Below are 54,715 nucleotides of genomic sequence, written 5' to 3'. Positions count from 1 at the left end.
ACGACGCCGGGATCAGCGTCGTCGCGCCGGTGAACACCCGACTGCAGGTGCGCCAGGCACTCGACGCCGATGTCGACGTCCTGTGCGTCCAAGGCTCCGACGCCGGCGGCCACACCGGACGCATCGGCACCATGGCACTGATGCAGAACATCCTTGCCTATGTGGCGATCCACGCCCCGGCCGTGCCCGTCGCCGTCGCCGGCGGCATCGGATCAGGACGCGGGGTCGCCGCAGCCCTCGGTGCCGGGGCGGACGCGGCCTGGATCGGTACCGCACTGCTGGGCTCACCCGAAGCGCTCGGATCCGCCGAGCTGAAGGACGCGGCGGTCACGGCGTCCTCCCGGCACACCGTGCTCACCGGTATCTACGACCGGGCCGAACAGGTCGGCTGGGACATCGACACCTGGCCCACGCGAACGGTCCGCAATGACTTCGTCGACCGTTACGCCGACGACCAGACCGTCACCGACGCCGAACTCATCGCCGCCCGGGCCCCCGGCGGCGACCACGCCGATGATGTGAAACTGCACGCCGGGCAGGGTATCGGTCTGCTACAGCGCAAGGAACCCGCCGGCCACGTGGTGCGGCGGATGGCGCAGGAGGCCTCGACGCTGCTGCGTCGCTTCTGCTGAGCTTTCTCACCCTATCCCGGCAGGTCGCCGACCATGTCGCTGACGGTGGCGCGGGCAGCGTCCTCGCTGATCCTGCCCGACATCAGCAACGAACCCAGACCGTGGCCCAGGGCCATGGCGGTGTCGACGATGCGTCCGGCGGTCTCCTCGCCGAGCTCCGGAAGAGCGGTCAGGCACGCGGCGGTGAACTCCGCGGCCGTGGCATCCAGGTGGCGCTGATAGGCCGAGGCCGCCGGTTCCACCCCGGTCACCGCCATCAACTCCATTGACACCCCGACGCGGTGCAGGGCCCGGGTCTCCTCGTCGACGGGCAGGGAAGAGTCGAAGTAGCCCTCGATCACCGCACGCAGGGACGTGGCATCAGCCAGGGGGCGACGCCAGCGGGCGACGCTGCGCTCCGTGGCTCGGTCGAGGGCCGCGGTGAGCAACGTGTCCTTGTTCGTGCCGTAGTACTGCACGAGCCGCAGGGAGACGCCAGCCTCCGCCGCGACCTTCCGCATGGTCACCGCATGAACGCCGCCGGCCCCGAGGAGGCGGTCGACGGCGTCGAGAATATCGTCCCGGCGGGAGGAGCCGGTGGTCGTTCGCATGAAGACCAACGATAGTCGGTGCCATCAGCGCCCCGGTGCGTAGGGTGGAAGGTGCCATGAATGAGCGCAACGAACACACCCGTTGTCTGGACGTCGACCTCACCGCCACCCCCTGGCTCTACCCGGGACACTGGCCGAGGACCTCCGGCACACTGACAAACGAGGGCTTCTTCCCCGGCACGACCGGGCTCGCCGACATTGCCACTGACCTGGGACGCACCGCTGTTGTCGCGGTGGGTTCGAATGCCTCACCCGGGGTGATGCGCACGAAACTGCGGAACAACGGGGTGTCCACCATCGTCCCGTTCCTGCGGGCCTGTGTGCCCGACACCGGAACCGCCTTCACCGCCCACGTCAGCCCCCGCGGCTACATTGCCGCCGCTCCCTACCGACAGCCCGGAGTACACGCTTCCCTGTGGGTCAGCCTGCTCGACGAGGAGCAGCTGGCCTGCGTCGACATGACCGAGTCGCCGAACTACACGCGCATCCGCTGCGAGGACACGCTGATCCTCGACAACGGTGAGGAACTCGTCGGCTACGACATCTACCGCAGCAGCTGGGGGCTGGTGCCCGACCTGCCACACCACACCGGACGTGGCGAGGAGCCGATGCCGTTCACCCAACGTGACGCGCAGGAGCGCGTGCTGCGGCACCTGCGCGACAGCCTCACCGGCATGGTCCCGTCATTGCCCGACGGCTCCAGCGAGCAGGTCGTCCGGGCGATGTGGACGGACGAGGGGCTGGCACGGCAGGTGTCCGAGGAACTGCACGCCGTGGCACTGGCGGACGGCTACTAGCCGTTGAACGGTGTCAGCCGTTGTTTGCCGTTGTTAGCCGTTGTTGGCTGAGCCCGGCACGGACTGCCAGGACCCGGCGGCGAGGCTGCCGGAGGCGAGCAGGCCGAAGACACTGGCCAGGGAACCGACGACATCGGTGCTGCTGGACAGTGTGATCAGCGAGGATACCGTCGGGTTGTCGGTCGCCGATGAGGCGGAGCTGAAGCTCGGCAGGTCCTGGGCGGAGGCTGCCCCGGTGGTGGCGACGGCGGTCGCGGCGGTCAGGCCGGCGGCGGTCGCGATGGCGACCAGTCGCCTGCGGTAGGTGTTCTTCGATTCAGACATGCACCTGATTATGCCCCACCATGTACAAAGGTGTCTATGGACACTTCAACGGAGACCTCAACGCTTATTTTCGCGGCAAGCTCCACCCCGACGCTCGGCTTCATCGGCTGGGTGATCATCGGTGGTCTCGCCGGTTGGATCGGATCGAAGATCATGAAGACCGACGAGCAGATGGGAGTGCTGCTCAACATCGTCGTCGGTGTGATCGGTGGTTTCGTCGGCGGCTGGCTGCTCAGCCTGTTCGGTGTGGATGTGGCCGGTGGTGGACTGTGGTTCAGCTTCTTCACCTGTCTGATCGGCGCGGTGATCTTCCTGTGGATCCTTGGCGCGGTCACCGGGAAGAAGCGCTGAGCCACGCGTTGAACAGACACTGAGTCCGCACTGCTGGCCCCGACCGCCGTTGGCGGTGGGGGCTGAGTTATTCCAGGTCATTCCAGGGCGGGGACATCAGGATCGTCGGTGATCTCAGCGCTGGCGTTGTCGGCAGCGGGGGCGGCGACCTCTGAGGGGCTCATTCCTTTGAACTTGGCCAGGGGACCGGAGGCGTAGGTGGTGACGGTGCGCCCGTCGGGCCCGGTCCAGTGGATCGTGTAACCACCGTCGTCGGTGTAGCAGGTCCAGTGTGCTTCGGTCTTCGCCTGGTGGTGGGCCTTGCAGAGATTCTGACCGTTGCTGACGTGGGTTGCCCCGTCACTGGTCGGGTCGGTGTGCGGGGAACTGACGATGTGGTCGTTCTCGCACTGTGACGCCGGGACGGTGCAGGAGGGGAACCGGCAGTGCCCGTCCCTGCCCTCGAGGAAGAGCTTGTCGGTGAACCGGAACCGGTAGTGGTCGGAGGTGGGGTATTCCTTGGGGTCGGTGGTGATCTCGCGGACGACCTTCGCTGCCGACTCGAGCTTGTCGGCGCTGTGGCTGTCGACCCAACCGACCCCGCCGACATAACCGGCGCCGATGCCGTGGAGTCCGTCGAGGGTTGTCCGGTACAGGTTGACCCGGATCTTCATCGTCTTCGGGGAGTCGCCGAGCAATCCTAGCAAGATCTCACCTTTGACCTGGGAACCTGTCGGCAGGCCGGGGAGTTCGGCGGCCTCGTCTGCGTCCAGCATCGTGCGTTCGCGACGCAGGCCCGCCAGCCGGTCCCGCGCTTTCGATTCGAGTGCGTCGGCGATGGCGGCACTGGTGGTCTGGGAGCCGGCGGTGAGGATGAAGGTGTTTCCCCGGCGGTGCAGCGTGGTGGTGTTCGCCTCGGCCTCGGCCGTGCGGTCGACCAGGTCAGGAGCGATGTCGAGCAGAGCCTCGTCCACCCGGTCGCGCAGGTCTGCCAGTGACACCGGGTTGGGGGATGTAACCAGCCATTCGGTGACGTGCTGGGTGACTGCAGTGTCCAGCACCGGGAGGAGTTCATCCACCGCGCCGGAGGGGACCGTGGCCAGCTGCCGGTTGATCCGGCCCCAGATCGTGTCGAAGTGCTCCACCGTCACCGTGCCAGTCGTCACCGCGCGTCCGTACAGCCCAGGCATGCGGGTAGCCAGTTCGGCTGCGTGTGCGAATCGGATGGCATCCGACCGTGAGCGTGCCCGCAGTGCCAGTGCTGAGGAAATGCGCTCACGGGGCAGCAGGCTCGCCAGGTGGCCGACGATGGTGAGTTCGCCGTTGTTCAGCACGAACTGGATGGACGTCACGTTGCTGGTGTCGACTGGGCCCGGTGGCGCCGCGGTTGTCATGATCTCGTCCTCCCCGAAGTAGTTTCTACGAAGAACTTTACTCTTTTGCCACTGCGGAGTCAACCATATGTTCGAGTTGATCTGACTCTCGCTGATGATCCGGGCGTTCTCGGCGTAAGCTCGAGGCCATGGGATCACTGAAGATCGCCCGCGTCTACGACGTCCGTGCAGGAAGTACCGACAGCGCAGGCAGTACCGACAGTGTCGGCAGCGCCGGCCACTACCTCGTCGACCGCCTCTGGCCTCGCGGTGTGAAGAAGGAGGACCTGCCGCTGACCGGCTGGCCCAAGGAGCTCACCCCGTCCCCCCAGCTCCGCACTGATTTCCACCACGGTGCGCTGGACTGGGATCAGTTCGGCGACGCCTACCGCGCCGAACTCGACGAACGCCACAAAGTCGGGGAGCTCGACGACATCCTCGCCGAGCTTGCCGACACTCTCGCAGACCGGGACGTCCTGTTGCTCTTCGCCGGCAAGGACACCGAGCACACCCATGCGCGTGTGTTGCAGGAGTGGGTGGAGAGCGTCCTCAGCCGCGACTGAGCAGGTCAGCGGCGATACTCACCGCAATAGTCGCCGGGTGACTCCCGCCCAGACCGTCCATCCCCACCGGACACTGGATGCCGGAGACATCGGTATTGGTGAATCCTGCGTCCCCGAGCTTCCTCCGGAACCGTGACCATTTCGCGGACGACCCTATGAGCCCTACCGAGCCGAGCGGCCCCTGCGCTCCCGGATCCCGCTGGCGTGCCAGCAACGCCTCACACAGGTGCAGGTCCTCGCCGTGGTCGTGGGTCATCACCAGGACATGCGCCCCCGCCGGGATGTCCTCCACCTCAGCCTCGGGGAGCATGGTGTGCTTCACCCGCACCGTCGCCGGACAGTCGGCGACCTGTCCGGTCAGTGCCTCGACCTGTGCGGGTCGGGAATCGTAGAGCCACAGGTCAGCGTCCTGTCGCGACAAGATCCGGGCAAGTTCGATGCCGACATGGCCGCAACCGAATACCACCACCGCCGGCGGGACCGGTTGCGGTTCGAGCAGGACCGTCACCGTTCCCCCGCAGCACTGACGGCCGTGGTCGTACGGGACCTTGTCGTTGAGCCGGAACTCCATGGTATCCGGAGCGTATCCGGCGTCGGAGGTCGCCGCGAGCCGCTCCCGGGCCCGGACGACGGCACCCGCCTCCAGGTTGCCGCCGCCGATGGATCCGTAGGACGCATCGACGGTGACCAGCATCTTCGCGCCCGCCTCGCGTGGCGCGTGCCCCTGTCGGGCGATGACGGTCACCAGGACCGACGGGGTGCGGGACTACCGCAGCGCCGCGGCGTCCGACAACCAGCTCATGGGGCACCCACGACGGTGTCCACCAGTGTGCTCGTCCGCACCTTCTCGATGGCCCAGTACACCGCCTCCGGGGTGGCGGGCGATGGCAGGTCAACGACCGAAGCGACGCGGGAGTCGTCAGCCCCGTCAGTGGACCCGAACGCCGCCACGGCCTGCCGCAGTGCCTCGCGAACCGAGAATGCCAGCATCAGCGGTGGCTCCCCCACCGCCTTCGACCCGTACACCGCGCCCTCCTCGTGAGCCTTGTCGAGCAACTCCACCGTGAACTCCCCCGGAAGTTCGGAGAACGACGGCAGCTTGTAGGTGGACGCCCCGGCGGTGGAAAGCCGCCCCGACCCGCGGTCGCCGGGGTGGGAGCCGTCGTCCCAGCGCAGATCCTCCAGGGTGAGCCAGCCGAGGCCCTGGAGGAACCCGCCCTCAATCTGGCCGATGTCGATCAACGGCGACAATGAGTCGCCCACGTCGTGGACGATGTCCACCCGCCGGGCCTCGTAGCTGCCGTCGAAGCGGCTGACCTCCACCTCGCAGGCGGCGACCCCGTAGGCGACGTACTTGAACGGCTCGCCCTGCATCACCGAGGCGTCCCAGTGCAGCCCTTCGGTGCGGTAGAAGCCGGACGCCGATAGCTGGACGCGCTGCATGTAGGCCTCGGCGACGACCGTCTCCCACGCCAGGTCGTCCGGCATGCCCAGCGCAGACACCCATCCGCGGGAGAAGCGCACGTCGGACGGGTTCGCCCCGAGCATCGAGGCGGCGACGACGCGCAGCCGCGAGATGATCTGGTCGCAGGCGTCCTTGATCGCCCCACGGTTGAGGTCCGCGCCGGAGCTCGCGGCGGTGGCGGAGGTGTTGGGCACCTTGTCCGTCCGGGTCGGCGACTGGCGCACCAGTCCCAGCGGCACACCCAGCGACGTGGCGGCGACCTGCATCATCTTGGTGTGCAGGCCCTGGCCCATCTCGGTGCCGCCGTGGTTGATCAGCACGGAGCCGTCCTTGTACACCAGTACCAATGCCCCGCCCTGGTTGAAGGCGGTGAGGTTCAAGGAGATACCGAACTTCACCGGGGTCATCGCCAGCGCCCGACGCCGCGACGGGTGCGAAGCGTTGAAGGCGGCGATCTCCGCCTCCCGCGCCTCCACATCCGCATGGTCGAGCACCTGTGTCCAGGCCGCCTCCAGACGGTCCGGGTGACGCACCGGCATGTCGTATGGGGTCCGCTGACCCTCCCGGTAGAAGTTCCGGCGACGTACCTCGCGCCCCGGGAGTCCGAGCTGCTGGGCGGTGCGCCCCAGGATGTCCTCGATGACCAGCATGCCCTGCGGGCCGCCGAAGCCGCGGAAGGCCGTCTGCGAGGTCTTGTGGCACTGGGCTATCCGCCCGTGGACGGCGATGTCCGGGATCCAGTAGGCGTTGTCGATGTGGCACATCGCCCGGGCCAGCACCGGTTCGGAGAGGTCGAGCGACCAGCCGCCGTCGGCGGTGAGCGTGACGTCCAACGCGGTGAACAGGCCTTCGTCGGTGAAGGCGACGGTCCAGGTGGAGTGGAATCCGTGTCGCTTGCCGGTCATCGTCATGTCCTGGGGCGGGTCAGGCAGACCCGGACAGGACGTCCGGTGAGGACGGCGCCGGGGGAGGCGACGGCGGCGTAGCCGTGCGGCTGCATCTCCTTGCCGCCGAATCCGCCGCCCATGCGCAGCGACTGCACGGTGACCTCGTGGGCGGGAACGCCCAGCACGTGGGAGACGATGTCCTGGGTCTCGGTGGGGTGCTGCGTGGAGCAGTGCACCAGGATCTGCCCGTTCTCGTCCACCGTCGCCAGCGAGGCTTGGGTCTCCAGGTAGAAGTGCTCCTGACCGGCGAATTCGAAAGTGCCGTTCAGGACGTTCTGGTCCGCCGCCGCCAACGCCGCCGCGGCATCGCCACGCAGCATCGTGGGCTGCGTCCCATGGAACCTGCCCTGCGCGATGGCGTCGGTGAGGGTGAGCACCGCCTCGAGTGGTTCATAATCCACCTCCACCGCCTCGGCACCCAGGCGCGCGGCTTCCAGGGAGTCGCCGAGGAGCCAGGCCACCGCGTGCCCGTGGAACATGACCTCGCCGCCGACCTCCGGGAACAGGGGTTCGTCGTGCTTGGTCCCGGCGTCGTTGATCCCGGCGTCCGGGACATCCGCGGCGGTGAGGACACGCACCACCCCGGGCACCGACAGCGCAGGTCCGGTGCGGATCGCCAGCACTCGCGCATGAGCGTGCGGGGAGCCCACCGGGTGGGCGTGCAGGACACCCGGGTAGCGGTTCACCAGGTCATCGGTGTACAGGGCAGCGCCGGTGACGTGCAGAGCTGCCGATTCGTGCGGGTGGACCTCGCCGACGATCGGGGCGGTGGGACATTGCGACAAGGTGCTCATACGCGTGCCTCCGTGTTCTGCTGTGCCTGCTCAGCGAAGAAGCGTTCCAGCGAGGCGCCCAGCATCGCCGAGCGGTACGCCGCGCTTGCCCGGTGGTCGGACATCGGCGTTCCCTCACTACGCAGGAACTCCGCCGCGTGCGCGATGGTCTCCGCAGTCCACGGCGCACCCTCCAGGGTGGATTCGGTCGACAGCGCCCGCACCGGGGTGGCGGCCACGCCTCCCAGGCCGATCCGTGCCTTGGTGACCACACCGTCCTGCACGTCAACGGCACAACCAACCGCCACGGAAGAGATGTCGTCGAAACGGCGCCTGGCGATCTTGTGGAAGGCGGTCAGCGGCGACAGCGGCAGGGGAATGCGGATCCGGGTGATCAGCTCGTCCCGTTCGCGGACGGACTGCCGGTAGCCGGTGAAGTAGTTGCACAGAGCCACCTCCCGTTCGCCGTGCACCGACGTCAACACCAGGGTGGCCTCCAACGCCAGCAGTGCCGGTGGGGTGTCGCCGATGGGTGAACCGGTGCCCAGGTTTCCGCCGATCGTGGCACTGTTGCGGATCAGCCGGGAGGCGAACTGCGGCAACAGCTGGCCCAGCAGCGGGACCCTCGTGCCCAGCGTCCGCTCGATCTCGGTGAGGGCCATGGCCGCGCCGATGTCCAGGTACTGGTCGGTGGCGGTGATGCCGCGTAGTTCGGGGATCCGGTCGATGACGATCACGTCCGCCGGACGCTCCCCCTTGAGGTTCACTCCGACACCGTGGTCGGTGGAACCGGCGACGACGGTGACGGAAGGGTCGTCCGACATGATCTCCAGTGCCTCGACGAGGGTGGTCGGACGCCGGAAACGGGACGTTCCGGAGTGGACGCCGGAGGCGCCGGCGTCGGTCTCGAGCGTCACCCCGTTGACTGTCAGCCGTGTTGTCGTCTTGTGCGTTGTCGTCTCTTCTGCAGTGGTCACGTGTGGGATCTCCTGTGACTCACGGTGGGCTGGTCGCCTGGGTCCGGACGCCCCGGTGATCGCGGTCGTCGTCCGCGCCGGGGCCGTATAGCAGCCGTGTGCCCACCTCTGGCAGCCGCAGTATCGCATGACGGGATTACTGCCGTGTTACGGGTTACTGGACACGAGACTTTGGTCAGGAGATGCCGGCAGACCACGACTATTCGCTGAGGTGGGCTCCCGGGTTCTCCGGCCAGGGATGTTTCGGGTAGCGACCACGCATCTCCGAACGCACCTGCCGGTAGGCACCGTCCCAGAAGCCACCCAGGTCATCGGTGACCGCCAGCGGACGCTGCGCCGGTGACAGCAGCTGGAACTGGATCCGTCTCCCGGCGATCTCCGGGGAGCCGTACATCCCGAAGCAGTCCTGCAGTCTCGTCGCGATGACCGCCGGGGCGTCCGGCGCGTCAGTCACCTCCGGGTAGCGGAGACGCACCGTCCGGCCGCCGGGCAGGTCCAGGGTTTCGGGAGCGTCGGCGTCCAACCGCCGGTCCCACGGCACCAGGCCGCGGAGCAGGCCGGTGAGGTCCGGACGTTTGCCGGCCACCAGGTCAGGCACCACGAAGTCGAGTAGCTGGGCGGCATGCTCGGCATCGGCGACCGTGGGGTAGCCGGTGACGCCGTTATTGTGCAGATACTGGATACGTCGCCGCAGGTCGGAAGCTGTGGCCGACCAGCTCAAGGAGGCCAGGCCGTGCTGTGCCAGGCCCTTTCGCACCGCCGCTTCCCGGTCGGCCACGGTGATGTCTTTCACCGACACCGGGGTGGCGGACAACTCGATCGCCCCGAGGGCACGCACCCGCCGGGCAGCGAACTTCCCGGACGCTCCACCGGGCGTCCAGGTACAGGTCACCGTGTCGGTGAGCAGCGGGGACGCGGCGTCGAACGCCAGTTCCTGGCCGAGTGTGACCGCATCGCGGATCACCGCACCGGTGCCACCGGTGGAGGTGGCGGACGCCCCGGCGATGTCCGCCACCGCGATCCACTGTGCGCTGGCGGGAATGCTGCGGGCCCGGTCGCTGCCACGCTGCAGCACCGTCCCGGTGCCGGAGGCGGTGAGGAAACGGTCACCTTCCACCCGTCGGGCGATCAACCCGGGGAAGGCGCAGGCCAGGGTGTACGCTACTGCGTCGGTGCCGCGCAGGGGTGGTTTCGCAGAACCCTTCCTGGTAGCTCCCTGCAGCAGCGTCCGGAACCGGGAGACCACCGGGTCGCGGGCGTCCGGTAGGGCGTCCAGGCGTCCCGACCCGTCGTCCAGTACGGCGAGCACTTTCGCCACCGTCGTGGCGTCCACCCGCTCGGCGGCGAGCAACCCACCGCGGGCCAGCCGCGGGTCGGCGGGAATCCGGGCCAGCGTGCGGCCGTAGGAGGTCACCGCACCGGACTCATCCACCGCCCCGATGGCCTGCAGGGTGGACTCGGCGACATCGGCGGCGAGCGTGGGGAAGGCGTCCGGCAGTGGCAGGTCGGACCCTCGTGGCGAGCCCCAGCAGGCCACGTCCAACATCGTCGAGGTCAGGTCGGTGGTGAGCACCGCAGGCGGGGCGGACGCCGGGGCCTTGGCGTACTGCTCGGCGGTGATGCAGCGGTACACCGTGCCCGGGCCCTCACGTCCGGCGCGGCCGGCACGCTGGGTCATCGAGGACTGTGATGCGGTCTCGGTGACCAGCACCGACATGCCGCGGGTGGTGTCGCGCCGGGAGACCCGCGCCAGGCAGGCGTCCACCACCACGCGCACCCCGGGCACGGTGAGGGAGGATTCGGCGACATCGGTCGCCACGATCACCCGGCGGGCGTCGGAATCGGTGCTCCCGCGGACGATGCGGGCCTGCTCGCCGGGGGAGAGACGGCCGTGCAGGGCGAAGGCCTCGATGTCGTTCGCGCTCGCCAGCGCCGCCGCCACCGTCTCCGTCCCGCGGATCGTCGGCACGAAGACCAGCACGTCCCCGGTGGTGTCGGTCAGCGCGCGGCGAACCGTGGCCAGCACGGCGTCCTCCACGGCACTGCGGTGGCGTCGGTCCCGGTTGACCATGGAGTCGGCGGAGGTCGCGTAGTGGATCTCCAACGGGTGGATGGAGGAGGGGACGTCCACCACCGGGGCGGGAGACTTGCCCTCACCACCGAGCAGCTCGGCGAAGCGGGCGGCGTCCAGCGTCGCGGACATGGCGACGACGACCAGGTCGTCCCGTAACTCGCGCAGCTGGGTGACCATGGCGAAAACCAGGTCGGACTCCAGGTGACGTTCGTGGACCTCGTCGATGACCACCGCGGCGACTTCGTCGAGGTCCGGGTCGGCCAGCAGACGACGCAGCAGCACACCCGGGGTGACCATCTCGATGGCGGTGGACGCCGACACCGCGCGGTCGCCGCGGACGGTGTAGCCCACCTCGTCCCCCACGCGGTCGCCGCGCAACTCGGCGATGCGGGCGGCGGACGACCGGGCGGCCACGCGGCGGGGTTGGGTCACAATGACTCGGCCGGTGGAACTGCTGGAACGCACATGTTCGAGCACATACTGCGGGGCCAGCGTCGTCTTACCGGTGCCGGGCGGGGCCTGCACCACCGCCACCCCGCGGGAGCGCAGGGCGGTCAGCAGGTTGTCGCGTCCGGCGGCGAAAGGGAGGTCATGCACGCTGGTCAGCGTACTCTCGAGAGTCGGACGATCCGAGCCGGATCACCATGGCGGTGAAGAAGACCACGAAGAATGCCCCGAAGATGGCGGCCCAGGACATGTAGTTCCAGGCACCCTCGACGTGGTTCTGCTGAGGTCCGCCGTCAGTCTGCAGGAGGTAGTTGTTGTTCATCCCGGCGATGAAGTTGATCGCCGTGAAGATCAGCAGGATCACCTGGGCCAGCACCAGGTAGTGCTGCACTGTCAGGGCGCTGCTGCCACGGGAGGGATCGAGGAGTTCGGGGTCCTCACGGTCCGGTCTGATCGGCTGCTCCTGGCTGCCACGGAGAAGCATGAAGAACAGGATGATTCGGCCCACGGAATGATTCCGAGCAGTGCCCACCCGCCAGACATCCCGGAGTCGTGCAGGCGGCGCCAGGCCAAGGACAGTGCCGGGATGAACAGGGCCAGCCCGGCTATCCCCATCGCCTTGTCGAGGGCCTCCGCCCACTCGTCTGCGATGTCAGGGTGACGTGCCATCCATTCCTGCACGACGGTCAGCAGGACGGCGCCGAGCGCGATCGTCAGCGCCGGGAACCAGAACTCCCGGCGGGAGGCCCGTCCCTTGAACCGGGCCCACCGGGTGAAGAACCGGCCCAGTGCCCGGACGTAGGTGGCTGAATAGTCAGGTGTGGAGAGAGGGGGTTCCTGAGTTGTCACCTCACCGACGGTATCAGAGCGGTGAGGTCACCCTCAGTTCACGACCGGCTCAGGCTCCGCAAGGTAGCGCTCGCGGGAGTCGTCGAGCTCCTCCAGCCACGGGGTGTGGTGCACGGTCGACATCGTGCCGGTCATCACCGAGGGGTACACCTGGTCGCGGTAGGTGAGGATGTTGGTCTTCTTGTCCTTCTTCCACGCCAGGAAGATCCGGACGACCTCGTCCAGGTCGAACATCGGGTAGTCCGTGGCCTCGATGAGGTCGCGGATGTAGTCGGCCTGGAACTGCACCGCCTCCGGGTCGTCGGTGATGGCGTCGTGGCGGGCGGTCCAGGCATTGATGGACTCGGCACGTGCCGCAGCGTCCGGCAACTCGGCGCGGCCCAGGATCAGGTCGCGGACGAACCAGGCCTGGGCGTCGAACATGTTGAAGGTGAACCACTGGTCCTGGGAACCCAGGTAGTAGACCTTCGGGTTGTTCTGCCAGACCACGCCGCGGTACAGGCCGGCGGGGTAGAGGTTGTTCGGCGAATCGATGCTCAGCTCGTCCGGCAGGAACGGGTAGTGGTGCAGATAGCCGGTGCACAGGATGACCGCGTCGTACCCGCGGACGACACCATTGGAGAAGGTCACCCGGTTGCCCTCGAAGTGGTCGATGACCGGCAGTTCCTCCATCCCCTCGGGCCAGGCGAAGCCCTGCGGCTGGGAACGGTAGCTCATGGTCACGTGCGCGGCACCCATCTTGTGGGCCTGCACGCCGATGTCCTCGGCGGAGTAGGACCCGCCGATGAGCAGGACGTTCTTGCCCGCCAGTCGCTCGGCGCCGCGGAACTCGTGGGCGTGGATGACCTCGCCGGGGAACTGGCCGATGCCGTCGAAGTCCGGCACGTTCGGGAAGCTGAAGTGGCCGGTGGACACGATCACGTGGTCGACGACCTCGGTGTGGGTCTTCCTCGCCCGCAGGTCCTCGACGGTGACGGTGAAGTTGTCGTCCTGTTCGTTGTACTGGACCCAGCGCACGGCGTGGGCGAACTTCACCTTCTCCTTCACGCCCGACTGGCTGGCGCGGCCGTCGATGTAGTCCCACAGCACCTCACGCGGTGGGTAGGACGAGATGGGCCGGCCGAAGTGCTCGTCGAAGGTGTACTCGGCGAACTCGAGGGCCTCCTTCGGGCCGTTGGACCAGAGGTTGCGATACATCGAGGAGGGGACGGGCTCGCCGTAGTGGTCGGTGCCGGTGCGCCAGGAGTAGTTCCACTGTCCGCCCCAGTCGTCCTGCTTCTCGTAGCAGACGATATCGGGTACGGGGGCACCCTCTCGTTCGGCTGCCGCGAAGGCCCTCAGTGCCGCCATGCCGCTGGGACCGGCTCCGATGATCACGATTCTCTGCTGGTCCTGCACGTCATCCTTTCCACCCGACGGAATCTCCGTTGGATGATTCAGTGAAGTCATTTGTGCACCCGGTGCAACCAGGAGCGCATAAAATAATACAGCATGCGCATAATCTGCAGGTCGGCGGGTATGAGGTTAGTGTGGTTGAGCATGAGCTTGAAGGAGAATGCAGTTGCCCTCGCCGGCCGGATCGCCGACGCTCTTCCGCTGGGGAACGGGGTTGACCAGCGTGATCTCGCGCCTGTCGGATGGTTCGCCCACGGGCAGGCTGTGGATCGGTTGACCGACAGCTTCGCCGCCGTTCCCGCCGGGCAGCGCGTCCGGTTGGCGAAGAAGACGTCCAACCTCTTCCGTGGACGCACCGGCGATGCCGTCGGGTTGGACGTCTCGGGCCTGCACGGCGTCATCGCCGTCGACCCGGTGGAGCGCACCGCCGATGTCCAGGGCATGTGCACCTACGAGGACCTGGTGGACGTCCTGCTGCCCTTCGGCCTGGCGCCCACCGTCGTCCCGCAGCTCAAGACCATCACCCTCGGCGGCGCGGTCACCGGCATGGGTGTGGAGTCCAGCTGCTTCCGCAACGGGCTGCCCCACGAGGCGGTGCTGGAGATGGACGTACTCACCGGCACCGGTGAGGTCGTCACCTGCTCGCCGACGCAGAACGCCGACCTCTACCGCGGGTTCCCGAACTCCTACGGATCCCTCGGCTACGCCGTGCGGCTGCGGATCCGGTGCGAACCGGTCGAGCCCTATGTGGCACTGCGCCACGTCCGGTTCCACGACGTCGGCACACTCACCGACGCGCTGGCCACCATCGTCGAGGAGAAGACCTACGAGGGTGAGCAGGTCGACTACCTCGACGGGGTGGTCTTCAGCCTCGACGAGGCCTACCTGGTGCTCGGTCGGAAGAGCAGTGAACCGGGGCCCGTCTCCGACTACACCCGCGAGAAGATCTACTACCGCTCGCTGCAGCACCCGGACGGCGTCCTGCATGACCGGCTGACGACCCGCGACTACCTGTGGCGCTGGGACATCGACTGGTTCTGGTGCAACCGCGCCTTCGGTGCCCAGAACCCCACCGTGCGCACCCTGTGGCCGCGTGACCTGCTGCGCTCCAGCTTCTACTGGAAGATCATCGGCTGGGACCGCAAGTACGACATCGGTGACCGGCTGGAAGCACGCAAGGGGCTGCCCGCCCGCGAGCGGGTCGTCCAGGACATCGAGGTCACCCCGGAGCACCTGCCCGAGTTCCTCACCTGGTTCTTCACCCACTGCGAGATCGAGCCGGTGTGGCTCTGCCCGATCCGGCTCGCCGACGACGAAGCCTGGCCGCTGTACCCGTTGACCCCGGACACGACCTGGGTCAACGTCGGGTTCTGGAGTTCGGTCCCGGTCGACCTCATGGGCTCGGACGCACCGGCCGGTGCATTCAACCGCGAGATCGAGCGGGTCGTCTCCGACCTCGGCGGGCACAAGTCGTTGTACTCCGAGGCGTTCTACACCCGCGAGCAGTTCGCCGCGCTCTACGGCGGGGACGCGCCGGAGCAGCTGAAGCAGATCTACGACCCGGAGGGGCGCTTCCCCGGGTTGTACGAGAAGACTGTCACCGGGCAGTAGTCGACAGTGGCCGCCACCTGGCGCATAAGTAGCATATAAGTAGCATACGAGTAGTGAATGAAAAGCAGGAGAATCATGAACTTCACCCCGTTGACGGTGGGCGAGATCGTCGACAAGGTCGTGGCCGCACCCGCACCGTTCCGCATCACAGCCTTCGACGGGTCGACCGGAGGACAGCAGGACGCCGAACTGACCCTGGACATCGCCTCGCCGGATGCCTTGTCGCACATCATCACCGCCCCCGGCGACCTGGGCCTCGCCCGGGCCTACATCACCGGGTCACTGCGGGTCACCGGCGACCACCCCGGGCACCCCTACCTGATCTTCGACCACCTGCAGCACCTCTACGACCGGATCCAGCGTCCGTCTGCAGGTGACATGGTCACCATCCTGCGCTCCCTGAAGGCGCTCGGGGCGTTCCGAGTCCAGCCGGTGCCGGAGCAGGAGACCGTCCCGGGGTGGAAGAGGGCGCTGATGGAGGGACTGTCACGCCACTCCAAGGAGCGGGACAAGGAGGTCGTGAGCAAGCACTACGACGTGGGCAATGACTTCTACGAGCTCTTCCTCGGCGACTCCATGGCCTACACCTGTGCCTACTACCCCGACGACGAGCGCACCGGCGACGATTCAGCATGGCGCTACGGCTCCTGGCCCGTGGGCGCCGATGCCCACGACCCCCTGACCGAGGCACAGGACAACAAGCACCGGCTGATCTTCGACAAGCTCCGGCTCGCCGCCGGCGACCGGCTGCTGGACGTCGGCTGCGGCTGGGGCGGCATGGTCCGCTACGCCGCCCGTCACGGGGTGAAGGCCATCGGCGTGACCCTGTCACAGGAGCAGTACGAATGGGGCAAGGCCGCGATCGAGGCCGAGGGGCTGGAGGACTTCGCCGAGATCCGCTGCATGGACTACCGGGACGTGCCGGAGTCGGACTTCGACGCGGTCAGCGCGATCGGCATCCTGGAACACATCGGCGTGCCGAACTACCAGGACTACTTCACCCTGCTGTTCGGGAAGCTGGCGCCCGGCGGCCGCATGCTGAACCACTGCATCACCCGGCCGCACAACCGTGCCACCCGCACCGGCCAGTTCATCGACCGCTACATCTTCCCCGACGGTGAACTCACCGGATCCGGGCGCATCATCACGATCATGCAGGACACCGGTTTCGACGTGGTCCACGCCGAGAACCTGCGCCCGCACTACCAGCGCACCCTGCACGACTGGTGCGAGCTCCTGGCGATGAGGTGGGACGATGCGGTCGACCTGGTCGGTGAGCAGACGGCCCGGCTCTTCGGCCTCTACATGGCCGGATCGGAGTGGGGCTTCGAGCACAACGTCATCCAGTTGCATCAGGTGCTCGCGGTGAGGCCCGACGCCGGTGGGTACACCGGGGTGCCGGTCCGTCAGTGGTGGCGGCCCTAGCGGTACGCTTTCACCGTCAACACCTGGTGGGTGAACCCCACCCACCCGACGAAGGAGAGTTCTCGCATGCACCGGGCCCGTCCTGCCCTGACCGTCCTGCCTGCTGTGTCGGTCGCCTGCGCAGCGGCCCTGCTGCTGGGCGGCTGCACCATCGGCGACGTCAGCAACGACACCGATGACGTGAGCTCCCCGGCGGATCAGGACATGCCCAGCGACAAGCCGCTGCCCGACGACGGGACCCCGGCCCCCGACATGGAGGCCGAGCCGGAACCCGGTGCCGAGGACGAGGAGTCCGGCGAGCCGGCCGACACCGACCCGAACTCCCCCGGGGCCCGCGGGCTCAGCGTGGGCGACTGCGTCGCCGACCTGGACCAGCTCAGCGGGGACGGGGAGATCGACCTGGTCGACTGCGGGGAGCCGTACGCCGGCGTGGTCTACGCCCAGGCAGACATCACCGGCAAGACCCTCTTCCCCGGCAACCGGCCGATGGGGCAGGAGGCCGGGGACATCTGCGGCGGCGAGAACTTCACCGCCTACGTCGGACTCGGGTTCGGGGAGTCCTCGCTCGACGTCATCACGATGATGCCGTCCAAGGACAGCTGGGCACAGGGCGACCGGACGGTGACCTGCGTGCTCACCGACCCGGCCGTCGAGGAGATCAACGGACCTCTCGAGCAGTCCTGGCGGTGAATCGGAACTAGTCCTGCTCCGGCACGAGGGTGACCAGCTTCAGCCGGTTCGACTCCTCCAGGTGGCTGACCGTGAGCTGCCACGCCGCGTCCGCGGTCAGCAGCATCCGCTCGTCGACGTCGGCGAGAAGGTGCTCGACGATCACGGACATGTCGGGATGCGTGCCGTCCTTGGTGGGGATCATCGCGACCGCCTCGGCGGAACCCCAGAGTCGCGGGTCGGCGATGAAGAGGTGGCCCTGGACGGTGGCGTAGCCCAGCGCGGCATCGCGCAAGTCGGCGACCCGGTCCGCGGACAGTTCACCGGACGACATCGCGTTCTCGATCAGCGGCACCCGGTCGATCGGCTGGTGCGAGTTCACGATGTCCTGGATCAGGGGGGTGGGCAGCGTGTGCAGTGTGCGGGACGCCGCGGCATAGAGGTCGCGGGGTGTCAGGTAGGGGCGGCCGACCACCACGGTGCGGGCCAGTTCCCGACTGGCCATCATGAAGGTCAGCAGGGTGGTCAGTTGCTCGGCCGGTGCGGAGTTGAAGCTGTGGAGATCCCGGATCGCAGGGGAGCACGCGGGCCTCGTCGCGAACAACGGGGTGAATTCGGAAGCGGTAGGCGTGTTCATGACATCTACCCTGCACCCCTGGTGTTTCCGGGTGGTGACGGCGATGAGCAGCCTGTGTTACGGTGCAGGCACTCAGCTACAGCGCTACAGCGCCGACCCCCGCAGCCCGTCGAGGGCCTGGAGCAGGACATCCGTCTCCGCCTCGTCGGTCACCGAGATACGCACCCCCTCGCCGTCGAAACAGCGCACGGCGATGCCGTACTCGGCGATGGCGTCGGAGAAGGCGCGGGCACGATCACCCAGGTCCAGCCACACGAAGTTGGCCTGTGACTCGATCCGGTACTGCTCCGGAAGCGCCTCCAGCACCCGGGTGCGCTGGGTGGCGGTGATGTCGGTGCGGGTCAGCAGTTCGTCCTTCGACTCGATGCTGGCCACCGCCGCGGCCTGGGCCACGGCGTTGACACTGAAGGGGATGCAGACCTTGTTGACCGCCTCGATGAACTCTGGGCGTCCCACCAGGTAGCCGACGCGCAGCCCGGCAAGTCCGTAGGCCTTCGAGAAGGTGCGGGCCACCGCCAGGTTCGGGTAGTCGGCGAGCAGGCCGAGACCGTCGGGGGAGGAGGAGTCGCGGGCATACTCGTAGTAGGCCTCGTCGAGCAGGACCTGGACGTCGGACGGGACGGTGTCGAGGAAGGTGATGAGTTCCTCGCGAGTGACCGTGGTGCCGGTCGGGTTGTTCGGGTTGCACACGATCACCAGGCGGGTGCGTCCGGTGACGGCGGCGGCCAGGGCCGGCAGGTCATTGCGGTGGTCCTCGGTCAGCGGGACCTCCACCGGGGTCGCACCGGCGACCTTGGCGAGAATCGGGTACGCCTCGAAACTGCGCCACGGGTAAACGACCTCATCGCCCGGGGAGCCGGCGCCCCCGCCCTGGCAGGTCGCCTGGATCGCCTGCTGGATCAGGGCGGAGGACCCGGACCCGACGGCGATGTTCTCGGGATTCAGCAGCAGGGAGGACGGGCCTCCCAGCCAGTCCGCGATGCTGCTGCGGAGTTCCCAGGCCACCATGTCCGGGTACCGGTTGCTGGACGCCAGGGCATGTGCCGCGGCACGGGTGACGCCGGGCAGCGGGCCCTGGGACGACTCGTTGCTCGACAGTTTGACGGTGAGGCCGTTCGGGCCGCCGGGGACGTACGGGGGAATCGAGGAAAGGTCGGCGCGGATCATGTCTCACAGCCTAGTCCTCATGCGGTTTTGTGCTGTCGCGGGGGCTGCTGTAGGCTGCGTCTAGCCGTCGTGAACAAGACGGTGTGGAGGCGTGCCAGAGCGGCCGAATGGGACTCACTGCTAATGAGTTGTCTGCTTAACGGCGGACCGGAGGTTCAAATCCTCTCGCCTCCGCCACTTCAGACTCCCCAGGCTTTTCGTGAGGATATGTCGCAAGCCGTCCGGTTCTTGTGGTGAGTAGCCGGGCATTCTGGACGTGGACCCGTTATATGGGGTGTGTGGTGTACCCCGGGTTCGCGTGACATATCCCGTCTGGTGGTGTGCCAGGGAGTCTGGAGTCGCTGGAAACAGCGGGCGCCCGTAGCTCAACGGATAGAGCATCTGACTACGGATCAGAAGGTTAGGGGTTCGAATCCCTTCGGGCGCACGCTTTTCTTGACCGCCCCGCCGGTGGACATCAGTCCCCGGCGGGGCGGTTTCGTATGCGGTCAGCCGCGCTGAGCCACCAGGTCCCCGGCGTCCAACTGCTTGCGCAGTGTCAGCTTGCTGAGCTTGCCGGTGGCGGTCAGCGGGATCTCGTCGACGAAGCTCACCGCATCCGGGATCCACCAGCTCGCCACCCGGCCGTCGAAGAACCTCAGCAGTTCGGACGCGGCGGGCAGGGCGTCACCCTTGGCCTCATCCTCCGGCACCACGACCAGCAGCGGACGCTCCTGCCACTTCTCGTCGGGCATCGCGATCACCGCAGCCTGCTTTACCGCCGGGTGGTCCAGGGCGTGGTTCTCCAGGTCGATGGAGCTGATCCACTCGCCGCCTGACTTGATGAGGTCCTTGGTGCGGTCGGCGATGTGCATGTAGCCCAGCGGGGAGATCGACGCGACATCCCCGGTGTCGAACCAGCCGTCGTCGGTGAAGGAGTCGGCGCCGACCGTGCCCTGGCCGTCGGAACTGAAGTACGCCGAGGCCACCCACGGCCCGCGGATCTGCAGCGGGCCGACCGCCTCGCCGTCCTGCGGCAGCTCGGTGCCGTCCTCGTCGACGATGCGCAGCTCCACGCCGAAGGGCGGGACGCCCTGGGAGGCGCGGGCCTCCTCGTGGACCGCGGTGTCGTCCTGCGCCCGGAGCGCCGGGGTCGGGTGGAACATGGTGCCCAGCGGGCTGGTCTCGCTCATGCCCCAGGCGTGGACCAGGTCGACGCCGTACTTCTCCTCGTACTGCTGCATCAGCGCATAGGGCACCGCCGATCCGCCGCCGATGAAGCGCTTCACCGAGTCGATGCGCTTGCCGCTGGCCTCCAGGTAGGCCAGCAGTCCCTGCCACACGGTCGGCACACCGGCCGCGGAGGTGACCTGCTCCTCCTCCATGAGCGCCTGCAGCTCCGCCGGATCCCCCATCTTCGGGCCGGGGAAGACCAGCTTCGTTCCGGTCATGGCGGTGGCGTAGGGGACACCCCAGGCATTGACGTGGAACATCGGCACGACCGGTAGCGAGACCTCGCTGGAGGAGAGGTTGAAGACATCCGGCAACGCCACGCCGAAGCTGTGCAGGACGGTGGAGCGGTGGCTGTAGAGCACACCCTTGGGGTTGCCGGTGGTGCCGGAGGTGTAGCACAGTGAGCTGGCTGTGTTCTCGTCGAAGAGCGGCCAGTCGTAGTCGTCGGACTCCCCGGCGATCAGCGCCTCGTAACTGATCACATCCAGGTCGGTGTCCGGAAGGTGCTCGTCGTCGGTGAGGACGACCAGCTCAGGCACGGTCTCCAGCCGGGGTGCCAGGGCCTCGATCAGCGGCACGAACATCGGGTCGATGAACAGCATCTTGTCCTCGGCGTCGCCGATGATGAAGAGCAGCTGGTCGGCGAACAGGCGCGGATTGATGGTGTGGCACACCAGGCCGGAGCCGGAGACCCCGTAGTAGATCTCGAAGTGACGGTAGTCGTTCCAGGCCAGGGTGCCGATCCGGTCGCTGCGCTCGAAACCGCGACGCTCCAGGGCATTCGCCAGTCGGCGGGCGCGGGAGAATGACTCGCGGTAGGTGTAGCGGTGCCGGGGGTTGTCGACGGTGAAGGAGACGATCTCCTGGTCACCGTAGAGCCGGTCGGCGTGGCGTGCGATCGAGCTGATCAGCAGCGGCTGGTCCATCATGAGTCCGTGCATGGGAGTCCTTTCATGCCAAGGGGGTGCACCGCCGTCTTGTGTGTCGACAGTCACACTATGGTTTCCAGGACGATCGTAAAGCACTGACGAATCCCCTGTGGGCGATCATTGTCTCGGGGGCACTAATCCCCCCCGGTTCGGGCACGTAGGCTCGGGTACATGAGCAACCAGAACCCCACGACTGACGACCGGGCGACGGTCGTGCCGTTCCGGCGGCGGGACGCTCGTCAGGTCCCACCCGAGCGTCCGGCCCGACTCTGGCGCGAGGCTCTCGGCGACGAGATCCGCCGACAACGCACACGGCGCAGGGACCGCCTCAAGGACACCGCCGAGCGTGCCGGCATCTCACCGCAGTACCTCTCCGAGCTGGAACGCGGCATGAAGGACCCTTCCTCGGAGATCCTCGAGGCGGTTGCCGGGGCGCTCGGGAAATCATCCTTCGACCTGGTGCGGTCCACGCTCGCTGGGGCTACGGTCACGCCGGTGCGTCCTGCCCCTGCTCCTGCCTCTGCCCCCGCTCCGGAGTCCGGCCCGACACCTACGAACCCGGTGCTTCTCGCCGCGTGAGGACGTGGTCGACGATGACGTAGTCGACGGCGGCGTCCGGGGCGAGTACCAGTTGGCGTTCGGTGTCTGCCCGGACCTGCTGTGCCGTCCGGCCGCAGTGGGACGCCAGCACGGCTTCCTGCAGGCGCCGGATACGCTCCATCTCCTCGGCCTCGATGATCAGGTCGGGGATCGTGCCGCGTCCTCCCTCGGTCGCAGGTGCGGTGAGCACCACCCGCCCGTTGCGCAGGATGGAGCGGTGTCCGGGCGTCCCACCGGCGAGCAGGATCGCCGACAACGCCACCGCCTGCCCGACGCAGGTGGTTTCGATGCGCGGGCGGATGAACTGCATACAGTCGTAGATCGCCATCGTCGCCGACTGTGAACCGCCGGGGGAGTTGACGTAGAGCGAGACCGGTGCCTCCGGGTTGTCGCTCTCCAGGTGCAGCAACTGGGCGATGACGGCATTGGAGACACCGTCGTCGACCGGGGTGCCCAGGTAGATGATCCGCTCGTCCAGCAGACGACTGTAGATGTCGACGGTCTTCTCACCGGTCGGGGTCGCGGTGGTCACGTAGGGGATGGTGTAGGACGTCATGATCTACGCCCCCAGTCCCAGGCCGGAACGCCGGGCGGTCAGGCCGTCCGGCCCGGTGATGATGTCCAGGTCGTCGATGACCTGGTCGATGAAGCCGTAGTCCAGTGCCGAAGCGGCGGTGAACCATCGGTCGCGCAGCGAGTCCTGGGTGACCTTGTCGACGTCCTTTCCGGTGTCGGCGGCGATGCAGGCCAGTACCATGTCGCGGGTGTGGCGCATGTCCGCCGCCTGGATCTCGATGTCCTGGGCGGTGCCGCCGATGCCGCCGGAACCCTGGTGGAGCAGTACCTTCGCATGCGGCAGGGAGAAGCGCTTACCGGGGGTGCCGGAGGACAGCAGGAACTGGCCGGCACTGTAGGCCATGCCGATGTTCACCGTGGCGACGTCGTTGGGGATGGCCCGCATGGTGTCGCGGATGGCGAGCATGCCGGGAACGGAGCCGCCGGGGGAGTTGATGAGCAGCACGATGTCGGCGCGGGAATCGCGGGAGGCGAGCAGCAGCAGGGAGGTGCACAGTCGGTTGGAGGTGTCCTGCTCCAGGGCGTCGCCGAGGACGATGATGCGGCGTTCATAGAGGTCGCGGTAGATTTCCTGGTCGAGTATGCGGGTGGGGTCGGGTGTGTTCTCTGACATGGTGCTCAGGGTGCGGTGTGGTCGTGTGCTGCGGCAATGCCCTGCTGCTGACGGCGGATCCGCTGTGAGCGGAGCACAAGCTTGTTAGTGTCGGACCCCATGAGCCGCTTCACCACACTGATCACCGGCGCCAGCTCCGGCCTCGGCGCCGAACTCGCCCGCCAGTCCGCCGCCCTCGGCCACGACCTCGCCCTCTGCGCCCGCAGGACGGAGCGGCTCGACGAGCTCTCCGCCGAGATCACCGCGTCCCACCCGAACGTCACCGTGCGCACCTACGCCCTCGACGTCACCGACCCGGACGCGGCGCGCGAAGTTTTCCAGGCCGCCGACGAGGACGCCGCGGAGAACGGCGGCCTCCACCGGGTCGTGGTCAACGCCGGACTGGGCAAGGGGCGCAAGATCGGATCCGGGAAGCCCGAGGCGAACCGGGAGACCGCCACCACCAATGTCCTCGGTGCATTGGCGCAGGCGGAGGCGGCGATGGAGATCTTCCGCGCCGCCGACGGTGGTAAGGGCGCCGGCCACCTGGTGCTCGTCTCCTCCGCCTCTGCGATCCGAGGCAACCGCAAGGCCGTCGCCACCTACGGTGCGACCAAGGCCTTCGTCGCGAACCTGGGGGAGGGGATCCAGGCCGAGCTGCTGCGCAGCAAGTCCCCGATCGACGTGACCGTCCTGCTGCCCGGCTACATCGCCTCGGAGATGACCGCCCGCAATGAGCAGGGCACCCCGCTGATGGTCGACACCGAGACCGGGGTGCGCTCCATGCTCGCCGCGATCGAGGCGCGCAAGCGCAAGGCGTACATCCCCGGCTGGCCCTGGGCGGTGATCTCCAAGGTGCTGCGCGTGCTCCCGCTGTCGGCGGTCGCACGGTTCACCTGACCTGCACTTTTGGCGGTCATCGGGGACTCGTGTAGGCTACTGTCTCGTTGCGGTGCACAGCAGTGAACCGCAGTGGTACGCGCCCGTAGCTCAACGGATAGAGCATCTGACTACGGATCAGAAGGTTGGGGGTTCGAATCCCTCCGGGCGCACAGTACAGACGGCCCCGTCACCCAGCCTGGGTGGCGGGGTTTCGTCGTTGCGGGGTGCCTGTTCTCCGGCATCGTCGGCCGACTGCGCAAGAACGGTCGGGTAGTCCCCGGACCCCGGCGGGCAGACTGGTGACCATGCGAGTCATCTACTACACCGCCAGCAGCCTCGACGGCTTCCTTGCAGACCCCGACCACAGCCTCGCGTGGTTGTTCGCCCAGCAGCATGCCGAACCGGAGGACCCGAACCTGCGGATGGACACCCTTCCAGGACGGACCGCCGCGCTGGTGATGGGCAGTTCCACCTACCAGTTCATCCGTGACGAGGCGCCGGACACTGCCTGGCCCTACCCCCAACCCACCTGGGTGTTCAGCCACCGGGAGCAGGAGCCCATCAACGGCGCCGACCTCCGTTTCGCCAGCGGGGACGTTGTCGAGGTCGTCGAGGAGAGCGAGGCGGTGGTCGAGGCGAATGCGTCGGACGACGGTGCGGATCCGGATGCCGTGCTCTGGGTCGTCGGAGGAGGTGACCTCGCCGGCCAGTTCATCGACGCTGGCCTGCTCCACGAGGTCATCATCAGCTATGCACCAGTCACCCTGGGCGAGGGGGCACCGCTGCTGACGCGTCGTTGCCAACTCTCACTGGTGAACATGGAGACCGCCGGCGACTTCATCTCCGCCCGGTTCACAGTCGAGGGACCGCGACCTGCGGCAGACTGGGCGGTGTGAGTACATATTCGGAGGATCCCGGACCAGACGACCGCGGCCCCGACCGACTGCGTCAGTTGCTGGACGCCGTGCTGGACGAACCGACCGGTGAGCTCACCGGCATGGCAGGCCAGTCGGGACGCACGGGAGTCACCCGTGGCGCTGCGGCGTCGGGTGACACTGGAGCGGGCGTCCTGGCGACTGCGCTCCGGGGCCAGCGTCACCGACACCGCCTGGGAGGCCGGGTACGACTCCGTGGAGGGATTCTCCCGCGCCTACCGTCGTGCCTACGGGCACCCGCCGTCGGAGACCCCGTGCGGTTGGTCCGGCGGCACCGGGCACTGGCTGCCGGCACCGAACGGGATCCACTTCCACACCCCGGACTCGCTGTGGATCGACACCGGGGATGAGGGTGAGGCGGGGGTCGGGGACGGGCCAACAGACCCGGTCACCGGACTGCTCGTCCACCACGACCTGGACGATCTCCGCAACCTGCTGGAAGCCTGCCGCGACCTCGACGTTGAGGCGTGGATGCGGCGGCGGCTGCCGGGACACGTGCTGCTGCACTGGGCGGGGCCGGAGGAATCCGTCGCGGTGTTGCTCGAGCGTGCCGTGGTCCAGTACGAGACCTGGTTGGCGTCGATCGAGGGCACGGAGTTCGAGGCCCCACCAGCCCCACACGGGAGCGGGTCGAACCAGACCAGCCACCCCACACCGGACGCTCTGCTGACCAGGCTGGACGCGGTCGCTCCACGCTGGTCGGCCATGGTCGACGATGTCTCGGCCCGCGGGGCGTGGGTGGACCGGATCGTCGACGCGCTCTGCGAACCCCCGGAGAGCTTCGTGGTCGGCAGCATCATCGCGCACGTGATCAGCTACAACGCCCAACGTCGTGGCCTCGTTCGCTCCTTCCTGAGGAAGGACGGCCACCTTGCCGGCGGTCGCGGTGGTGACGACGGCGACCCGATCATGTTGTTGCGCGGGACGTCCTCGCCGCATTCCGGATGAAGGATCCGATCATGTCCGGCCACCGGCCGACATCCTCCGGGGTCTGGGCGAAGATCAACTGCGATTCCGGCAGCAGCTCCCTGAGCTCCTCGGCCACGGCCAGCGGGTGGGCGGTGTCGCCGGGCCAGGCGAGGATCAGGGTGGGGATGCCTCGTTCCCCGAGCGCGGCGATCCGCTCCCGGGAGGGCAGGTCATTGCCCGCCGCACCGCGGAAGACCACCGGCAGCAGGGACTCGGCGACGTCTGGCACGGTGAAGGGGATGTCGGCGCCGCGGGCCGGGGGAACCGGCTCGTCACGGGTGGACTCGGCGAAGGCACTGAGTCCGTGGGACTCGACGAACTGTGCATTGCGTTCGTAGATCCCGGCGCGGTCACCGCGCAGTTCCCAGGCTGTCGGCGGGATCCCCAGAACCATCGACCCGTAGCGCTCGATGGCCAGATCCGGGTCCGCCGCCGCGGAGGTCAGGATCGTCGCCGCACCCATCGACTGGCCGACCACATGCACCGGACGGGTGTTCTGCTCCCCGGTGAAGTAGCCCGACACCTGCTCCAGGTCCTTTGCCAGCGAGGTCCACCGGTAGGACGCCGGCAGTGGCGCTGCCGCGGAGTGGCCGTGGCCGCGGGCGTCGTAGCGTAGTACCCGTAGAGCGTCCTGACCTGCGGTGAGGTTCAGTTTCAGGGCCACATCGCGGGCCCGGCTGGAGGTCAGTCCGTGCAGTTGGATGACCGGGGTGCCGTCCTGCGGACCACGCAGGTCGTAGGCGAGCCCGTCTATGGTGCCGGTGTCGGCGGTGTCGGCTGTGTCGGCGGCGGAGCCGGCGGCGAGATCGGTGGCCGTGGGGATCCGCACGGGTGGTCCTTCCTGATCGGGTGTCCCCAGGAATTGCAGGCGATCCGTGCAGGAAATCTGCATGTAACTGCACGGCCCTATCGTCCAGGGGTATGAGACTCACAACTGTAGCCCGCATGGAACTTTCTGCAGGGGATGTCCGTGTCTATGAACCCATTGTCACCGAAGTCACAGATGGCACCGGCGACACCGGTGACGCTGATTCCGGACGCAGACCGTCCTTCGACCAGGCCCGCCACGCCGCGGCCGGCACGCGTCCCGGGTCGTGGATGGCGGTCGCTTTTGCTGCTCCGACGGTCGCCCCATCAGTGGACACCGCCCGGGACGAGGACCGTATCGCCGAAGCCTGGCACCGGGTGATCGAGCGTCATGGGACCTTGCGCACGGTCCTGCGTCGGCATCCACCGGACCATATCCGGGTCCACGACATCGAGATCCCTGACGGGCAGTGGTGGTCGGCAGGTGGCTCCGAGGACCCGCGGAAGGTGCTGCGGCTGGTCTTCGACGAGTGCTGTGAGCCCTTCGGCTCCCCGTCGCACCGGCTGGCGGTGGTGACCCACGGGGACGGGACGCGCACCATCGTCATCGGCCTGGACCACAGTCACGCCGACGCCTGGTCGTTGCTGGTCCTGGTCCGGGACATGCTCACGTTCCTCGGCGGGGAGGAGCCGACCCGGGCCACGGTGCCGTCCTTCGCCGAGCACACGAGAGAGTTGGAGCAGCGTCCTGCGGCACCGGTGGAGGTGTGCGACCGGTGGGACGACATCATGGCCGACGGACACGGCGAGATGCCGGTGTTCCCCCTGGACCTCGGCGACGTGTCAGCCGCACGCGATGAGGTGGTCGAGGTCGTCGACGTCCTCGACGTGGACGGGCTGGCCCGGCTGGAGGCTGCGGTGAAGGCACGCGGCGTCCGACTGCTGCCCGCGACGGTCAGCGTCCTCACCGCGGTGAACAAGGAACTGGGTGCCGGTGACCTGCGTGCGGTGTTCCCGGTGCATTCCCGCACCGGCACGCCGGACGACCGGACGCGCTGGTCGGATTCGGTGGGCTGGTTCATCACCAACTCCGTGCTGGAGTGTTCCTCGCCCGACCTGGGGGAGTGCACGGGCGCGGTCGCCGAGGCGATCGCCCTGGGCGCCCACCCGCTGGAACCGTTGCTGCGGCCGTGGGGAGGCATGCCCCAGAGTCGCGGCATGTTCGCCCTGTCCTGGCTGGACAACCGCCGGCTGCCGGTGAGCGTGCCTGCCGAGGCCCACCCGCAGCACGTCTCGGCCTGGATCAGGACGGACGGGGTGATGGCGTGGTTCGTCCTCAACGACGACGGCATGCACCTGCGGGTGCGCTACCCGGGCACCCCGGAGGCGTCGATGAACGTCAGCGAGTGGGCACGCCGGGTCACCGAGGGGCTGCGCAGCGCCGCCGAACACGGGTTCGGCTCACACGACACCGTTCTCGTAGGCGAAGACAACCACCTGAGCCCGGTCGCGCAACGCTAGTTTCTGCAGGACCTTGCGCACGTGCGTCTTCACCGTCTCCTCGGAGATGAACAGCACCTCGGCGATCTCCGCGTTGGAGCGTCCGGTGGCGATCTGCTCCACGGTCTCCAGTTCCCGCGGGGTCAGGGAGGCCAGTGCCTTCCTACCCGCAGTCTCCGTCCGCGACGCCGGGCGGGGTGACCGTGCCACCGCATCGGCGATCAGGCGCTTGGTCACCGTCGGGGCCAGCAGTGCCTCCCCGGTCACCGACAGGCGCACCGCGCGGGCCAGCTCATCGGCCGGGGCGTCCTTCAACAGGAACCCGGAACAGCCGATGCGCAAGGCCTCGTAGACGTAGTCGTCGAGGTCGAAGGTGGTCAGCATGATGATCCGCGGGGCGGGGTCCAGCCCGGAACTCAGGATCCGGCGGGCGGCCTCCAGGCCGTCCATCACCGGCATGCGCACATCCATGAACACCACGTCCGGCTGCAGGCGGGTGACCCGCTCGACCGCCTGGGCACCGTCCTCGGCATCGGCGATGACGGTGATGTCCTCCTGGGCGTTGAGCAGGGCGGCGAAGCCCTGACGCACCATCGCCTGGTCGTCGACGACGATGACTGAGATGCTCATGGCGTCCAACCTACCCGGCCCACCACCGTCAGCGGCCCCGGACCGGCACCCCGGCGGTGACGGTGAACCCACCGTCGGACGCCGGCAGGGCGGTGAACGAGCCGCCCACCGCGCGCACCCGGGCGGACATGCCCTGGATGCCGGACCCGCCACTGTGCTCCGGCAGGACGATCTCCCCCTCGGCCGCCGGGCCGTTGTCCACCGTCAGGTTCGCCCAGGCGCCTGCACTGCCAGCCGCATTGCCATCGGCATCTCCGACGTCGCTGCCGTCGGAGAGCTCCAGGTTGACCAGCACCTTCCCGCCCGGGGCATGCCGGGTGGCGTTCGACAGGCTCTCCTGCAGCACCCGCTGCAGCACCACCCCGGCGGTGTCGTCGATGGTGGCGGTGGCCGGGTCCAGCGTCCAGATGACGTCCATCCCGGCGCGCCGGGCGGAGGTCAGCATCGGTTCGATCTGGTCGGCGCCGACCGGGGTGGTGGTGCCGGTCTCGGCATCGGTACGCAGCACCCCGAGCAGCTCACGGACCTGGTTGAGGGCCTCGCGGGCGGTGGCGGACAAGGAGTCGAACTCGGCGTGGATCGCCGGGGTGACACCCTGCAGGCGGTAGGGCGCGGACTGGGACTGCACCACGATCATCGACATCTGGTGGGCGACCACGTCGTGCAGGTCACGGGTCAGGCGGTTGCGTTCCTCGGCCATCACGCGCAGCTGGGACTGTTCGCTGGCACGGGTGCTCTCCTGCCGCAGGCTCTCGGTGGAGGTCGCCAGCTCCTTCCGGGAGGCCACCAGCCAGCGGACCAGCAGGAAGAGCACGGTCCAGGCGAAGACACCGACGAGCCACCCGATGCGCACCTCCGCCGGGTTGAACGCCATGACCAGGCCGGTGCCGGCGACGGCGGCGATGAGTGCGCCGTCCGACGCCTTCAACACGACCATCGCCAGGGTGAACGCCAGCGCCAGGTGGAAGGCCACCGGCCAGCCCAGGGCGAACTCCATGTTGTCCCGGAAGGGTACGGAGATCAGGCAGACCGCCGCCACGGAGAGCCAGGACCAGAAGGGCCAGCGCACCGAGGTAGCCACCGGCCAGGTGCCGAAGGCGGCGATGACCGGGATGAGTGCGGCGTGGGCGGAGCCGAAGTACTCGTGGGTGACGAAGGACGTCGGCCAGGCCACGGCGTACAGGATCGCGGCGAACAGTACGACGAACACCGACACGCCGAAACGCCGGGCGGTGCGTCCCACCACGGTGTGGGGGGTGCGGGTGCGCTGGCCGACCTGCCCGAGGGCGGTGACGGTGCGTTCGGCTGGACTGTTACGACGGTTCATGTTCCTGACGCTATCGGGTATCCCGGTGGGACGGATCCCCCTGGAGAGTGACATCGGCGTCACGGGAATCACTGCGCCGGGGGATTACTGCGGTGACACCCGGTTCCTAGCTTTCTGTGCCATGACACGCATTCGACGCCCACGTACCCTCGCCGCCCGTATCGCCACCGCCGCTGCCGCGACCGCCACTGCTGTCACGGTCGCGATGGTCCCGGTACTGGGCCCGGTGGCCGCGGCACCGGCACAGGACGCTCGGGCCAGCGTCGTGGGCACCGTCGGTGCTGTCGGTGCTGTCGGTGCTGTCGGTGCTGTCGCGGCCGCGAAGTCGCTGGCCGCCGGGGAACGCGGGACGTCCTACATGTCCCCGGAGCTGGTCGCCGAACTCGGCTACACTCCCGGGGTCCAGAACGGCCTGGCGATGAACCCGGAGGGCGACTGCTCCTCGCCGGTGACGCTGCCGGAGTCCTTCGAGCCAGCGTGCCAGACCCATGACCTGGGCTATGACCTGCTGCGCGTCGCCGAGCGGACCGGGGAGCAGATCCCCGGCGGACTGCGTGCCAGCCTGGACCGGCAGATGGCCGACCAGATGCGGGGGAGTTGCCGGGCCGGCGGTGGTGCCGGGTGCCGGGCGATGGCGGTTGTCGCGCACGTGGGCGTGGGGGTCAACACGATGCGTCAGGGTAACGGGGCACCGGTGGCTGAGCCGTGGTTGGACTGGTTGCCGTGGTGAGGATGCGAGGCCCGGTCACCGGGTTGCTGGCCACGGGCATGGCGACACTGATCCTGGTCCTGCATTCGGTCTCCGCCCTCACCGGGGTCGCCTGGTGGATGTTCGACGCCGGGCCGTTGGCGCAGCACCCACGGGACGTGCTGGCCGAGGTGTCGCCGCACGGTGCCGTGCGGGTCTTCGGTGACCACCCGGGGCAGGACGCCGCGGTCGCCGCGCGCGACACCGTCGACGACCTCGTCGCCGCCGGTGGGTTGCAGCGGGACGTGGTCGTCGTCGCGATGCCGACCGGGTCTGGCTGGGTGGACCCGGACCAGGTGGAGGCGGTGGAGCAGTGGGCCGACGGGGATGTGGCGACGGTGGCGGTGCGTTATGCGCGGGTGCCGTCGGCGGTGGCGTTCCTGCTGCGCCCGGAGCTGGCGGAGGCGTCCGCGACGCATCTGCTGCAGGAGGTGGTGGACCGGGTGGACGAGTTGCCGGAGTCGGAGCGTCCGGAGATCGTGGTGCACGGTCAGAGCCTCGGGGTGGTCGCCGGGATGGCGGCACTGGAGGCTCTGGAGACTCTGGAGACTGGTGTGTCGGCGGCACTGTGGCAGGGACGTCCGGGCACCGTGGCCGCCCCGGCGTCCGCGGCGTGCACCGTGGATGCGGTGAACCAGGATGATCCGGTGGCGGCACTGGGCTGGGGGCTGTTCGCCGACCCGGTGGCTGCGGTGGGGGTGCTGGCGGATCTGCCGGGGTCGGAGTCCGCCGCCGCGGGGACGCTGCATTCCTACCAACCGGTGCTGCCGCCGGACGGGTGTACGGACGGGGTCGGACAGGAAGGTACAGGTACACTGAGAATCCTGAATGGGCGATAGGAGAACCAATGGCTGACAACAATGGCTGGGGCCGACCGGAGTCATCGGGGTGGGGCGCTGGCTCCGGCGACAGCGCTGACGACAGCGCTGACGAGACCCGGATCTTCGGGGCGGACGGTCCGGCCCGCGGATCTGAGCAGCCACAGCAGCCACAGCAGCCCGAACCGCCGCAGTATCAGCGGCCCGAGCAGCCGGAACAGCCGGCCTGGGGCCAGCCCGGCCCCGGCCCCACCCCGTGGGCGGCGGGTGCCGGCCAGTCCCCCTACCCGCCCGGGCCGCCCCCACAGCAGCCACAGTATTCGCCGTACCAGGGGGATCCGCAGTACCAGCAGTATCCCCAGTACCCCCAGGAGGACGACAAGTCCTCCGGTGGCGGTCGGCTGTTCTTCATCATCGCCATCCCACTGCTGATCATCATCCTCGTCGCCGCGCTGCTGGTCTGGAGGTGGGACGATTTCTTCGGCTCCGACGACTCTGCCTCCCAGGGCGTCCCCACCGCACCGCAGCAACCCGGGACCGCCCCGGATGCCGCGCCGGACGCCGATGCCGATGCCGACGAGGATGAGGACGCAGACAGCGATCAGGACCAGGGCCGCCCGCGCGACCCGGACCTGCCCGATGACGTCGTCCCGGTCAACGCCGCCGCCCGGAACAACGAGCCGGCCGGCGACTTCAACAACATCTACACCTCCCCGCCGGGCACCAGCAGCTACACCAGCCCGGAGTTCGCCGAGGCCGTCCGCGACGCCTTCGTCGATGCCTACCTCGACAGTGACGACGGTGAGACCAACCACGTCCTCGACGTGCGCAGCCCGGTCACCGGGGACACCTACCAGATGACCTGCGACGACAACGGCAAGTACATCCACTGCCACGGCGGCAACGATGCGAACGTCTACATTGCGTAGTCACGGCAGGCGCAGCAGGCGCAGTATTCGCAGCGCCACCACCGTCGCATCAGCCGTCGCCGCACTGGTGACGTCCGCCGCCCTGCTCACCGGCTGTGTCATCGGCGATGTCGACCGCGACGGTGGCGCCGACGCTGCGTCCGACCCCTCTGATGCGTCCGGTTCGGGCACCGGTGCCCCGCAACCCACCGCCCCGGCCGGTGCCCAGGCAACGCAGAACCCGGACACCGGCACCTCCGGTGATCTGGAGCTCCCCGCCGAACTCGGCGAGTTCTCCGTCGCCCTGCTCGACGACGGGACCCTGCACACCGGCGGCACCCTCGGCGACGGCGGGGACCTCACCGACGCCGCCTGGTCCACCAGCAAGGTGCCGCTGGCGATCGCCGCCCTGCGCCAGGCCGAAGCCGACGGCGACCCGGCGGCCCTCGAGCAGGTCACCGCCTCTATCCGACAGGCGATCGGCGTCTCCGACAATGGTGCCGCCGATGCACTGTGGGCCTCGCTGGGCGAGCCGGCCACCGCCGCGCAGAAGGTGGAGGCGGTCCTCGCCGACGCCGGTGTCTCCACCGACGTGCCGGCCGAACGCCCCCGCGGCGAGTTCTCCGCCTACGGGCAGACCCGGTGGTCGGTCAGCGACCAGGCGCGCTTCGCCGGTCAGCTCGGTTGCCTGTCATCGGCCGGCCCCGTGGTCGAGGCCATGGGCCAGGTCGACCCCGGCCAGAGCTACGGGATCGGACGCGTCGACGGAGCCTGGTTCAAGGGCGGCTGGGGCCCCGGTGCCGACGGACGCTACCTGGTGCGGCAGTTCGGGCTGGTGCCCGGCGACGACGGCACCTCCGTCCCCGTCGCCGTCGCCGTCATCGCCCCCGACGGATCCTATGAGTCGGCACAGGGAGCGCTCGACGACGTCGTCGAGGCACTGCGTGATCGCATCGACGCGGCCACCGGAGTGACATCCCCGGGCGAGCAGGCCGACTGCTGATTCTGCCCTGACGTGCACTAGTGTCGGTGCCTGTGGCAACTGGACGAAGAGCACGCACGACAGCCCGGCACAGTGCGCCGGGCGACCGGGGCCGAGCCCGGGGCAAAACGGCGACGAACCTCTGGGTCGTCGGCGCATTGCTGCTTGCCGTCCTGTCCGTCGCCGTCCTTCTCAACGCCATCGCCTCCCAGGATGGCGACGACTACGACGCCGAACAGGCACAGCAGGAGCTCGAGGAAGAGGTCGCCGAGTCCGCGGCACCGACCGCCGCCGAGGAAGCCGAGAGCATCCGCGTCGCCCTGGCCGGCATCGCCGAGGACATCAGCGACGAGTTCGGGGTGAGCATCGGTGCGACGATGCGCGCCGGAGGTGGGATCATCCACGTCGGCGACATCCAGATGGCCTCCGCCCTGTCCTCGATCAAGGTGCCGATCTCCATGGCCGCCGTCCAGCAGGCCCAGGTCACCGGTGAACCCGTCGAGAGCCTCCGCGAGGACATCGATGCGGCGATCATGGCCTCCGACAACGACGCCGCACTGCGGCTGTGGGAGAGTCTCGGCGACGAGACCGAGGCCGCGGAGAAGGTCAGCGCGGTACTCCACCAGGGCGGCGACCCCACCAACGCCCTGACCTCCCAGGACGAGAATGCCTACCAGGGCTTCGGTGACATCCACTGGAGCCTGGACCACCAGGTGATCTTCGCCAACCGGATGGCCTGCGTCAACGGTGCCGACATGGTCATCGGAGCGATGGGGCAGCTCATCGACGAGCACAGTGGTGGTCTCGGCCAACTGCCGGACGCGCACATCAAGGGCGGGTGGGGCATGACCACCGATGATGAGTTCATCCTGCGCGAGTTCGGGTTGGCCGGACCCGCCGGGTCCCAGGTGCCCTTGGCTGTCGCGGTGATCCCGGAGGACGGCACGGAGTCCACCGCCCGCGAGGCGATGGCCGAGATGTCCTCGCGGATCGCCCCGCTGGTCGAGGAGAGTTCCGCCACCGGTGGGGACGCCGACTGCCAGGGCGTCACCGCCCCGTAGCCACTGCTCGGTCGTCAGGGCTCGGTCGGCGCGAACACCCCGATCTGCGCGCCGACGGACTCGGCGTAGTGCAGCTGCTCCAACCACCCGTCAGCGCCGGCAACCACCCGGATGAACGGCCGGTTCGACGGGGCCTCCCTGGTACGGCCGGCGCGTGCCTCGAACCGCAGCCGGGCGTCGTGGCCGTCACCGGTCAGCACCGTCAGATCCTGGTCCGGGGCTGCCAGTGATGCGCGGGCGGCGGTGAGCAGGTCGATCGTCTCGTCCAACGCCCCCACCAGGGCGTCCCGGTTGTTCTCGCACATCGCCCGCACCAACGCCGGGGCGGTGCCGGCGACCCGGGTGCCGTCCCGGAAACTGCTCGCCGCCAGGGACAGGGCCAACGCCCCGCCCTGGTCGGCGGTGATCGCCAGCGCCTCGGCCAGCACATGGGGTAGGTGGGAGATACGCGACACCGCATCATCATGGGTGGCCGCCCGGGCCGGCACCACCGCCGCGCCCACCGTGTCGGCCAGCTCCACCACCTGCCGCCACACCGTGATCCACGGGTGAGGTGAGGTGGGGTCGGTGTCCGCCTCGCCGGTCTCTGCCGGGGCATTGTCGTGGGTGACCACCCACACCGCGCCGGAGAACAGCCCGGTCGACGTCGCCGCCCAGCCCGAATCCGCCGTACCGGCCATCGGGTGCCCGCCAACGAACCGTCCGGCCAGGCCCTTCTCGACCACCAGGGAGAGGATGTCGCCCTTCACGCTGGTCACGTCGGTGAGACCGCACCCCGGGGCATGCTCGGCGATCGCGTCGAGCATCGACGGCAGGGCCGGGAAAGGCACGCCGAGGACGATCAGGGCGTCCTGCTCCGCGGCGCGTCGCAGCGTGGCGGTGAGGTCCCCGGAGACATCGAACCCCTCCTCGAGGGCGGCCTCAACCGTGGCCGACGAGCGGTTCCACCCGAAGGCGGGACGCCCGGCTGCGCGCAGGTCGCGCAGCAGGCTGCCGCCGATCAGACCCAGCCCCAGCACACATACGGGTGCGGGGTCGGAGGTCGGTACGGTGGGGGTCGCGGAGGGCAATTGGGTATCCACCTTTCAAGTGTGGCACAGGCCGACTACGGTTAGCGAGCATGAACGGATTCGTCATCGCAGCACAGCTCACCGAGGGGGGCACCGGGGACTACAGTGCCGATGGTGCCGATGGCGCCGCAGCGTACGGTGGTGCCGCTCAGTGGCGCGTCCGCGTCCTGAAGCGTTCCGTGCCGGACGGCCTGGAGTCCCTGGTCCGAGACCTGCGGGCCCTGCGCTCGGCCGGGGTGCTGGTGGGGATGGTGTGCGTCGAGGACGACTGGTGCGCCCTGGTCCGTCCCGCCCCGGGCGGGGCCACGATGCTGCTGGGTGATTCCTCGGTGGTCGTCGAGGACGACGACGAGCCCGGCATCGACCTGGCCCGTGACATCCTCGACGAGCTCGACGTCGACGGTCCCACCGACGAGGACATTGACGATGCCGACGATCCCGACGCCCCCTGGCCGGAGGGCGACTTCGACATGCTCTCCGACCTGGGCGTGGGGGAGCAGGTGGTCTCGGTGATCTTCGACGACGGCGAGATCCTGGCGTCCGACCAGCTGCTGCGTGTGGCCGAGGAGCTCGGCTTCGACGAGGAACTCGCCGAGGTACTCGACGACCTGGGCTACGGCAGCGATGGCAGTGACGGCGGCGGGGATGACGACGGCGACGGTGGAGCCTGGTGATCGTCGGGTCCGGCCTGCCGCGTCCTGAACCAGAGGAACAGGACGCCGCCCTGATCGGCCGCGCCCTGGAGGTCGCAGCGACGACCCCGGGGCAGGACATCCCGGTCGGCGCCGTGGTCGTCGACCCCGCCGGACGGGAACTGGCGGTGGCGACCAACCGTCGGGAGGTCGACGCCGACCCCACCGCCCACGCCGAGGTGTTGGCCCTGCGCGCCGCCGCCCGCGTGCTCGGCGACGCCTGGCGACTCCAGGACTGCACCCTGGTGGTCACCCTGGAACCTTGCGCGATGTGCGCTGGGGCAGCCGTCGGGGCCCGGGTCGGACGTATCGTCTTCGGCGCCTACGAGCCGCGCACCGGGGCGTGCGGTTCGGTGTTCGACGTCGCCCGTGACTCGCCACTGCATGCCGTGCAGGTGCGCGGCGGGGTGCGCCAGGAGGAGTGTGAAGAGCTCCTCACCAGCTTCTTCCGTGACTGCCGATAGGGGTTCCCGCGGTGTGTTCTGCGGTGATTCCGGTCGGGGGTGGTGGCGGGGGAGACGCCTTTTCTCTATCCTTGTAGGGCGACAAGAGCGTTATCCCCATCAACCCCATTGGAGGGCTGCACCATGGATCTCGGAAAGGCCGGAGACCTCGGCGACAAGGCCAAGAAGTTCGCAGGTGAGAACCGCGACAAGATCGAGAAGACCGCCGGCGACGCCATCGACAAGGCCAACCTCGGCGACAAGGGCGACAAGGCCAAGGACGCGCTGAAGGGCGGAATGGACAAGCTCACCGGCAAGTAGAGCGTCCTACCGTTTTGGCGCCACCGGCCGCCGTGTTGTACCTTAGTCGGCGGTGGCGTGTCCGAGCGGCCGAAGGTACTCGCCTCGAAAGCGAGTGTGGGTAAAACCACCGGGGGTTCAAATCCCTCCGCCACCGCCATACAGCAAGCCCTCCCATCACCCACCGTTGTGGGGACGGGAGGGCTTGCTGCGTATCCGCGTCAGCTCCGGCAGTACACACGAAGTTGCCAGCCATTTTCTCTACGATGGACACCCGTGGAAAGTTCTTGATGAAGAACTAGTGGAGAGCAGAAGGAAAAGTGGGTGAGAGTGCGTGGCGAAACTGTTGTTCCGCCTGGGCCGGTGGTCGTACATGCGCCGGTGGGTCGTCATCGGCATCTGGTTCCTCCTCGTCGCCGCGGTCGGTGGGGCGTCGCTGACCATCCAGAAGGGCTACAACGACATCTTCGCCATCGAGGGGGTGCCCTCGCAGGACGCCACCGAGATGCTCATGGAGGAGTTCCCCGGCACCGACAACCCGGCGGAAGCCGCCGACGTCACCCTGGCGTTCAAGGCACCTGACGGCGAGTCCCTGGAGGACCCGCAGAACGTCGAGGTCGTCGACCGGGTGCTTGCCGAGATCCGGGACAACGTCGGTGACATCGCCGATCCGGACGCCCTGCTCAACCCCGTGGAGTCCAACCGGCAGCAGTCCGAGCTGATCATCTCCACCTCCACCGACATGGGCCTGCCGCGCGAGGTCGCCGAGGCCGACGCCGCCAACGTCGCCACCCTGAGCCCCGATGGGCAGATCGGTACCGCGTCCTTCTCCTTCGACGTGGACCTGCCGGCGGACGTCGACGACGCCGACAAGGATGTCGTCAACGACGCCCTCGACATCGCCCGGGACGCCGGACTGCAGGCCGAGGCCGGTGGACCCGGTTTCGGCGACCCGATCGTCATCGAACCGATCAGTGAGGTCGTCGGCCTGTTCGCCGCCTTCATCATCTTGCTCATCGCCTTCGGCTCCATTGTCGCGGCGGGCATGCCGCTGATCAGCGCGGTCGTCGGTGTGGGTATCGGTGCCCTCGGCATCACCGGTGCGACCGCGTTCGTGCCGCTGAACAACATCACCCCGGTGCTGGGCATCATGCTGGGCCTGGCGGTGGCCATCGACTACGCCCTGTTCATCATGAGCAGGTTCAAGGACGAACTACGCCACGGACGATCACGGCCGGATGCCGCCGGGCTGGCCGTCGGCACCGCCGGCTCGGCCGTGGTGTTCGCCGGGCTGACGGTGATCATCGCCCTGGTCGGTCTGCGCGTCGCCGACATCGAATTCCTCAGCTACATGGGCTACGCCGCCGCAGGCACGGTCCTGGTGTCGGTGTTCGTGGCGCTGACCCTGCTGCCTGCCTTGTTGGGCGCCTTCGGCCACCGGGTGTTCGCGAAGGACGCCGCCTTCGGGGCGAAGATCGCCGCAGGGATGAGTGAGGTCGAGGCCGAGCGGGCCGTGGCGCAGTCCCTGGCTGCCGGTGCGCGCGGTGCCCGGCGCCGGAAGAAGGCGGAGCGGCAGCTGCGGAAGGCTGAAGCTGCCGCGGCTGTTGCGGCGGCTGAGGGTGAGGCCGGGGCGTCCGATGCTTCCGGTACTGCGTCCGACGCTGCGTCCGGCGCTGGCACGCCGGGCACCGGCCGCGAATCGCTGGGTGTGCGCTGGGTGAAGCTGATCCACCGCGCACCCGGCGGAGTGCTGCTGGTCGTGGTGGTGTCGCTGGTGCTGCTGACGATCCCGGCGATGAACCTGCAGCTGTCGCTGCCGTCGGACAAGACCTCGCCGGTGGAGACCACCCAGCGCAAGTCCGCCGAACTGGTGGAGGAGGGCTTCGACCCCGGACGCAACGCCCCCTTCCTGGTCATCGTCAACACCGAGAACGTCGACCCGGACTCCGCGGCGCTGGCGCACCTGACCGGTGGCGGGGCCGGCGACGGTGCCGGCGACGCCGGCGAGGGCGCTGCCGAAGGCGAGATCAGTGCGTCCGAAGCGGCGTTCGTGATGGTGAAGGACCGGTTGAGCAACAACGTCGGCGTCAAGCACGCGCAGCTCATCGGGGCGTCCGAGGACGGCACGACCGCGCAGATCCTGCTGACGCCGGACACCGGGCCCACCGACGAGCAGACCGTACAGCTGATCGGTCAGCTGCGCGCCCAGCAGGAGGACATCGAGGCCGAGACCGGGGTGCACATGGGCATCACCGGGCTGATGCCGATCCAACAGGACGTCACCGACCGGTTGTCGGACGCGATGCCGGTCTACCTGGCGCTCGTTGTCGGACTGGCACTGGTGTTGCTGCTGATGGTGTTCCGCTCACTGATGGTGCCGGTGATGGCCGCGGCCGGATTCCTGCTGTCGGTCGGCGCGGCCTTCGGTGTCACCGTGCTGTTCTGGCAGGAGGGCCTGTGGGGGATGATCAGCTCACCCGGCCCGCTGATCAGCTTCATGCCGATCTTCCTCATCGGCGTGACCTTCGGGCTGGCGATGGACTACCAGGTGTTCATCGTCTCCCGGATGCGGGAGAGATACACCCTGCACAGTCACGAGGCGGCGAAGACCAGCAAGTACAACGCCGTGGAGGATTCCGTGATCGGCGGATTCGGGCTGGGTGCCCGGGTGGTGACCGCCGCGGCGCTGATCATGATCTGCGTCTTCGCGTCCTTCATCGCCCAGCCGCTGCCGTTCATCCAGATCTTCGGTTTCGCACTTGGTGCCGCGGTCCTGTTCGACGCCTTCTTCATCCGGATGACGCTGATCCCCGCGCTGATGTTCCTGTGCGGACGGGCCACCTGGTACATGCCCAAGTGGCTGGACCGGGTGCTGCCGACGGTGGACGTCGAGGGCGCGAAACTGGAGGAGGCCTACGAGTCCGGCGAGATCGAGCGCATGGATGACGCGGCGGACGGCGCGGATACGGCGGGTGCTGTGGACGCGGCGGGCGCTGCGGTGAACGCGAAGGCGACGGATCAACGTCAGAATTAGCACCTCTCGCGATTCTCACATCGTGATACTTGCAGGTCAGACGTGTTGCAGTGATCCCTAGAACCCAATAGGGAGGTGCTAATTCTGACGTGCGGGAGCGTGGTACTGGGCCGTGGCAGAATGCCTGACTCTGGCGTCCGTCATGGTTCAACGCCGGCGGAGCTGGAGGACGAACGTCGGGCTATTCGGCGGCGGCGTCGAGGGCGGCGAACTGAGGCTCGAGGTGTTCGACGAGCCAGGGCACGGCGAGGATCGATGGCTGGCTCAGGGCCAGCGCTTCCACCGTGTCGAAGGTGACGGAGGTGCCGTCCTGCACGGCCTTCAGGTCGTCCCAACCGTTGATCGTGTCCGCAGCATCGGCGCCGGCGTTCCACATGGCCAGGAAGTCGGTGTTGAGCAGGTCGGAGTTCTCGTCCGAGATAAAGGCACGACCGCCTTCCTCGCTGACCTCCTTGATCTCCTCGGGGATGACCATGCCGAGGTCGGTGAGGAAGACATTCGCCGGATCCTCGTCGGCGGTGACCACGGCAGTGCCCTGGGGGCTCGCCTGGCCGAAGGCTGCTGTCGCCCCCTCGAGCGCGGGGTGGTTGTCCCGGGCATCGGCGATGGCCTGCTCGGCGTCTGCCACGAGATCCTTCGCCTCATCAGCCTTGCCGATGACCTCACCGGCGATCTCGGTGGACATGCGCCAGTCGTCGGTCCACGGGTTCTCGCCGATGACGGCGACAGTGGGGGCGATGGCGTTGAGCTTGTCGTAGGTCGCCGCGTCGGGGAGCCAGCTGGCGAAGATCACATCAGGGTCCGCCGCGGCGATCTCCTCGGTGACGGCACCGATCCCGTCGGCACCCGTCGAGTAACTCTCGAGCGTGCCGGGGGCCTCGCCGGACCAGGGGACCTCGGCGTCGAAACCGGAGGCGCGGAACTCCACGTCCACCGGTCGTCCCAGCGCGGCGAAAGCATCGGTGAAGGCGGGGGAGAAGCTGGCGATCGTCTCCGGGTTCGTCGGCACCTCGGTGGTGCCCATGATGTGCTCGATCTCGATCGTGTCGGACTGGTTGCTCGCCGATCCAGTCTCCGAGGAGTTGGAGCTGTCGGAGTCGTCGGAGGAGCAGGCCGTGAGACCGCCTGCGAGTGCGGCGGTGACGGTCAGGGCGATGGCGGTGGTCCGGACGCGACGTCCGGCGCGGAAGGTGGGGATACGCATGAACAGGAATGGTAGTGGCAGTTCACCGCGCATGACATAGGTTACCCTGACCTCGTACCCCCGGGGCTGGTGGTGATGCCTACCGCCCGCGCAGCTCCGGGGCCTTGTTGGCGTAGTAGCGGCCGAGGAACTCGTCCCGGTAGTCCTCGAAGCGTCCCTCCTCGATGGAGGTCCGGATGTTGTTGGTCAGCGTGACCATGAAATGAATGTTGTGCAGGGTACACAGCGTGCCCGCCAGGAACTCCTTGGCGCGTAGCAGGTGGTGGATGTACGCCCGGCTATAGCTCTCGTTGACGTATCCGCCGGTCTCCGTGTCGATCGGGATGAAGTCACGGCGGTGGCGTCCGGCCATCAGGTTCAGCCGCCCGTCCAGCGTGTAGACCCCACCGCGGCGTGCCAGACGGGTCGGGGCGACACAGTCGAAGGTGTCCGCACCTGCGGCGATGGTGGTGAACAGGTCGTCCGGCTCGGAGATGCCCAGCATGTGGCGGGGCTTGTCCTCCGGCAGCTCGTCGCAGACCCAGCTGGCGATGGTGCCGAGGTTCTCCTTCTCCAGAGCGCCGCCGATGCCGAAACCGCCGAAACCGCGGCGTCCGGCGTCCTCGGCCTCCTTCGACAACTCCACCAGACCGCGGGACGCCTTGCGCCGCAGGTCCTCGTACTGCGCACCCTGCACCACGCCCCACAGCGACTGCAGCGGACGGTGCGAGCGCTCGGTCGTCAACCGGTCGTGCTCGACGAGGCAACGGCGCGCCCACCGGTGCGTCCTGTCCACGGACTGCTCCTGGTAGAGGCGGGTGTCGACCAGGGTGGTCAGCTCGTCGAAGGCGAACATGATGTCCGCGCCGAGGCCGTGCTGGATCTGCATCGACTTCTCCGGGGTGAAGCGGTGTGTCGAGCCGTCGATGAAGGACTTGAAATCCACCCCGTCCTCGTCGACCAGCGCCATGCGCTCCTTCTTCACCGCGCGGATGTCGGCCTCGGTGAGGTTCGCCAGGTCCATGGCCAGCACCTTGCGGAAGCCGGAACCCAGGCTCATCACCTGGAATCCGCCGGAGTCGGTGTAGGTCGGGCCGTGCCAGTTCTCGAAGGCGGCGACCCCACCGGCGGTGTCGACGATGTCCTCGCCGGGCTGCAGGTAGAGGTGGTAGGCGTTCGACAGGATCGCCTCGGCGCCGGTGGAGCGGACCTGCTCGGGCGTCAGTGTCTTGACCGTGGCCTTGGTGGCGACGGGGATGAATGCCGGGGTCTGGATGTCGCCGTGCGGGGTGTGGATCACCCCGGTGCGTCCGTGGGACGGCGTGCCGTCGACGGTGCCGTCGTCGCCAATGCGGGTGCCGAGCTCGAAGGACGTGTCGGACGCAGGTTCAGTCATGGTTGACCAGTGTATCCGGTGGGTAGGCTCTGGTCCGAGCACCGGGAGCTGAAGCCCCACGGCGTCCGAATTCTCACGCGGCTACCCTCGGGAAGCAGCAGAACCCCTGCATGAACTGAGCACGAAACCTGCGATGAAGGAGTATGACAACCGTGAGCACCGCCCGCCAGATCGTCCTCGCCAGCCGTCCGAAAGGTGAGCCGACCTCGGAGAACTTCCGCACCGAGACCGTCGACCTGCCTACCCCGGGTGACGGTGAACTGGAGCTGAAGGTCCGCTACCTCTCGCTCGACCCCTACATGCGCGGACGCATGAGCGACGCGAAGTCCTACGCCGCCCCTGTCGAGGTCGACGCCGTGATGACCGGCGAGACCATCAGCGAGGTCGTGACGTCCAACGACCCGCGTTTCAAGCCCGGCGACCTGGTTCTGGCCATCACCGGTTGGGTCGACGCCGCCGTCGTGCCTGGCAAGATCGCACGCAAGGTCACCACGAAGGGAGCACCGGAGACCACCGCCCTCGGCGTCGGCGGGATGCCCGGTTTCACCGCCTGGTCGGGCCTGAAGTTCATCGGTAAGCCGAAGGCGGGGGAGACGGTCGTGGTCGCCGCGGCGTCCGGACCGGTCGGCACGATGGTCGGCCAGCTTGCCCAGCAGGCCGGTGCCCGTGCCGTGGGCATCGCCGGCGGCCCGGAGAAGTGCGCCTTCGTCCGCGACGAACTCGGCTTCGACGCCGTCGTGGATCACCGCGACCCGGACTTCCGCGCGAACCTCGCCGCCGCCTGCCCGGACGGTATCGACGTGTACTGGGAGAACGTCGCCGGACCGGTGTGGGACGCCGTCCTGCCGCTACTCAACCTGTACTCGCGGGTCCCGGTGTGTGGACTGGCGGCGAACTACAACGACGGCGGTTTCGGTGACCGCGACCGACTGCCCGCGACGATGGGTGTGGTCCTGGCGCAGAGTGTGCTGATCCGCGGGTTCATCCAGACCGAGTTCGCCGCCGAGCACTGGGGCGAATTCCTCGCCGAGGTGACCCCGAAAATCGCCGACGGCACGATCGCCTACCGTGAGGACATCGTCGAGGGGCTGGACGCCGCGCCGGACGCCTTCACGGGCATGCTCACCGGCGCCAACTTCGGCAAGCTGTTGGTGAAGGTGAGCTGATCGGGCATGACTGGTGCGTCCACTGTGCCGGCTGGGTACGTCGTGCCGACGGTCTCCAAGCTTTACCGCTACCCGGTCAAGGGCTTCACTCCGGAGCCCTGTGAGGAGCTCGTCGTCCAGGACGATGGCCGGATCGAGGGCGACCGCGTCCTCGCTTTTCGCTTCGCTGACGCCGCCACGCCCGAGGAGAAGGACGGTCTGGACTATTGGCCGAAGTCGAAGGGCCTGGCGCTGATGGACTTCCCGTCGCTGGCGCGCCTGCAGGTGTCCTTCGACGGTTCGGTGCTGAGTTTTCACGAGGACGGGGAACTGGTGGTCTCTGCCGGGCTGGATCCGGCCGGACGCCGCGAGCTGTGCGACCGCATCGCCGAGTGGGTGTTGGACGGTCCGGACGCCCGTCGGTTGAAGAAGGCCGGACGGCTTCCGCTGGAGTTGGTCGGTGACGGTGTGACCTCACGGTTCCAGGACCGGCCGCGAGGATTCGTGTCCCTGCACGGTGCGGCCTCCGTGGAGGCGCTGGGGGATGCCGCTAATAGTGGTGGCGGTGCTGGTGACGGGGCCGGTAGCGGTGGTGGCGGCGCAGAACAAGGCGTTCGGGTGGATGTCGACAGTCGCCGCTTTCGCTCGAACGTCGTGGTGGGCGGCCTGGCTGCCTGGGAGGAACTCGACTGGGCAGACAATGGCACACAGATTCAGGTGGGTGATGTCCCGTTGACCGCGCAGAAGACGATCGTGCGCTGCATGGCCATCGCCGCCAACCCCGACTCCGGTGAGCGCGACGCCAACCTGCTGAAGGTCCTGACCAAGGACCTGGGACAGTCTGAGCCGACGCTGGGTGTGCTGTTCCTGCCCTCGGAGGAGGGAGACGGGGGCACGATCCGGATCGGCGATCCGTTGGCCGTGACAACCGAGGTGAGCCGGTCGTGACTACTGACCGTTCAATCGTCTTACTTGGTGGTGGTTTCTCCGAGGATGAGTACCGCGAGGTGGACGAATACCTTCTGGGGACGGTGCAGGTGCCGACGCCGAAGGTCTGCTTCATTCCGACCGCCAGCGGCGACTCGGCCGGGTACGTCGACCGCTTCTACGAAGGCGTGTCGCGGTACGACTGCGAACTCACTCATCTAGAGTTGTTCCGCCGCGATGCGACAGACCCGTCGGAGGTCGTCGGGGCGAGTGACATCATCTACGTGGGTGGTGGCAACACCGCGAACATGCTGAGTGTGTGGCGACTGCATTCGCTCGACACCTTGCTGGTTGAGGCGTACCGGCGGGGGACGGTGCTCGCCGGGATCAGCGCCGGCGCGGCCTGCTGGTTCGAAGCCTGTCTCACCGACTCTTTCGGGCCACTGGCTCCGCTGAATGACGGCCTGGGTCTGCTCACGGGGAGTTTCTGCCACCGAGGAAGGGCGGCCGGAGGTCTACCGGGAATGCATCAGCAGGGGCGATCTTCCTGCAGGGATCGGCCTGGACGATGGCGCTGCCGTCAGGTTCACAAACGAACAACTGACGGATGTCTTCACCGTCGATGAGTCGGCGAAGGTGCACCACTTCGCCTGACGCACCTCAACGCTGCCGTGATCGAGGTCAACGCCCGAGGTGATGAACCCACGGTAGATATCGGGCAGGTTCTGTGACAACTCCGCCACGGGATGCCAGTCGACCTCGCTGTGCTCCGAGCTCCTGTGCGGCACTAGGTCGCGGTCCACCCTGGTCGAGAGACAGACCAGCGCCACCTGGCGTCCGGGGACCGGAGCAAATAGCTCAGCACCGACGAGGGTGAACCTGTCTGCGTCCAGGTGCAGACCGGTCTCCTCGTGAACCTCACGAACGGCAGTATCGGTGATGGAGGTGCCCACCTTGTCCGGCCATCCGCCGGGGAGTTCCCATTCGCCCCGGTCGTTCAGCCCCAGCAGGACGCGGTCATCCGACACGACCACCGCTTTCACGGCGCAGGGGACGGCGTAGTAGCCGGTGCCTTCCTCGATCATGTGGTTCGCTTCCCCCCGAACAGGGCGTAGAGGAACGGCAGCGCAGACAGTCCCATCATGATGATGCCCGCCACATACGCCGTGGTACTCCATGAGTCCCCGGCCCCCGCTGATCCGCGCAAAACGGCACCTCCGATCACCAGCCCGACGAAGAGGATCGCCGCGACCACCCGTCGTGCCGCCCGCTCCAGACGCTTCAGCTGTCGCTCGACCTGCGGGGTGTTGACCGACAGGTCACCGCTCTCGACAACGGTGATCACATGGTCCAGGCGTCCGGGCAATCGTCCGAGCACCTTCGCGGTGTCCGCGACGGTGGTCACCGCGCGGTGCGCCATCTCGCGGGCAGAGTCGCCGGCCTGTTCACGCACCAGTTTCGCTGCGAAGGGCTCGACCGAATCCCAGATATTGAACGAGGGGTTCAGGGCGGAACACAAGCCCGACAGCATCGACACCGACCGCATGATCAGCAGGAAATTCTCCGGCAGCTGGAACGGCATCGACCGGATCACGTCACGGAAGCGGTGCGCGAACTCCTCGAACTCACGCCGCTCGACATGCTGCAGGTCCATGACCCCCATGCCGCCGAACCGCTTGAAGAGCTCGGTCATCGCCTTCTTCAACTCACCGGTGTCCGCCGTCGGCAGCAGCACACCGAGGTTCTCCATCGCGGTGACCATGCCGTCGCCGTCACGCGTTCCCACCGCCATCACCAAATCGCGCAGGCCCGCGTGCAACGTCTCGTCCACCGATCCGGTCATCCCGAAATCGATGAACGTGAGTTTGAAGTCGCCGCCGTTCAGCCCCGGGGTGACGAAGATATTCCCCGGGTGCGGATCGGCGTGGAAGTGCCCGTTGTCGAAGAACTGGGTGAACATCACCTCGGCGAGGCGCTCGGCGACGTCGGACGGGTCGATGCCCGCCGCACGTAGCGCGGCAGTGTCGCTGATCTTGACGGCCGTGACGTCCCGCAGGGTCAGGACGCGCCGGACGCTGCGTTCCCAGACCACGTCCGGCACGCGCACCAGCGGATCGTCGACGAAGTCGCCGGCGAAGGCGTTCGCCTCGGACGCCTCGTGGAGGTAGTCGATCTCCTCGTAACTGGTGACCGCGAACTCCTCGACGAGCCCGGGGATGTCGGCGCGCTGGGAGATGAACCGGATGCGGGCCAGCCAGCCGGCGATCCGACGCAGCGCCGCCAGATCGACCTCGACAATGTCGCCGATCCCGGGGCGTTGGATCTTCACCACGACATCGGTGAACGGGACACCGGTGTCCCCGTTCACGTCGGACGGTCGGAGCCGGGCGCGGTAGGCCTGCCCCAGGGACGCGGCGGCCAGGGGAGTGGTGTCGAAGGAGGCGAAAGCGCGCTCCAGCGGCATGCCTAGTTCCCGCTCGGCCAAGGCACGCATCGCCTCGAACTCCACCGCCGGCACCTTGTCCTGCAGTGTGGCGAGCTCATCGGTCACACTGGCCGGCAACACATCGATGCGGGTCGACATGAACTGGCCGACCTTGATCATCAGCCCACCGAGGTCGGTCGCCAGTGTCCGGAAACGCTCGGCGGCGCGCACCATGCGCCGTTCCTGGGTGCGGTGACTGACAGCGCGCAGGCCGATGTGTGGCAGGACCAGGTCATACCACCAGGTCTGCACGATGAGCAGCGCACCGAAGGTCATGATGCGCCGGTAGCGCGACCTCAGCTGGTGGGAGGAGCCCCGTCGTCCGGGGCCGGCACTGTTGCTCACTCTGCGGTTGCAGCAGCTTCGGCCGGCGCCTCGGCCGGTTCCTCAGCGAGGATGCTGTAGATGCCCCGACGGGCGTCATCCAGCAGGGCTGCGACGCGGGCCCGCTGCTCCTCGGTGCCGTTCAGCCCGACCTGATGGACGGCCTGACCGAGCTTCGCGCCGGCCCTCGGCAGCTCACTGCGGGATTCAGCGAAGTCCGCGACATCGGCGGTACCGGAGAACCGGGGGATCCGGCCCCACGGTGTCCAGGACGCGCAGGCAGTATCAGCGTCGGCAGAGTCTGTATCGTCCCCGTCCTCGTCTCCGTCGTCACCTCCATCGTTCTCCCGGGCAGCGGCGAGAGTCGCAGCCTCCTCGCGTCCAGCATCGGTCAGCGAGTACTGACGACGTCCGTCCTGCTCCTCGACGGTGGCGAGTGCCTCGTCCACCAGCAGCTGCAGGGTGGGGTAGACCTCGGCGGCCGAAGGCTCCCACCCACCGTCGCTACGCTCGGTGATCGTGCGGATGATCTGGGCACCATGCTGCGGCTTCTCGTTGAGCAGGCTCAGGACGGTGGTGCGGATGTCACGCTCAGGCTCATCGCCGGAGAACGGACGGCTGGTGAACGGACGGGGGAACGTGCTGCCGTTGGTGACAGTGCCGACGTTGTATCGGACGGCCTCGACGACATCGCGGAGCGTGGGGATGCCGGGGTAATCGTGTGGTGTGCGTGTGGGTCCCATGGTGTGTGCCTCCAGTGCGCGGATTGGGCGCCGTAGCGGGTGTGCGGTGGTGGGTGAGGTGACGTGTTCGGTGGTGTGTGATGGTTCTGTTTCCCACGCTACAACTCCGACCTGGATGGTGCCTGTGACCTCGCTCCCATTCCCGGGTGGTGTGAGGGGGTCCGGAGCACCAGGGAGTGGGAGTGAGGGCACAAGCAGGCACGGAGTGGGGCCGCGATACCCTTGTGCACCATGACAGTCCCAGCCAGTGGCCGCTACGCCCCCAGTCCCAGCGGCGACCTGCACCTCGGAAATCTCCGCACCGCCGTCCTCGCCGAGGCGTGGGCGCGGACCACCGGACGGGGTTTCCGGTTACGCATCGACGATATCGACGCGTCCCGTTCCTCCGAGATCTCCGCCGACCGTCAGCTCGAGGATCTGGAGGCCATCGGGCTGACGTGGGACGGTGCGGTGGCCAGGCAGTCGGAGTCGGTGGAGCGCTACGAGGTCGCCCTCGAACGGCTGGCCGAGGACGGCCTGACCTATGAGTGCTACTGCTCGCGCAAGGACATCCGTGAAGCCGCCAGCGCACCCCACATCACGCCCGGGCACTACCCGGGAACCTGCCGTGACCTCGACGATGCCGAGCGAGACCGTCAGTGTGAGTCCCTCGCCGCAGAGGGACGCGTCCCGTCCCTTCGGCTGCGCGCGCAGGTGGACCGCTGGACTGTCCGGGAACGTTTCGCGTCCGCGGCCGGAGAGGACGGGGCGTACACCGGCGACGTCGACGACATGGTGCTGCGCCGTGGCGGCAGTGGGGCGGACGCCGGGTTCGCCTACAACCTCGCCGTGGTCGTCGACGACACACTGGCCGGGATCGACCAGGTCGTCCGTGGCGATGACCTGCTGGACTCCGCCCCGCGCCAGGGATACCTGGCACACCTGCTGGGCCTCCCCGAGGTCGAGTACGTGCACGTCCCGTTGGTGCTGGGCCCCGGCGGTCAGCGCCTGGCCAAGCGCGACGGCGCGGTGACCCTGCGCGAAATGCCGGGGGAGACCTATGCGGAGAAGGCCGCCGCGGCCCGTGGGTGGATCGAGGAGTCCATCGGACAGGACGCACTGGCGGACCCTGCTCTGCTTTCGCACGAACCGGTCGTGTGGCGGGGCTGAGGCTGCCCCGCCGTCCCTACAGGTCAGTGCACCGAGCGCGGCCGGAACTTCGGGGCGACCTTCTTCGCCGCCGCCGTGCGCGCGATACCGGCGTTCTTGCCGATGAGCAGGCGCAGCTGGCGCAGACGCTCCTTGGCGAACGTCGCCCGGGCGCCGGATGTCCACGTCTCGTCCACCAGCTTCTTGCCGTAGGCCACGGCGTCGGGGGAGCGGGTCGCGATGAGCGCGGCCAGATTGTCCGACGCCGCCAGCGGGTCCTCCACGACCTCGCTGGCCACCCCGTACTCCACCGCGCGCGCACCGTCGAAGGTCTCGCCGGTGATGGTGAGCCGCTTCAGGACGTCCGCCGGAAGCTGCTGCTTCAGGCTCTGCATGCCGGACATGTCCGGGATCAGACCCCACTTGGCCTCCAGGATGCTCCACTGTGCGTCGGCGGTGGTGAAGCGCCAGTCCGCGGCCATCGCCAGCTGCAGGCCGCCGCCGAAGCAGTGCCCGTGGACGGCGGCGATCACCGGCACCGGCAGGCGCCGGAACGCCCAGCACGCCTCCTGGAAAGTGTTGGTGCCGCGCCACGGTCGCGTCAGGAAGGCCAGTCCCAGCCCGGTGGGGTTGCCCATCACGGCAGCGAAGTCCAGGCCCGCGCTGAAGGAACGTCCCTCACCGGCGAGGATGACGGCGCGCACGCTGCTGTCGCGGCGGATGCGTCCGGCGATCGCCACGAGTTCATCGAGGACCGGCAAGGTCAGCGAGTTCAGCTTGTCCGGACGGTTCAGTCGGACGTGGGCGATACCGTCGGTGACGGTCAGGGTGGGCAGGTATGACTGGCTCATGGCGTCCACGCTAGAGGACGCACGCGTCCGGCGAGGACGATTGCCACGGTGGTGAGGCGCGGGTGGTGTGCCGTGGGGGGGGGATGCCGTGGCGGGTACTCCAGGAAATCCGGGGGTCCTGAGTTTTCTCGGTCAAAGGTTGGGTAACCTTAAGTATGTGACAGAAGAAACTCGTCAGTTACCGATGTATGAGGCCGGGGCCGTGCCCTTCCCCGTGCTCGCCTTCGGTCGGGACGAGCTTCTTCAGTACGACACCTACTGGGGGGTGCACTCCCACCCGACCCATGAGCTGCTGTGGAATGAGGTCGGCTCCGGCGTGGCGCAGGTCGGAAGCCGGTTATGGACCGTCGCGGGAGGGGTCGGACTGTGGATTCCCGCGGGAACCCCGCATTCCGGCAGTGCGCCGGCCGGCTCGCGGCAACGCGTGGTCCATTTCTCGGTGGAGGCCCCGGCGCTGGCGTCCGAACCGGTGTCGGTCGAGCTCACCCCGTTGCTCGGGCTGTTGGTCGACCGGCTGATCACCGCCGAGCTCTCGGAGGAGTCGCGGCAGCTGACCGAACGGATGATCCTCGACGTGATGCGGCCCTCGTCCCGGGAACTGGTGTTGGACATCCCGGCGTCCTCCCTGGTCCGGCCGATCGTGGATACCCTGCGCGACAATCCGGCGGACCAGACCACCCTGGCGGTGTGGGCGCGTCGGCTGGGCGTGAGCACCAAGACAGTGACCCGGACCTTCGAGGCGGAGACCGGTCTGGGATTCAGCCGGTGGGTGGTCACCGCCAAGGTGAAGCAGGCGGTGAAGCTGTTGGGTGCCGACATGGAGATCGCCGAGGTCGCCGAGAAGGTGGGCTACCGCTCGGTGAGTGCGTTCATCACCGCCTTTCGTCGGGTCGCCGGGCTGACGCCGGGACAGTTCCGCGGCATGTCGGACGGCACTGCCGGGGCCGGTCAGTTCGTGGAAGTGACGGACGGGGTGCCGGACGAGGTGACGGACGGGATGTCGGACGGGGTGACGGTGGCGTAACCACCGGGGGTGGTGTCCGATTCGCGAAACGGGATGTCCTCGATCGGGGATTGCGGAAAGGCACGGCTTAGAGTTATTTTGATCAGGCATGCCTAATTCACCTGAGGTAACTGACGTGTCATCCTAGGAAAGGTAACCCCCCATGACCCGCACCCGCTCGCTGCGGACCGTCCTGCTGTCGCTGACCGCGGCATTCGGTCTCGCACTGACCGCCTGCTCCTCCGACGACGGAGACACCGGCGCCGATGCCGATGCTGCCCACGAGGAGGCTGCGTCGGTCGCCGAGAACATCTCCGTCGACGGTGACACCATCGCCATCGAGCACGCCTTCGGCACCACCGAGATCGAGGGCACCCCGGAGCGGGTCGCCACGGCGAACTTCCAGAACCAGGAGGTGCCCCTGGCTCTCGACGTCGTCCCGGTCGGCATGGCCGAGGCGAACTTCGGCGGCTCGCCGGTGCTTCCCTGGGTCGAGGAGAAGCTCGAGGAACTGGGTGCCACCGGTGACGACGCACCGGTCCTGTTCGACGAGACCGACGGCATCGACTTCGAGGCGGTCTCCGACACCGACCCGGACGTCATCTTCGCCGGCTACTCCGGCATCGACGCCGAGGACTACGAGACGCTCAGTAAGATCGCCCCGACCGTGCCCTTCCCCAAGGACCAGGTCGCTTGGGGGACCACCTGGCGCGAGAACATCGTGATCGGTTCGGCCGCGATCGGCAAGCCGGACGAGGGCGAGGACCTCATCGCCGACCTCGAGGAGCAGATCGACGCAGCGGCGGACGACGCCCCTGAGATCAAGGACAAGAAGACCATGTTCCTGACCCACGTGGAGGTCGGTGACCTCAGCGAGGTCAGCTTCTACACCGCCCACGACGCCCGCCCGAAGTTCTTCGAGGATCTGGGCATGGCCGTGCCGGAGTCCATCCAGGAGTTCTCCGACGGCAACGACACCTTCAGCGGCACCATCAGCTCCGAGCTGGCCGACGCCTTCGACGATGTCGACATCATCGTCACCTACGGTGACCGCGAGCTGATCGAGGCACTGAAGGCCGACCCGGTGCTGGGTCAGATCCCGGCGATCAAGAACGATGCCGTCGTCCTGCTGGAGGACAATGAGCTCGGCACCGCCGCGATGCCGACCGCGCTGGGTATCCCCTACATCCTCGACGACTACGTCGAGGCCCTCGCCGAGGCCGCGCAGAAGCCCGAGGACGCCGAGTAGGACGCCGAGTGGAAGGCACCGTCCCCATCCCGATGACGACCACCACAGAAACGACCGCTGAAACAACTGCTGAGCGGCTGAGACGTTCCACGGCACTGCGCGCCACGTGGCTGCTGGCCGCGATCGCCGTGCTGGTCGTCCTCACGGCCGTATCCACGGCCATCGGCGCCCGTTCCGTCGGGCTCGACGACATCATCGCCGCCTACGGAGGTTCCGCCGAGACGATGGAGCAGGGGGCGGTGGCCAAGCGGATCCCGCGGACCCTCCTGGCCGTCCTCGCCGGGGCGGCACTGGGCATCACCGGTGCGGTGATGCAGGGCGTGACCCGCAACCCGCTAGCCGACCCCGGCATCCTCGGGGTCAACACCGGCGCGGCCCTGGCCGTGGTCCTCGGCATGGCCTACCTGAGCCTGACCTCGGCAGACCAGTACATCTGGCTGGCGATGCTCGGCGCGGCGGTCACCGCCGTCTTCGTCTACATCATCGGTTCCCTCGGCCACGGCGGGACGACCCCGCTGAAGCTGGCGTTGGCCGGCGTAGCCACGGCCGCCGCACTGACCTCCTTCATCAGTGCCGTCACCTTGACCCGCGCTGACCTGGTCGACCTGGCCCGCGACTGGCAGATCGGCGGCGTCGGCGGCGGAACCTGGGACTCCATCCGCCTGGTCGCCCCGTTCCTCATCGTGGGGACGCTGATCTGCCTGTTGTCCGCCCGCGGACTGAACTCCCTGGCCCTCGGTGATGAACTCGCCGCCGGGCTGGGACAGAACGTGGCGCTCACCCGGCTCACCGCCGCTCTCGGCGCAGTGATCCTGTGCGGTGCGGCGACCGCGGTGACCGGCCCCATCGGCTTCATCGGCCTGGTCGTGCCGCACGCCTGCCGCCTGCTGGTCGGGGTGGACCACCGGTGGCTGATCCCGTTCTCTGCTGTTGCCGGTGCCGCACTGCTGGTCGGTGCCGACATCGTCGGACGCATCGTCGCCCGGCCGTCCGAACTGGAGGTCGGCATCCTCACCGCATTGATCGGCGCACCAGTGTTCATCGCCATCGTCCGACGTCAGAAGGTGCGTGCCCTGTGAGTATCCAGACACAATTCGGAGACACGCCGGCTGCCAGCCCAGGTGGAGTCCCGGGTGTTAGCCCAGGTGGAGCCTCGGGTGCCACGCCGGCGACCGTCGCCACGGTGACCGCCGGACGACGGGGACGCCTCCGCCGCTGGTGGACGGTGACCGGCATCCTGATCGTCCTGACCATCGCCGTGTACCTTTTCTCCCTGTGCTTCGGCCACACCTACTACCCGTTGTCCGACGTATGGCGGGTGATCCTCGGCGAGGACGTCCCCGGAGCCTCCTTCACCGTCGGCGAACTCCGCCTGCCGCGCGCCAGCCTCGGTGTGGTCTGCGGTCTGGCGTTCGGCCTCGGTGGCGTGGTCTTCCAGACCATGCTGCGCAACCCGCTGGCCAGCCCGGACATCATCGGCATCAGCTCCGGGGCCTCGGCTGCAGCTGTCTTCGCCATCCTCAGTCTGTCGCTCACCGCGGCCGCCACCGCCGCCTTCGCCATCGTCGCGGCACTGGCCGTGGCACTTCTGGTCTTCGCCCTGTCCTGGAAGGGCGGGGTTGCCGGAACGCGCCTGATCCTGGTCGGTATCGGTGTCTCCGCCGTGCTGACCAGTTTGACCAACTGGCAGCTGTCGAAGGCACAGACCTTCGACACCCAGGCGGCGATGCGCTGGCTCAGCGGCAGTCTGAACAACGCCTCCTGGAACGGGGTGCAGCTGGTGCTGGTGGCCGTCATCGTGCTGGCCCCGGTGCTGCTGTCGCAGTGGCGCAACCTGGCGATCACCCAGCTCGGCGACGACACTGCCGAGGCCCTGGGCGTCCGGGTGTCGCGTACCCGCCTGATCCTGGTGGTGGCGGCCGTCGGTCTGATCGCCTTCGCCACCGCCTCGGCCGGGCCCATCGCCTTCGTGGCCTTCCTGTCCGGTCCGATCGCCGCACGACTGGTCGGCCCTGGTACCAACCTGCTGGTCCCGGCCGCGCTGGTGGGCTGCCTTCTGGTGCTGTCCGCCGACTTCGCCGGACAGTGGCTCTTCGACGCCCGCTACCCGGTGGGCGTGATCACCGGCGTGCTCGGCGCACCGTACCTGATCTACCTCATCATCCGCACCAACCGCTCAGGAGGCTCACTGTGACCTCGGCACCCGACGCAGCAAACACCG

General features: G+C 68.1%; 52 protein-coding genes, 4 tRNA genes and 3 pseudogenes (1 of these 59 running past the window's edge). 33 read left to right on the top strand and 26 right to left on the bottom strand.

Annotated features, from left to right (window positions below; all coding sequences use genetic code 11):
• A protein-coding gene (locus tag ACTXPP_RS03310; RefSeq protein WP_301497911.1) for an NAD(P)H-dependent flavin oxidoreductase crosses the window boundary here: on the top strand, positions 1-632 show its 3' portion. Its footprint begins 361 nt before the window's first position; the window shows 632 of its 993 coding nt (coding positions 362-993); its start codon lies off the left edge, out of view; the stop codon is at positions 630-632.
• Between the two features lie 11 nt (positions 633-643).
• Here the strand turns inward: ACTXPP_RS03310 and ACTXPP_RS03305 are convergent, their stop codons facing one another.
• Positions 644-1,222: a TetR/AcrR family transcriptional regulator gene (locus tag ACTXPP_RS03305; protein WP_301497909.1), complete on the bottom strand. Its 579-nt coding sequence runs from the start codon at positions 1,220-1,222 to the stop codon at positions 644-646.
• Positions 1,223-1,278: 56 nt separating this feature from the next.
• Here ACTXPP_RS03305 and ACTXPP_RS03300 point away from each other — a divergent pair, with 56 nt between their 5' ends.
• Positions 1,279-2,019: a hypothetical protein gene (locus ACTXPP_RS03300; protein WP_441583304.1), complete on the top strand. Its 741-nt coding sequence runs from the start codon at positions 1,279-1,281 to the stop codon at positions 2,017-2,019.
• Positions 2,020-2,052: 33 nt separating this feature from the next.
• On the opposite strand, the gene ACTXPP_RS03295 is transcribed toward ACTXPP_RS03300, so the two are convergent.
• The gene (locus ACTXPP_RS03295; RefSeq protein WP_301497906.1) at positions 2,053-2,343 is read right to left on the bottom strand and encodes a hypothetical protein; all 291 of its coding nucleotides are present in this window, start codon (positions 2,341-2,343) and stop codon (positions 2,053-2,055) included.
• Between the two features lie 36 nt (positions 2,344-2,379).
• Here ACTXPP_RS03295 and ACTXPP_RS03290 point away from each other — a divergent pair, with 36 nt between their 5' ends.
• Positions 2,380-2,694: a GlsB/YeaQ/YmgE family stress response membrane protein gene (locus ACTXPP_RS03290; RefSeq protein WP_443340896.1), complete on the top strand. Its 315-nt coding sequence runs from the start codon at positions 2,380-2,382 to the stop codon at positions 2,692-2,694.
• Positions 2,695-2,771: 77 nt separating this feature from the next.
• Here ACTXPP_RS03290 and ACTXPP_RS03285 read toward each other — a convergent pair whose 3' ends face one another.
• Positions 2,772-4,067, bottom strand: coding sequence for an HNH endonuclease signature motif containing protein (locus tag ACTXPP_RS03285; protein ID WP_443340894.1), 1,296 nt, complete (start codon positions 4,065-4,067; stop codon positions 2,772-2,774).
• Positions 4,068-4,195: 128 nt separating this feature from the next.
• On the opposite strand from ACTXPP_RS03285, the gene ACTXPP_RS03280 reads away from it, so the two are divergent.
• Complete coding sequence (locus ACTXPP_RS03280) at positions 4,196-4,609, top strand: DUF488 domain-containing protein (RefSeq protein ID WP_301498472.1); 414 nt, start codon at positions 4,196-4,198, stop codon at positions 4,607-4,609.
• Here ACTXPP_RS03280 and xdhC read toward each other — a convergent pair.
• The 8 genes and pseudogenes from xdhC to ACTXPP_RS03240 all read right to left on the bottom strand — a co-directional run.
• Positions 4,596-5,360: pseudogene (gene xdhC / locus ACTXPP_RS03275) on the bottom strand (xanthine dehydrogenase accessory protein XdhC); the annotation flags it as partial. The gene ACTXPP_RS03280 and the pseudogene xdhC sit on opposite strands and share 14 nt — an antisense overlap.
• A gap of 47 nt (positions 5,361-5,407) precedes the next feature.
• Positions 5,408-7,398 (bottom strand): annotated as a pseudogene (locus ACTXPP_RS03270) (xanthine dehydrogenase molybdopterin binding subunit).
• A gap of 63 nt (positions 7,399-7,461) precedes the next feature.
• Positions 7,462-7,815 (bottom strand): annotated as a pseudogene (locus ACTXPP_RS03265) (xanthine dehydrogenase molybdopterin binding subunit); the annotation flags it as partial.
• Complete coding sequence (locus ACTXPP_RS03260; RefSeq protein ID WP_301495557.1) at positions 7,812-8,771, bottom strand: FAD binding domain-containing protein; 960 nt, start codon at positions 8,769-8,771, stop codon at positions 7,812-7,814. The gene ACTXPP_RS03260 and the pseudogene ACTXPP_RS03265, both read right to left, overlap by 4 nt.
• A gap of 199 nt (positions 8,772-8,970) precedes the next feature.
• The gene (locus ACTXPP_RS03255) at positions 8,971-11,442 is read right to left on the bottom strand and encodes an ATP-dependent RNA helicase (RefSeq protein ID WP_301520294.1); all 2,472 of its coding nucleotides are present in this window, start codon (positions 11,440-11,442) and stop codon (positions 8,971-8,973) included.
• A complete protein-coding gene (locus ACTXPP_RS03250; protein ID WP_301495553.1) occupies positions 11,435-11,683 on the bottom strand; it encodes a hypothetical protein in 249 nt (82 codons plus the stop codon). The genes ACTXPP_RS03255 and ACTXPP_RS03250 overlap by 8 nt, the downstream gene beginning before the upstream one ends.
• A gap of 2 nt (positions 11,684-11,685) precedes the next feature.
• Positions 11,686-12,141, bottom strand: a complete 456-nt coding sequence (locus tag ACTXPP_RS03245) for a DUF805 domain-containing protein (protein ID WP_301495552.1) — start codon at positions 12,139-12,141, stop codon at positions 11,686-11,688.
• A 33-nt stretch (positions 12,142-12,174) separates the two neighbouring features.
• The gene (locus ACTXPP_RS03240) at positions 12,175-13,590 is read right to left on the bottom strand and encodes a trimethylamine monooxygenase (RefSeq protein ID WP_443340891.1); all 1,416 of its coding nucleotides are present in this window, start codon (positions 13,588-13,590) and stop codon (positions 12,175-12,177) included.
• Between the two features lie 90 nt (positions 13,591-13,680).
• Here ACTXPP_RS03240 and ACTXPP_RS03235 point away from each other — a divergent pair, with 90 nt between their 5' ends.
• From ACTXPP_RS03235 to ACTXPP_RS03225, 3 genes are all read left to right on the top strand, one after another.
• Positions 13,681-15,147, top strand: a complete 1,467-nt coding sequence (locus ACTXPP_RS03235) for an FAD-binding oxidoreductase (RefSeq protein ID WP_301495548.1) — start codon at positions 13,681-13,683, stop codon at positions 15,145-15,147.
• 75 nt (positions 15,148-15,222) lie between these two features.
• Complete coding sequence (locus tag ACTXPP_RS03230) at positions 15,223-16,572, top strand: SAM-dependent methyltransferase (RefSeq protein WP_301520293.1); 1,350 nt, start codon at positions 15,223-15,225, stop codon at positions 16,570-16,572.
• A gap of 66 nt (positions 16,573-16,638) precedes the next feature.
• Positions 16,639-17,262 carry a septum formation family protein gene (locus ACTXPP_RS03225; protein ID WP_301495544.1) on the top strand — a complete coding sequence of 208 codons (624 nt, stop codon included), beginning with the start codon at positions 16,639-16,641 and terminating at the stop codon, positions 17,260-17,262.
• Positions 17,263-17,269: 7 nt separating this feature from the next.
• Here the strand turns inward: ACTXPP_RS03225 and ACTXPP_RS03220 are convergent, their stop codons facing one another.
• Together ACTXPP_RS03220 and hisC are read right to left on the bottom strand one after the other, a co-directional pair.
• Positions 17,270-17,878, bottom strand: coding sequence for a hypothetical protein (locus ACTXPP_RS03220; RefSeq protein WP_301520291.1), 609 nt, complete (start codon positions 17,876-17,878; stop codon positions 17,270-17,272).
• An 84-nt stretch (positions 17,879-17,962) separates the two neighbouring features.
• Entirely contained in the window at positions 17,963-19,045 is a 1,083-nt protein-coding gene (gene hisC / locus ACTXPP_RS03215) for a histidinol-phosphate transaminase (protein WP_301520290.1), read from the bottom strand.
• Between the two features lie 85 nt (positions 19,046-19,130).
• On the opposite strand from hisC, the gene ACTXPP_RS03210 reads away from it, so the two are divergent.
• Together ACTXPP_RS03210 and ACTXPP_RS03205 are read left to right on the top strand one after the other, a co-directional pair.
• Positions 19,131-19,222, top strand: a tRNA-Ser gene (locus tag ACTXPP_RS03210).
• Positions 19,223-19,399: 177 nt separating this feature from the next.
• Positions 19,400-19,472, top strand: a tRNA-Arg gene (locus ACTXPP_RS03205).
• 61 nt (positions 19,473-19,533) lie between these two features.
• Here ACTXPP_RS03205 and ACTXPP_RS03200 read toward each other — a convergent pair.
• Positions 19,534-21,198, bottom strand: coding sequence for a long-chain fatty acid--CoA ligase (locus tag ACTXPP_RS03200; protein ID WP_301495538.1), 1,665 nt, complete (start codon positions 21,196-21,198; stop codon positions 19,534-19,536).
• Positions 21,199-21,357: 159 nt separating this feature from the next.
• On the opposite strand from ACTXPP_RS03200, the gene ACTXPP_RS03195 reads away from it, so the two are divergent.
• Entirely contained in the window at positions 21,358-21,765 is a 408-nt protein-coding gene (locus tag ACTXPP_RS03195; RefSeq protein WP_443340885.1) for a helix-turn-helix domain-containing protein, read from the top strand.
• Here the strand turns inward: ACTXPP_RS03195 and ACTXPP_RS03190 are convergent.
• Together ACTXPP_RS03190 and ACTXPP_RS03185 are read right to left on the bottom strand one after the other, a co-directional pair.
• Positions 21,737-22,342 carry a ClpP family protease gene (locus ACTXPP_RS03190; RefSeq protein WP_301495534.1) on the bottom strand — a complete coding sequence of 202 codons (606 nt, stop codon included), beginning with the start codon at positions 22,340-22,342 and terminating at the stop codon, positions 21,737-21,739. The two genes, ACTXPP_RS03195 and ACTXPP_RS03190, sit on opposite strands and share 29 nt — an antisense overlap.
• 3 nt (positions 22,343-22,345) lie before the next feature.
• A complete protein-coding gene (locus tag ACTXPP_RS03185) occupies positions 22,346-22,975 on the bottom strand; it encodes a ClpP family protease (protein WP_301495532.1) in 630 nt (209 codons plus the stop codon).
• Positions 22,976-23,074: 99 nt separating this feature from the next.
• Between ACTXPP_RS03185 and ACTXPP_RS03180 the strand changes: the two genes are divergently transcribed.
• The 4 genes from ACTXPP_RS03180 (at position 23,075) to ACTXPP_RS03165 (ending at position 25,719) form a co-directional block, all read left to right on the top strand.
• A complete protein-coding gene (locus ACTXPP_RS03180) occupies positions 23,075-23,854 on the top strand; it encodes an SDR family oxidoreductase (protein ID WP_301495530.1) in 780 nt (259 codons plus the stop codon).
• A 79-nt stretch (positions 23,855-23,933) separates the two neighbouring features.
• Positions 23,934-24,006: transfer RNA gene (locus ACTXPP_RS03175), tRNA-Arg, on the top strand.
• A gap of 135 nt (positions 24,007-24,141) precedes the next feature.
• Complete coding sequence (locus ACTXPP_RS03170; RefSeq protein ID WP_443340883.1) at positions 24,142-24,732, top strand: dihydrofolate reductase family protein; 591 nt, start codon at positions 24,142-24,144, stop codon at positions 24,730-24,732.
• Positions 24,733-24,819: 87 nt separating this feature from the next.
• Entirely contained in the window at positions 24,820-25,719 is a 900-nt protein-coding gene (locus ACTXPP_RS03165; protein WP_443340880.1) for a helix-turn-helix domain-containing protein, read from the top strand.
• Here ACTXPP_RS03165 and ACTXPP_RS03160 read toward each other — a convergent pair.
• Entirely contained in the window at positions 25,679-26,569 is an 891-nt protein-coding gene (locus ACTXPP_RS03160; protein WP_443340877.1) for an alpha/beta fold hydrolase, read from the bottom strand. The two genes, ACTXPP_RS03165 and ACTXPP_RS03160, sit on opposite strands and share 41 nt — an antisense overlap.
• Positions 26,570-26,685: 116 nt before the next feature.
• Here ACTXPP_RS03160 and ACTXPP_RS03155 point away from each other — a divergent pair, with 116 nt between their 5' ends.
• On the top strand, positions 26,686-28,068 hold the full coding sequence (locus ACTXPP_RS03155; RefSeq protein ID WP_443340875.1) for a condensation domain-containing protein: 1,383 nt from the start codon (positions 26,686-26,688) through the stop codon (positions 28,066-28,068).
• Here the strand turns inward: ACTXPP_RS03155 and ACTXPP_RS03150 are convergent.
• Positions 28,009-28,677, bottom strand: coding sequence for a response regulator (locus ACTXPP_RS03150; protein WP_301520285.1), 669 nt, complete (start codon positions 28,675-28,677; stop codon positions 28,009-28,011). The genes ACTXPP_RS03155 and ACTXPP_RS03150 overlap by 60 nt on opposite strands.
• 28 nt (positions 28,678-28,705) lie before the next feature.
• Positions 28,706-30,004 (bottom strand): sensor histidine kinase, encoded by a 1,299-nt coding sequence (locus tag ACTXPP_RS03145; protein ID WP_301524627.1) that lies wholly within the window; start codon positions 30,002-30,004, stop codon positions 28,706-28,708.
• A gap of 121 nt (positions 30,005-30,125) precedes the next feature.
• Between ACTXPP_RS03145 and ACTXPP_RS03140 the strand changes: the two genes are divergently transcribed.
• The 5 genes from ACTXPP_RS03140 to ACTXPP_RS03120 are packed head-to-tail and all read left to right on the top strand — an operon-like array spanning position 30,126 to position 34,521.
• Positions 30,126-30,734, top strand: coding sequence for a hypothetical protein (locus tag ACTXPP_RS03140; RefSeq protein ID WP_443340871.1), 609 nt, complete (start codon positions 30,126-30,128; stop codon positions 30,732-30,734).
• 2 nt (positions 30,735-30,736) lie between these two features.
• Positions 30,737-31,591: an alpha/beta-hydrolase family protein gene (locus ACTXPP_RS03135; protein WP_443340929.1), complete on the top strand. Its 855-nt coding sequence runs from the start codon at positions 30,737-30,739 to the stop codon at positions 31,589-31,591.
• An 8-nt stretch (positions 31,592-31,599) separates the two neighbouring features.
• Complete coding sequence (locus tag ACTXPP_RS03130) at positions 31,600-32,499, top strand: hypothetical protein (RefSeq protein WP_443340869.1); 900 nt, start codon at positions 31,600-31,602, stop codon at positions 32,497-32,499.
• Positions 32,477-33,481: a hypothetical protein gene (locus ACTXPP_RS03125; protein ID WP_301496840.1), complete on the top strand. Its 1,005-nt coding sequence runs from the start codon at positions 32,477-32,479 to the stop codon at positions 33,479-33,481. The genes ACTXPP_RS03130 and ACTXPP_RS03125 overlap by 23 nt, the downstream gene beginning before the upstream one ends.
• Positions 33,482-33,513: 32 nt before the next feature.
• Complete coding sequence (locus ACTXPP_RS03120; protein WP_443340867.1) at positions 33,514-34,521, top strand: hypothetical protein; 1,008 nt, start codon at positions 33,514-33,516, stop codon at positions 34,519-34,521.
• Between the two features lie 14 nt (positions 34,522-34,535).
• On the opposite strand, the gene ACTXPP_RS03115 is transcribed toward ACTXPP_RS03120, so the two are convergent.
• On the bottom strand, positions 34,536-35,591 hold the full coding sequence (locus ACTXPP_RS03115; RefSeq protein ID WP_443340865.1) for a prephenate dehydrogenase: 1,056 nt from the start codon (positions 35,589-35,591) through the stop codon (positions 34,536-34,538).
• 50 nt (positions 35,592-35,641) lie between these two features.
• Here ACTXPP_RS03115 and ACTXPP_RS03110 point away from each other — a divergent pair, with 50 nt between their 5' ends.
• The 5 genes from ACTXPP_RS03110 to ACTXPP_RS03090 all read left to right on the top strand — a co-directional run bounded on the left by ACTXPP_RS03110 (position 35,642) and on the right by ACTXPP_RS03090 (position 40,060).
• Positions 35,642-36,265 (top strand): tRNA adenosine deaminase-associated protein, encoded by a 624-nt coding sequence (locus ACTXPP_RS03110; protein WP_441588314.1) that lies wholly within the window; start codon positions 35,642-35,644, stop codon positions 36,263-36,265.
• The gene (locus ACTXPP_RS03105) at positions 36,265-36,747 is read left to right on the top strand and encodes a nucleoside deaminase (RefSeq protein ID WP_441588328.1); all 483 of its coding nucleotides are present in this window, start codon (positions 36,265-36,267) and stop codon (positions 36,745-36,747) included. Before ACTXPP_RS03110 ends, ACTXPP_RS03105 begins: the two co-directional genes overlap by 1 nt.
• Positions 36,748-36,870: 123 nt before the next feature.
• Positions 36,871-37,047, top strand: coding sequence for a hypothetical protein (locus ACTXPP_RS03100; protein ID WP_301496832.1), 177 nt, complete (start codon positions 36,871-36,873; stop codon positions 37,045-37,047).
• Between the two features lie 51 nt (positions 37,048-37,098).
• Positions 37,099-37,186 (top strand) — tRNA-Ser (locus tag ACTXPP_RS03095).
• A gap of 174 nt (positions 37,187-37,360) precedes the next feature.
• Positions 37,361-40,060 (top strand): MMPL family transporter, encoded by a 2,700-nt coding sequence (locus tag ACTXPP_RS03090; protein ID WP_443340863.1) that lies wholly within the window; start codon positions 37,361-37,363, stop codon positions 40,058-40,060.
• 181 nt (positions 40,061-40,241) lie between these two features.
• Here the strand turns inward: ACTXPP_RS03090 and ACTXPP_RS03085 are convergent, their stop codons facing one another.
• Both ACTXPP_RS03085 and tgt read right to left on the bottom strand, forming a co-directional pair.
• Complete coding sequence (locus tag ACTXPP_RS03085) at positions 40,242-41,264, bottom strand: ABC transporter substrate-binding protein (RefSeq protein WP_443340860.1); 1,023 nt, start codon at positions 41,262-41,264, stop codon at positions 40,242-40,244.
• 79 nt (positions 41,265-41,343) lie between these two features.
• Positions 41,344-42,639: a tRNA guanosine(34) transglycosylase Tgt gene (tgt, locus tag ACTXPP_RS03080; RefSeq protein ID WP_443340858.1), complete on the bottom strand. Its 1,296-nt coding sequence runs from the start codon at positions 42,637-42,639 to the stop codon at positions 41,344-41,346.
• 143 nt (positions 42,640-42,782) lie between these two features.
• Between tgt and curA the strand changes: the two genes are divergently transcribed.
• From curA to ACTXPP_RS03065, 3 genes are read left to right on the top strand one after another with little or no spacing between them, the layout of a single operon-like run.
• Positions 42,783-43,805 (top strand): NADPH-dependent curcumin/dihydrocurcumin reductase, encoded by a 1,023-nt coding sequence (curA, locus tag ACTXPP_RS03075; protein ID WP_443340855.1) that lies wholly within the window; start codon positions 42,783-42,785, stop codon positions 43,803-43,805.
• Positions 43,806-43,811: 6 nt separating this feature from the next.
• Entirely contained in the window at positions 43,812-44,732 is a 921-nt protein-coding gene (locus ACTXPP_RS03070) for an MOSC domain-containing protein (RefSeq protein ID WP_443340853.1), read from the top strand.
• On the top strand, positions 44,729-45,337 hold the full coding sequence (locus tag ACTXPP_RS03065) for a Type 1 glutamine amidotransferase-like domain-containing protein (RefSeq protein ID WP_441597428.1): 609 nt from the start codon (positions 44,729-44,731) through the stop codon (positions 45,335-45,337). The genes ACTXPP_RS03070 and ACTXPP_RS03065 overlap by 4 nt, the downstream gene beginning before the upstream one ends.
• Here ACTXPP_RS03065 and ACTXPP_RS03060 read toward each other — a convergent pair.
• From ACTXPP_RS03060 to ACTXPP_RS03050, 3 genes are read right to left on the bottom strand one after another with little or no spacing between them, the layout of a single operon-like run.
• A complete protein-coding gene (locus ACTXPP_RS03060) occupies positions 45,227-45,796 on the bottom strand; it encodes an NUDIX domain-containing protein (RefSeq protein ID WP_443340851.1) in 570 nt (189 codons plus the stop codon). The genes ACTXPP_RS03065 and ACTXPP_RS03060 overlap by 111 nt on opposite strands.
• On the bottom strand, positions 45,793-47,541 hold the full coding sequence (locus tag ACTXPP_RS03055) for an ABC1 kinase family protein (RefSeq protein ID WP_443340849.1): 1,749 nt from the start codon (positions 47,539-47,541) through the stop codon (positions 45,793-45,795). Before ACTXPP_RS03055 ends, ACTXPP_RS03060 begins: the two co-directional genes overlap by 4 nt.
• The gene (locus ACTXPP_RS03050; protein WP_441588323.1) at positions 47,538-48,263 is read right to left on the bottom strand and encodes a PadR family transcriptional regulator; all 726 of its coding nucleotides are present in this window, start codon (positions 48,261-48,263) and stop codon (positions 47,538-47,540) included. Before ACTXPP_RS03050 ends, ACTXPP_RS03055 begins: the two co-directional genes overlap by 4 nt.
• A gap of 231 nt (positions 48,264-48,494) precedes the next feature.
• On the opposite strand from ACTXPP_RS03050, the gene gluQRS reads away from it, so the two are divergent.
• Positions 48,495-49,412: a tRNA glutamyl-Q(34) synthetase GluQRS gene (gene gluQRS, locus ACTXPP_RS03045; RefSeq protein ID WP_443340847.1), complete on the top strand. Its 918-nt coding sequence runs from the start codon at positions 48,495-48,497 to the stop codon at positions 49,410-49,412.
• Between the two features lie 23 nt (positions 49,413-49,435).
• Here gluQRS and ACTXPP_RS03040 read toward each other — a convergent pair whose 3' ends face one another.
• Positions 49,436-50,242, bottom strand: coding sequence for a crotonase/enoyl-CoA hydratase family protein (locus tag ACTXPP_RS03040; protein WP_443340844.1), 807 nt, complete (start codon positions 50,240-50,242; stop codon positions 49,436-49,438).
• A gap of 184 nt (positions 50,243-50,426) precedes the next feature.
• On the opposite strand from ACTXPP_RS03040, the gene ACTXPP_RS03035 reads away from it, so the two are divergent.
• From ACTXPP_RS03035 to ACTXPP_RS03020, 4 genes are all read left to right on the top strand, one after another.
• A complete protein-coding gene (locus ACTXPP_RS03035) occupies positions 50,427-51,266 on the top strand; it encodes a helix-turn-helix domain-containing protein (protein WP_443340842.1) in 840 nt (279 codons plus the stop codon).
• A gap of 142 nt (positions 51,267-51,408) precedes the next feature.
• Positions 51,409-52,494, top strand: a complete 1,086-nt coding sequence (locus ACTXPP_RS03030; RefSeq protein WP_443340840.1) for an iron-siderophore ABC transporter substrate-binding protein — start codon at positions 51,409-51,411, stop codon at positions 52,492-52,494.
• Between the two features lie 32 nt (positions 52,495-52,526).
• Positions 52,527-53,573, top strand: coding sequence for a FecCD family ABC transporter permease (locus tag ACTXPP_RS03025; protein ID WP_443340838.1), 1,047 nt, complete (start codon positions 52,527-52,529; stop codon positions 53,571-53,573).
• A gap of 104 nt (positions 53,574-53,677) precedes the next feature.
• Positions 53,678-54,688, top strand: a complete 1,011-nt coding sequence (locus tag ACTXPP_RS03020) for a FecCD family ABC transporter permease (RefSeq protein ID WP_443340837.1) — start codon at positions 53,678-53,680, stop codon at positions 54,686-54,688.
• The last annotated feature ends 27 nt before the right edge of the window (positions 54,689-54,715 follow it).

This window comes from Candidatus Corynebacterium faecigallinarum, from assembly GCF_052264515.1.
Classification (GTDB): domain Bacteria; phylum Actinomycetota; class Actinomycetes; order Mycobacteriales; family Mycobacteriaceae; genus Corynebacterium; species Corynebacterium faecigallinarum.
Note: the sequence above shows the minus strand (reverse complement) of the source record. Positions and strands in the feature narration are given on the sequence as shown.

What these genes read in the sequence shown, in the direction of transcription:
- ACTXPP_RS03240 (WP_443340891.1), bottom strand. Translation starts at nt 13,590, where the DNA reads ATGACTTCACTGAATCATCCAACGGAGATTCCGTCGGGTGGAAAGGAT.
- ACTXPP_RS03035 (WP_443340842.1), top strand. Translation starts at nt 50,427, where the DNA reads ATGTATGAGGCCGGGGCCGTGCCCTTCCCCGTGCTCGCCTTCGGTCGG.
- ACTXPP_RS03170 (WP_443340883.1), top strand. Translation starts at nt 24,142, where the DNA reads ATGCGAGTCATCTACTACACCGCCAGCAGCCTCGACGGCTTCCTTGCA.
- ACTXPP_RS03135 (WP_443340929.1), top strand. Translation starts at nt 30,737, where the DNA reads ATGCGAGGCCCGGTCACCGGGTTGCTGGCCACGGGCATGGCGACACTG.
- ACTXPP_RS03025 (WP_443340838.1), top strand. Translation starts at nt 52,527, where the DNA reads ATGACGACCACCACAGAAACGACCGCTGAAACAACTGCTGAGCGGCTG.
- ACTXPP_RS03150 (WP_301520285.1), bottom strand. Translation starts at nt 28,677, where the DNA reads ATGAGCATCTCAGTCATCGTCGTCGACGACCAGGCGATGGTGCGTCAG.
- ACTXPP_RS03230 (WP_301520293.1), top strand. Translation starts at nt 15,223, where the DNA reads ATGAACTTCACCCCGTTGACGGTGGGCGAGATCGTCGACAAGGTCGTG.
- tgt (WP_443340858.1), bottom strand. Translation starts at nt 42,639, where the DNA reads ATGACTGAACCTGCGTCCGACACGTCCTTCGAGCTCGGCACCCGCATT.
- ACTXPP_RS03235 (WP_301495548.1), top strand. Translation starts at nt 13,681, where the DNA reads ATGAGCTTGAAGGAGAATGCAGTTGCCCTCGCCGGCCGGATCGCCGAC.
- ACTXPP_RS03050 (WP_441588323.1), bottom strand. Translation starts at nt 48,263, where the DNA reads ATGGGACCCACACGCACACCACACGATTACCCCGGCATCCCCACGCTC.
- ACTXPP_RS03040 (WP_443340844.1), bottom strand. Translation starts at nt 50,242, where the DNA reads ATGAGCCAGTCATACCTGCCCACCCTGACCGTCACCGACGGTATCGCC.
- ACTXPP_RS03060 (WP_443340851.1), bottom strand. Translation starts at nt 45,796, where the DNA reads ATGATCGAGGAAGGCACCGGCTACTACGCCGTCCCCTGCGCCGTGAAA.
- ACTXPP_RS03130 (WP_443340869.1), top strand. Translation starts at nt 31,600, where the DNA reads ATGGCTGACAACAATGGCTGGGGCCGACCGGAGTCATCGGGGTGGGGC.
- ACTXPP_RS03200 (WP_301495538.1), bottom strand. Translation starts at nt 21,198, where the DNA reads ATGCACGGACTCATGATGGACCAGCCGCTGCTGATCAGCTCGATCGCA.
- ACTXPP_RS03225 (WP_301495544.1), top strand. Translation starts at nt 16,639, where the DNA reads ATGCACCGGGCCCGTCCTGCCCTGACCGTCCTGCCTGCTGTGTCGGTC.
- ACTXPP_RS03030 (WP_443340840.1), top strand. Translation starts at nt 51,409, where the DNA reads ATGACCCGCACCCGCTCGCTGCGGACCGTCCTGCTGTCGCTGACCGCG.
- ACTXPP_RS03220 (WP_301520291.1), bottom strand. Translation starts at nt 17,878, where the DNA reads ATGAACACGCCTACCGCTTCCGAATTCACCCCGTTGTTCGCGACGAGG.
- ACTXPP_RS03195 (WP_443340885.1), top strand. Translation starts at nt 21,358, where the DNA reads ATGAGCAACCAGAACCCCACGACTGACGACCGGGCGACGGTCGTGCCG.
- ACTXPP_RS03185 (WP_301495532.1), bottom strand. Translation starts at nt 22,975, where the DNA reads ATGTCAGAGAACACACCCGACCCCACCCGCATACTCGACCAGGAAATC.
- ACTXPP_RS03070 (WP_443340853.1), top strand. Translation starts at nt 43,812, where the DNA reads ATGACTGGTGCGTCCACTGTGCCGGCTGGGTACGTCGTGCCGACGGTC.
- gluQRS (WP_443340847.1), top strand. Translation starts at nt 48,495, where the DNA reads ATGACAGTCCCAGCCAGTGGCCGCTACGCCCCCAGTCCCAGCGGCGAC.
- ACTXPP_RS03190 (WP_301495534.1), bottom strand. Translation starts at nt 22,342, where the DNA reads ATGACGTCCTACACCATCCCCTACGTGACCACCGCGACCCCGACCGGT.
- ACTXPP_RS03085 (WP_443340860.1), bottom strand. Translation starts at nt 41,264, where the DNA reads ATGCGTATCCCCACCTTCCGCGCCGGACGTCGCGTCCGGACCACCGCC.
- hisC (WP_301520290.1), bottom strand. Translation starts at nt 19,045, where the DNA reads ATGATCCGCGCCGACCTTTCCTCGATTCCCCCGTACGTCCCCGGCGGC.
- ACTXPP_RS03140 (WP_443340871.1), top strand. Translation starts at nt 30,126, where the DNA reads ATGACACGCATTCGACGCCCACGTACCCTCGCCGCCCGTATCGCCACC.
- ACTXPP_RS03125 (WP_301496840.1), top strand. Translation starts at nt 32,477, where the DNA reads ATGCGAACGTCTACATTGCGTAGTCACGGCAGGCGCAGCAGGCGCAGT.
- curA (WP_443340855.1), top strand. Translation starts at nt 42,783, where the DNA reads ATGACAACCGTGAGCACCGCCCGCCAGATCGTCCTCGCCAGCCGTCCG.
- ACTXPP_RS03110 (WP_441588314.1), top strand. Translation starts at nt 35,642, where the DNA reads ATGAACGGATTCGTCATCGCAGCACAGCTCACCGAGGGGGGCACCGGG.
- ACTXPP_RS03280 (WP_301498472.1), top strand. Translation starts at nt 4,196, where the DNA reads ATGGGATCACTGAAGATCGCCCGCGTCTACGACGTCCGTGCAGGAAGT.
- ACTXPP_RS03155 (WP_443340875.1), top strand. Translation starts at nt 26,686, where the DNA reads ATGGAACTTTCTGCAGGGGATGTCCGTGTCTATGAACCCATTGTCACC.
- ACTXPP_RS03290 (WP_443340896.1), top strand. Translation starts at nt 2,380, where the DNA reads ATGGACACTTCAACGGAGACCTCAACGCTTATTTTCGCGGCAAGCTCC.
- ACTXPP_RS03305 (WP_301497909.1), bottom strand. Translation starts at nt 1,222, where the DNA reads ATGCGAACGACCACCGGCTCCTCCCGCCGGGACGATATTCTCGACGCC.
- ACTXPP_RS03300 (WP_441583304.1), top strand. Translation starts at nt 1,279, where the DNA reads ATGAATGAGCGCAACGAACACACCCGTTGTCTGGACGTCGACCTCACC.
- ACTXPP_RS03100 (WP_301496832.1), top strand. Translation starts at nt 36,871, where the DNA reads ATGGATCTCGGAAAGGCCGGAGACCTCGGCGACAAGGCCAAGAAGTTC.
- ACTXPP_RS03180 (WP_301495530.1), top strand. Translation starts at nt 23,075, where the DNA reads ATGAGCCGCTTCACCACACTGATCACCGGCGCCAGCTCCGGCCTCGGC.
- ACTXPP_RS03285 (WP_443340894.1), bottom strand. Translation starts at nt 4,067, where the DNA reads ATGACAACCGCGGCGCCACCGGGCCCAGTCGACACCAGCAACGTGACG.
- ACTXPP_RS03145 (WP_301524627.1), bottom strand. Translation starts at nt 30,004, where the DNA reads ATGAACCGTCGTAACAGTCCAGCCGAACGCACCGTCACCGCCCTCGGG.
- ACTXPP_RS03295 (WP_301497906.1), bottom strand. Translation starts at nt 2,343, where the DNA reads ATGTCTGAATCGAAGAACACCTACCGCAGGCGACTGGTCGCCATCGCG.